Origin of the sequence: Plebeiibacterium sediminum, assembly GCF_026013605.1 — a bacterium.
In the GTDB taxonomy this organism is placed as follows: domain Bacteria; phylum Bacteroidota; class Bacteroidia; order Bacteroidales; family Marinilabiliaceae; genus Saccharicrinis; species Saccharicrinis sediminus.
Genome location: NZ_JAPDPJ010000027.1, coordinates 1 through 57,671, shown reverse-complemented (window position 1 = coordinate 57,671; position 57,671 = coordinate 1). Strand labels below are relative to the sequence as shown.

Sequence of the window (57,671 nt, the reverse complement as noted above, 5' to 3'; positions counted from 1 at the left end):
AACTGGCTTTAGAAGAAGGTAAAGTAAAATTTACGCCAACAGAGAATTCAACTAAAGGCTTTGAAATTAAACCAAATGAAAAGCTGTTACTCGAAGATGGAAAAATTAAAATAAGTGAAACCGAAGCCTATAAATTTGGAGCATGGAGAGAAGGTAACCTGGTATTCAGGGGTGATGCAATGGTTGATGTGGCCAAAAGGATAGAACGTTGGTATAATGTTGATGTTCAGATTATGGATGATGAGTTAAAGAAACACTCTATTCGGGGAACCTTTCAGGATGATTCATTGGAAGAAGTGTTACGATTCCTGAGTTTAATTTCACCATTGGATTATAAAATAATAGACAAAAAAATATTGAATGACAATACAATAACTAAGAAAAAAGTACTCATATACAAAAAGTAAAACCCAACAATCAAATTATTTAGAAAAATCTACAATGAAACAAACAGGAGGACCATAAAAGAAAAAAAAGGAAATCGCGCCAACGATTTCCTCAAAAAATCCCTTATGAAATTTTTATAAAGCTAAATCACAAATTTATGAAAAAATCCAGATTTCTTTCTGAATGTTTTTCTTTTAGTTTAACAAGAACATTCAAAATTATGCGAATTACCCTATTTTTAATTCTCATATCAGCGTTTGAAATGTACGCTACAGATTCCTATTCTCAAAAAACTATTCTCTCGTTGAATGTACAAGAGAAAAGTTTAGAAGAGGCATTAGATGAAATAGAACAAGCATCAGAATTCTATTTTTTATACAGCGAAAAGTTAGTGGATACCAAACGTGTGGTTTCAATTAATGTAAAAGAAGCTAAGATTGAAAAAATTTTAGATGATCTTTTCTCAGATACTGAAATTAAGTATCAAATAATTGACAGAAAAATTCTTTTAGCACCTGAATTTGACGCAGAACAAGAAATTCAACAGGAAACAAAGTCTATTGAAGGAACTGTTAAAGATGTATCAGGAGCTCCACTACCCGGTGTAACCATCGTAGTTTTAGGTACTACCAATGGTATCATTACAGATTTAGACGGTAAATATAAATTAGATAACGTTAAACCTACTGACGTACTTGAGTTTAGTTTCATTGGTATGGATAAACAAGATATTCCGGTTGAAAATAGAACCAGAATAGACGTGGTTATGAAAGAATCTACCATTGGATTAGAGGAAGTTGTAGCTGTAGGTTATGGTGTTCAGAAAAAGAGTGATTTAACAGGTTCTATTGCATCTGTTAATGTGGACGAACTGAAAAACAGATCTACCAGCGATGTTGGTAAAACCATGCAAGGTAAAGTTGCCGGTGTACAAATTCTAAGTTTATCAGGAGCACCAGGTACAAGTCCTACATTCAGGGTTAGAGGTTATTCTAATAACGGTACTTCTGATCCATTATACATTGTTGATGGATTAAAAGTAGATGACATTGGTTATCTTGATCCTAACAACGTAGAATCAGTTGAAGTATTAAAAGATGCTGCTTCTGCTGCAATTTACGGTGCTGAAGCTGGTAATGGTGTAGTATTAATTACAACAAGATCAGGTAAAGCTGCTGCAAGTAGATTCTTTTATAATGGAATGTATTCAAATCAGTCTCAAACCAACAAAATGAAAATGATGAATGCATCTCAGTTTAAAGAATACTGGATGCAGGCAGGACAACCTGAATCAGCTTTTCAAAATGGAGATACAGATTGGAATGATGTAATTTTTGAAAACGGTATGCGTCAAAGTCATTCGATTGGTTTTGAGGGTGGTACAGAACAGGCTTCCTATTATGCATCAATTACTTATAACTCTGATAACGGAATGGTTATAGGTGATGAAGATACAAATGAAAGATTAGCAGCACAGGTAAATGCCAGTTATAAAGTAAATGATTGGTTAAAAGTTGGAACTACAAACTCTTTAGAAAGAGGAAAAGTAGTAAGTGTATCATCAAATGATGCCACCGCTTCAGGTAGTGTTATCGGAGGTGCTTATTTCTACGATCCAACTGTTCCTGAATATTATACTAATGATTCACAAGCTCCTGATGGTCTGAATCTATTAGGTGCAGAAGCTGATGGATTTAATATTCTTAGAAATAGTGATGGACAAATTTATGGAGCTTCGTTATTGCAACAATCTACTTTATGGAATCCTCGAGGTATGATTGAAAACTTTAAAAACGAGACCTGGAGATCAAATATCAATGGAACTATGTATGCAGAATTAACACCTCTTGAAGGATTAATCTTTACTTCAAGAATTGGTTATCGTTTCGGAAACTTACATATTTCAAATTACTCTGATGGTTGGTATTGGAATCCAAACCAATTTGTTAAAAACGGAGCTTTATCTGCTGAATTAAGTCATAATGTATACGTGCAATGGGAAAACTTTGCCAACTACATGTTCTCCTTAGGCGATCATGACTTTACTGCAATGGCAGGTATGAAATATTCTAATAATAACAATACCTTTATTAGTGCTGAAACAACAAGTTTAGCTAATGATGCAGAAAACTATCGTTATTTAGATTATTCTTCAGTTGATGCTACTGATAATGTGGGAGGTAATAATATTAATGCCCGCAGTTTATCATATTTTGGCCGTTTAGGTTGGAGTTACCAAAGTAAATATATGCTTATGGCCAGCTTCCGTGCTGATGCATTTGATGCTTCTAAATTGTCAAAAGAAAATCGTTGGGGATATTTCCCTGCAGTATCCGGTGGATGGGTTATTTCAAATGAAGAATTCTTCCAAAACTTAGGTATCGAAAAATTATTATCCTACTTTAAACTTAGAGCTTCATGGGGTATTAACGGTAATGTAGATGTATTAAGAGACTATCCTTATACTTCTTCGTTAATACTTGGTAATGGTTATTATAATTTTAATAATCAGTTATTAACAGGAGCAGCACCTTCTAATCAGTTACCAAATAATGAATTAACATGGGAAGAATCAGAACAAACCAACTTTGGTTTCGATGCTCGTTTCTTTAATAGTCATTTAAGCTTTAGTTTAGATTACTACAGAAAAGTTACCAATGGTTTATTAGCAACCGGACCAGCTCCTGTTATTTCAGGTACAAGTACTGTTGTTCAGAATATTGGTGAAATTGAAAACAGTGGTGTAGAAATGGAATTAAGCTACAAGGGATCAATAGGAAAACTTAAATACCAATTAAGCGGAAACCTGGCAACATTACATAATGAAGTATTAGAAAGTCCTTATGGTGAAGGAAGATTTGCCGGAGGTGGTGGTTTCTTAACAGATGCAACCTATTTTGAAAAAGGATATCCTATTTGGTACCTAAGAACATATCAGGTGGATCATATTGATGAAACAACAGGTCAGCCAATTTATAAAACAGGTGAAGAATTGGGTTCTGATGATGGTAAAGATTATGCAGGATCTGCAATTCCTGATTTTACTTACGGAGCTACAATTAGTGCAGAGTTTAAAAATATTGATTTAAGAATATTTGGTGCTGGTCAGCATGGCAGTGAACTATTCTTCGGAGTTGTAAGACCTGACCTTCCAATCATGAACTTACCAGAATTTGTTTATAAAGATCATTGGACTGCATCGAATACACAGGCTTCAAAACCTTCATCACAAGTATATCAGTCTTTCCCAAGTGCAGCAAATTATGCATCATCAGATCATTGGGTGTTTAATTCATCATACTTTAAAATTAAAGAAATTCAGTTGGGATACACTTTACCATCGTCACTTACAAAAAAACTTAGAGTTTCTTCTTTAAGAGTTTATACTTCATTAGAAAACTTCTTTGTATTTACAGATTATCCAGGTATCGATCCTGAATCTATGAGTGGAACTCAAAATGGTGACACCGTAACAATTCCTGGAGGACCAACACTTTCATTAGGTGGAGGAATGGGAGTTGACAGAGTTCAGTACCCAGCAATGAAACAAGTTGTGTTTGGAATTAATTTATCATTTTAATGAATTAAATTATGGAGACATCAATTATGAAAAGAATTAAATTAATTATATCAATAATCATATCCGGTATTATAATAATTTCTTGTAATGAGGATTTACTGGATGTTGAACAACATGGTGCTCTGCTTCCGGACAATTATTATGCAAATGCATCAGATGAACAAGCAGATCAGCTAATCGCAGAAGTTTATTCGCAAGTATTTACAGGCCTGTTTTGGAATGGTACTTTAAACAGTATGTCAGATAATGGTATACGTACAGGTGGCGTATTTTCAAATGTAAATATCACATCTCAGAATCATGATATGAATGGTTATTTTACAACTTTATTTAGAGTTAACTATCTGTGCAATATGATTATAGAAAATTTACCTGCAGATTCAAACAGTAAAAATCAGGTAATCGGCGAAGCGTATTTTTGGCGTGCTTATGCATATTTTAATTTAATCAGAATGTATGGAACACCACCATTAGTTGATCATGTTTTAGGAGCTGCTGATTTACAGCCTGCTAATGGAAATCCTGCTGAACTATGGAATTATGTTGAAACCAGTTTAGATGAAGCTTTAAAGCTGTTACCAGAAAAAGCTGGTTTAGGTCAACAGAAAGCTATTGGAGGAAGAGTTACAAAGCATGCAGTTTATGCATTATTAGGTAAAGCTCAACTTACTCAAGGTAATTATTCAGGAGCAATCACTTCGTTGGAGCAGGTAATTAATTCAGGTAAATATCAGTTGGTTAATGATTTTCGTGAATTATATCATACTACATCTGACTTTTGTGATGAGTACATCTGGGAATTTAACGTAGATGATGAAGATCAAGCCAATTTTGAAAGAGAAGGTGATAACAGAGCTGTTAACCTTACCTGGAGATCGGAGAATGTTACAGTTCCTGGTGGATTAACTGCTCAAGGTTATGGTATGGCTGATTTTAATAAAGCTTTTTATGACTTTATGGTGGCCAGAGGTGAAAAAGGAAAACCTCGTTACTTAGGTACTATCTGGGATTATGAAGATATTTTAAATCGATTTGTTGAATTAGGTTTAGCCAGCGATACAGAAGATGCCAAAGGTGAATTTTGGAACTCAGTTCCAGCCATGTCTGACTGTCAGGGATATTTTAGAAGTAAAATGTTACCATGGGCTGAAGAAATTTATGATTTCTATGATGTAAATGTGATTCATAGTAAAATTAACTGGCCGGGAATGAGATATGCCGAAGTATTATTACTTTATGCAGAAGCTTGTGTACAATCGGGAACAAAAACAGATTTAGGTCTTGCAGCAATTAATGAAATCAGATTCAGAGCAGGATTAGATAATTTACCATCTTATACATTAGCTGAACTGAAAGATGAAAAACGAGCAGAAATGGCTTATGAAGGTGAACGTTTCTATGATTTAGTACGTTGGGGAGATGCCTCTTCGGCTCTTGCAACAAGAGGATTTACAATGTATAATTTTTATGGATATGTTGAAGGAACTACTAATTATAATGTAACAGAAATGCCTGTTCAGGATGCAGTAGGATTCCAATCAGGAAGAGATGAACTTTTCCCATTCCCATATAATGAAAGATTATTAAATCCTAATCTTAATCAAAACAACGGATGGAATTAATCTAATATAATATAAAGCGGTAACCACAATAAAAGTGGTTGCCGCACTTAACAAAACACGATAAAACTTATTGATAATACAGAATAGCAACCCTAATGGATATGATCTAATCCTAAATATATTTTATACTGTGAAGTTTTTATATTTATTCTTGCCATTCTAAGTGTATTAAAACAGGTGTAAACAATAACTGGCTTTGTAATATATACATGTAAACCAGATCTATATTTAAGAATTTTTGTTTTCCTGTTTTTGAAATTTTGATAATGTATTTAGATACATTAATTGCAAATGTTTTATCATAACAAACAATCAATTATAGCTTGTTTAATTTTATTAAAGACTTAATAGATAGTTTTTTGAATACTGTCAAGCTAATGTTCGAATATTTAAACGAAATGAACTACAGTTAAAAGTTTTGTCATTATCCATATAGCTAAGATGCCTGAATTTTTAACTGCATTTTCATTGAATAAATAAAGAATGAATTAAAAGATGAAACGAACATGTAAATTTTAATCTTAAGAATTACTCACATGGTAATGATTGAAATTTCTTGAGAGTTCCATGTGATCATTTGATATAAAATATAAACACATGAAAAGAAATTGGATAGAATTTTATAAAAGTAATACAGGAGTACTAAAAACTTTCCTTATTATTTGTACTGTTCTTATAGTATCATGCCAAAGCAAGGTACAAGAACAACATATAGATCTGAAAACAGATTTTATTACACCTCCGGATGATGCTAAACCTCGTGTTTGGTGGCACTGGATGAATGGAAACGTATCTAAAGAAGGTATTAAAGCAGACCTGGAGTGGATGCACAGAGTAGGTATAGGAGGCTTTCAGAATTTTGACGCAGGTTTAAATTGTCCTCAATTAGTCGAAAACAGACTAATTTATATGACTCCGGAATGGAAAGATGCTTTTTCATTTACCACAAAATTAGCAGATTCATTGCATTTGGAAATGGCTATAGCAGGATCTCCGGGATGGAGTGAAAGTGGCGGCCCATGGGTAAAACCAGAGGAAGCCATGAAAAAATATGTTTGGAGTCAGATGCAGGTTGAAGGAGGGAAGACTTTTAGTGGTAAACTTCCTGAACCGCCATCAGTATCCGGTCCTTTCCAAAATGTGGCAATTACACCCGGTTTTATGAGTCATGGAGCTGATGATACGCCATCTTATTATGCAGATGCTGCAGTTATTGCTTATCAATTACCTCAATCGTATCAATCTTTAATGTCCTTAAAACCTGAGGTTACTTCAAGTGGTGGTCAATTTAATCTAAAAGAACTTACGGATGGAGATTTGATGAAATCTAACTTTTTGCCTGCTGCTAAAGTCGGTGAAAAATCATGGATCCAATATAAATTCGATAATCCGATAGAAGTACAGGCTTTAACAATTGTAGGGGGTGGCGCTAGTAGTATGTTTGGTCCGCCAAGCGAAACTCGGGCTCTGGAAATGAGTAATGATGGTAAAACCTTTCAAAAAATTTTAGATATCCCGGCTAGTTCATTGGCAGAATTAACACTTTCATTTGAACCAGTAAGTGCAAAATATTATCGTTTTACATGGACTCAACTTCCAGATAGAGGACCACAAGGAATACCCGGGTTACCAATGATGGGTAGAGGACCAAGTGGGCCTAAAGGGACTCATGTAGCTGAGTTGGTTTTGGCAACAACAGGTAAAGTACATCGTTTCGAAGATAAGGCTGCGTTTCAGGCTGCTACTGATTTATATGATGTATTTACCAAAGAAGTGAAACCAGAAACTGTTGTAAATAAAGGTACTGTGGTTGATTTAACTGCAAATATGCAGGCCGATGGTTCGTTACAATGGGATGTTCCTGATGGAAACTGGATGATTGTTCGTTTAGGATACTCATTAACAGGACATAATAATGGACCTGCATCACCTGAAGCAACAGGTTTAGAAGTGGATAAATTAAGTGCAAAACATGTTAAAGCATATTTTACCAATTATTTAGATCAGTATAAAGATGCTTCTAATGGTCTAATGGGTGAGCACGGTCTTCAATATGTAATCACTGACAGTTGGGAAGCTGGTACTCAAAACTGGACCGACAATATGATTACAGAATTTAAAAACCGAAGAGGCTATGATATGATCCCCTGGTTTCCGGTGTTAACAGGACAAATTGTGGAAAGTGCTGAAGCCAGTGATCAATTTTTATGGGATTTCCGTAAAACATTGGCTGATTTGGTTACTGAGAATCACTATGATCAACTAACCACTTTACTTAAGGAAAGAAATATGGCCCGATATTCCGAATCGCATGAAGCACGCAGAGCTTTTATTGGAGATGGAATGGAGGCTAAAAAGACAGCTGCAGTCCCTATGGGAGCAGGTTGGACTCCTGGCGGTTTTGGTGGAAATGAAGGTGAGGTAGCTTCTTTTTATCAGGCAGATATTCGTGAGTCAGCATCTGTTTCGCATTTATACGGACAGAAATATGTAGCTGCAGAATCGTTAACAGCCATGGGCTCTGATTGGGCCTGGTCTCCTGATACTTTAAAACAAATTGCAGATCAGTTAATGTCATGCGGTTTAAACAGGTTTGTGATTCATACTTCTGTACACCAACCTTTGATGGATAAAGTTCCAGGAGTAAGCCTTGGACCATTCGGACAATGGTTTACACGTAATGAAACATGGGCAGAACAGGCTGTAGCCTGGACCAATTATTTATCACGTAGTTGTTATATGTTGCAACAAGGTAAATTTGTAGCTGATATTGCCTACTATTATGGAGAAGATAACAATATCACTACGCTGTTTAGTAAATTAAGAGGTAAGAGCCTTCCAGCTATTCCTGATGGATACAATTACGACTTTATTAATGCAGATGCTTTGGTAAATCTTCTTTATACAGAGGATGGATTAATTAAAACACCAACAGGAATGAAATATCGCATTCTGGCTTTAGATCCAAATAGTCAGTATATGACATTAGCTGTGCTTAATAAAATTAAGTCATTGGTTGAAGCAGGAGCTATTGTTGTTGGTCCTAAGCCAATTATTACACCAAGTCTTGCTGATGAAACAGAAGCCTTTAATACAATCGTAAATCAACTATGGGCTGATGAATCGGGCGTTAATATGGTTGGTGAAGGAAAAGTCTATCCAAAATTAGAATTAGAATCAGTTTTAACTTCAGAAGGAATTATTCCTGACTTTAAATATTCAAAACCATTGCAGGATACCAAAATGTTTTATGTGCACCGTAAGGTGGGAGATGCTGATATTTATTGGGTAAACAATCGCAATAAAAGAGTGGAAGCATTTGATGCTACTTTCCGGGTATCAGGAAAAGAGCCGGAAATATGGCATCCTGAAACTGGTAGAATTGAAAAAGCATCTTACGTAATTTCTGATGATATCACTAAAGTTCAGTTACAAATGGAACCAGAAGATGCCTATTTTGTGGTATTTCAAAATAATACAAGCACAGATAAATATACAATTCCGGAAAAGAACGAAGAGGATTTAGCAGTAATTAATGGTCCTTGGAGTATTCACTTCCAGGAAGATAGAGGAGCGCCTTCTCAAGTTGAATTTGAGGCATTAACTCCTTGGAATGAAAATGATAATTCCGGAATAAAATACTTTTCAGGAACAGCCAACTATAATAAAACAATCAATGTGTCCAACGATTGGATTAAAGATGGAGCATCAGTATATCTGAATCTTGGAGAGGTTAAAAATCTGGCTGAAGTATTTGTCAATGGAAAATCAATGGGTATAGTCTGGAAAAAACCTTATAAGGTTGATATTTCAGAGGCTCTTAAAGTTGGAGAAAATACTTTGGAGGTTCAGGTTACCAATTTATGGGTAAACCGATTAATTGGAGATCAGCAACCAAATGTGGAAGAGAAAATCACATTCGTTACAAATCCTTTTTATAAAGCAGATTCTCCATTAAAACGTTCCGGATTAATGGGACCTGTAACGCTAACATCCATTAAATAAAACAATAAAGATGAAGTATTAAGGTATAAGATTTATAGTAAACATCATTTAGCTTTTTTCCCGACCACTATTTCTCTTGATAATTAATACTTCATCTTATTATTAAAATATATGCTTTTAAACTAGATATGAAAAGGTATTTCTTAAACAGGGAGATGATTATTATGACTAGTTCTTTGTGACCATTAAAAGACAAAATATAAAAAACATGAAAAATCTATTTAAAATTCTGATCTTACTAATGAATGTCTTTCTAATTCATTCATTAAATGCTCAAAAGTTATCATCGGATAATATCGATGAAATATTAAAAGCAATGACTCTTGAAGAAAAAGCTAAGTTATTAGTGGGTACTCCCAACCATTTATTTGGAGGTGGAGAATCAACAGTTGGTCATACCGAAGAATTAGTTCCAGGAGCTGCAGGAACAACACAAAATATTGAAAGACTTGGTATAACCAGTACCGTTCTTTCCGACGGACCAGCTGGATTACGTATTAGTCCAACCCGACCTGGAGATGATGATACTTACTATTGTACCGGATTCCCTGTCGGCACTTGTCTTTCATCATCGTGGAATACTGAATTGGTATACGAAGTAGGTAAAACTATCGGAAATGAGGTTTTAGAATATGGTGCAGATGTTTTATTAGCTCCAGGAATGAATATTCATAGAAATCCACTTTGCGGAAGAAACTTTGAATATTATTCAGAAGATCCTTTATTAACAGGTAAAATTGCTGAAGCTTATGTTAATGGCGTACAGTCAAATGGAGTTGGTACTTCAGTAAAGCATTATGTGGCTAATAATCAGGAAACCAATAGAACTGGGAATGACTCTCAGGTATCACAAAGAGCGCTTCGTGAAATTTATTTAAAAGGATTTGAAATTGCCATAAAGGAATCTAAGCCTTGGACAGTTATGTCATCGTACAATAAATTAAATGGAGATTTTACCCAGGAAAGTCATGGCCTATTAACTACCGTTTTACGTGAAGAATGGGGTTTTGATGGGATTGTTATGACAGACTGGACACGACCACGAAACATAGTAGCTCAGATTAAGGCGGGTAACGATTTAATGGAACCAGGAATGCAAGTTCAGGCAGAAGAGATTGTCGCCAAAGTAAATAGTGGCGAGTTAACAATGGAAGATGTTGACAAATGTGTAAAACGTATGTTGGAATTTGTTGTTAAAACACCTCGTTTTAAAGGATACAAGTATAGTAATAAACCAAACTTAAAAGAAAATGCTAAAGTAACCCGTCAATCGGCTACAGAAGGTATGGTGTTACTTAAAAACATCAATAAAACTCTTCCTTTAGCAGAACAAACTAAAAACATTGCATTATTTGGAGTTACATCTTATGATTTTATTGCCGGAGGTACAGGATCCGGAGATGTGAACAAAGCATATGTAGTTGATTTAATGGAAGGTTTAGGAAATGTAGGTTATACCGTTCAGGAAGATTTAAAGGCTTTATACGAGAAATACAAGGCTTACGAAAGAGCCAAAATAGCCAGTGAAACAGAAGCCAGAAGCTGGTTTTTAGGTAAACCTGTATTAAAAGAAATGCCTGTTGCAAGATTATTTATTCAAAAACAGGCAGAGGAATCTGATGTAGCCGTGATTACCATAGGAAGAAATTCTGGTGAAGGTGGTGATAGAAAAATTCCTAATGACTACGGTATTACAACCGAAGAACGTAAATTATTAAATGATGTATGTGATGTATTTCATTCAAAAGGTAAGAAAGTAGTAGTTATTTTAAATATTGGTGGTGTTCTGGAAACGGCTTCATGGAAAAACCTTCCGGATGCAATTTTATTAACATGGCAACCTGGTCAGGAAGGCGGTAACTCTGTTGCTGATGTTTTAAAAGGAACGGTTAATCCATCTGGTAAATTACCAATGACTTTTCCAATTGCAGTTATGGATCATCCATCTACCAATAATTTCCCTTATGACTATACTCCAAAACCATACAACAGTTTCTTTGGTAATAGTCCTGAAGGTAAAGATGTTGATTATACCGTTTATGAGGAAGATATTTATGTTGGGTATCGTTATTTCTCAACTGTAAATAAGCCTATTTCGTATCCATTTGGTTTTGGTTTAAGTTATACAGACTTTGAGTATGGAAAACCAAAAATATCAGCTAAAGGCAGTGAATTTACAGCTACTATTTCAGTGAAAAACATTGGACAAAAAGCAGGAAAACAAGTTGTTGAGTTATATGTAACTGCTCCTGATGGAAAACTTGAAAAACCAGCCAAAGAATTAAAAGCTTTTGCAAAAACAAAAGAACTGGCTCCAGGCGAAAGTCAAATACTTACGCTTAAATTCAGTGCTTATGATTTGGCCTCTTATGATGAAGCTATCCATTCATGGGTTACTGATGGCGGTAAGTACACAGCTAAATTCGGAACTTCAGTGGAAGATATTTTTTCAAAAGTATTATTTAATGTATCAAAAGCTTCCTATGAAGTAAATGATGTATTAAAACCAGAAGTAGATATTAATCGACTTTCATTAAAACAATATAGCCATGACAAATAAAAAGATATTTCTAACACTGCTTGTTGGGATAATAAGCTTATTGGCACTTCCAATAAATGCGCAATCAATTCAACAAATAAAAGTAGGCGCTGCAAAAGTAGATATTACACCAGATGAAAATGCTTTGCCTAAAGGTTATGACAGTATTCGTGATGGATTGTTTTGCAGAGCCATTGTAATTGATAATGGTGTAACTGAAGCTGCATTAGTTGCTGTAGATCAGGGAATGGTAAATAATGACCTGTACAATAATATCACCAAAAAAATTGAGGAAGAAACTGGTATTCCTGCGTTAAACGTGTTTATTTCACCATCTCATACACACAGTGCTCCCTGGGGCGCTGAAGCGTCAGTAGAAAAAGGTGTTATAGATGTGGTAAAAGCTGCTAAAAGCAATATTCAGCCAGCAACCATTAGTTACAAAACAGGTTTAGCCTATTTAAATATCAACAGAGATGTAATTGATCCTGAAACCAGACTTTGGAAACAAGGACCTAATCATGCAGGACCATCTGATAAAACGGTTGCTGTTTTAACATTCAGAGATGCAAGCGGAACACCTATTGCTGTTTACTACAATTATGCCATGCATGCCAACATGATGTTTATGAGTGGTACTATTAGTGCAGACTTTCCTGGTGAAGCATCAAAATATATTGAAGATTATTTAGGTAATGATGTTGTTGCATTATTTTCAAGCGGTGCTGCAGGCGATCAAAATCCTATTACTACGCAACCAATGGAGCAGGTAGGTCATAAAAAAGTGGAAGCCCTTATAGAAAGTGGTAAAGCAAAAGATTTGGCTGAAGCAATCATGATGGCAGGATTTTTAGGCAATGGCGAAGTTCAGGTTGATCAGGCAGCTTTGGATCGCCAATCTCAAATGATTAGTTCGCTAGGACAGATATTAGGTGAAGAAGTGATCAGAGTTACCGGATTACCACAAAGAACAGATTCAGTAATAGCAATACAAGGCTCTAAAGAAATCATCACTTGTCCTGGAAGAAAGCGTACAAATACAGGTAGGGAAGGTGCTCCGGGAACTTATGTTGATGGTGATCCTGTAAATATTAAACTGAGTCTTTTAAGATTAGGAGATGTTGCTATAGCCGGTGTAAATGCCGAGGTATATAATATCATTGCACAAAGATTTAAAGAGGAATCACCTTTAACAAATGTGATTTTCTCATCAATAACAAATGGTTCTTCTAATTCAGGATATATCCCTGATGATGCAGCATTTCAGCGTTATACTTTTCAGGTTTTAAGTTCACGATTAAAACCTAATCACGCAGAAAGAGGCATTATTGACGGACTTGTTCATCTAATAGAAGAATCGGAACAATAATTCGGATTTAAAGAATTTCAATATTATGGCAAATTTATCAAGACGAAAATTTCTTTCAAGAGTATCAATGACTGCTGCAGCATCGGTACTACTTCCAACAGTAGGTTATTCTGCATCTAAACTATTTACTCAACATACAAATCCAGGTTCTTTTGTAATTGCACCAACAGCACACGGAAAAATAAAAGGATTAAGAGTTGATGGTGTAAACTGCTTTAAAGGAGTCGCCTACGGAGGTACCGTATCCGGAGATCGTCGTTTTAGGAGACCAGCACCAATTGAAGCATGGACAGGTGTAAAAGATGCTTTGGAGTTGGGTGCTCCAACAATGCAACCTCCAAGAAGAGGCGAGCCTGCTCCCGCAGAGGATTGCTTGTTCCTGAATGTATGGACTCCGGCCAATGATCATAAAAAACGTCCGGTAATGGTTTATACACACGGAGGTGGCTATGTAAATGGTTCCGGAGGTGCAGCCGGACAGGATGGTGCTAACCTTGCAAGAAATTTTGATGTGGTAGTTGTTGAAACCAACCACCGTCTTGGTTTATTAGGATTCTTATATTTGGATGAAATAGCAGGAGAGGATTATACCGGCTCTGGAAATATGGGAGTTTTGGATATTACTGCTGCCTTAAAGTGGGTACACGAAAATATTGCTGAATTTGGAGGAGACCCTGATAATGTGATGATTTTTGGTGAGTCTGGTGGAGGAGGTAAAACGTCCTGTTTATATGCTATGCCAGAAACGGCCCCTTACTTTAATAAAGCCTCCATCGAAAGTGGTCCCGGTGTTCGGATGTTAACCAAAGATTTAGCTGCTGAAACCACAGAACGTGTTTTAAAAGAACTTAATATTACCAAACAAAACTGGCGTAAGTTGCTTGATGTAACACCAAATCAATTACTTGAAATCCAAAATAAATTCACATTTATACCTCCATTCCAGGAAAACATTAATATGCCTGAAATGATTGGATTTGGACCAGTTGTTGACGGTGTGACCTTACCAAATCATCCTTTTGATCCAACAGCTCCTGATATTTCAAAAGATAAACCTTTGATTACAGGTTGGAATGAAGATGAATATGCCTTCTTTATCATGACAAGGGGTGAAGGTGATTTAACTAAGATTTCCTTTGATGATTTACCGGCTAAATTAGAGCCGGAGTTTGGTAAGGATACGGCCACAATTATTGAAACCTACAGAAGATCCATGCCGGATGCTTCTGCTCCGCAAATATTAATGGCTGTAAAATCTATTACTTTAATGGGCTTGGGATCTGTTGAAATTGCAGAAAAGAAAGCAAATCAAAAAGGAGCGCCTGTTTACCTGTATAATTTTGGTTATAAATCGGACATGAAAATCCCAGGCACAGATTATCCTATGGGAACGCCTCATGCTATGGATATTTCTTTTAAATTCAACAACGAAGTGCCTCCTAAGGAAGGAGATAAACCTTTCTGGAGTTTAGCAGGAAATAATCCGGATAAATATATCGCATCGCACAAAATGGCGGAATTATGGACAAATTTTGCTAAAACAGGTGTTCCTTCAGCTAAGGAGGTACCTGAATGGCCTGCATATAATTTCAAAACACGTCCTACAATGCGTATTGATACTAAATGTGAAGTAATTAATGACAGATTTAGTAAGGAACTCGATATGTGGCGATCAATAAATAAACTAAAAACCCTTTAAAAATATTAATATGTTTAGTAATTCTTATAAACTAATCATTGGCTTGATCTTGTTAAGCACAGGATTTTATGCTTGTCAAAATAATACAGCAAGTAACAATGTAACAAGTCCAGCTGCAATCAAAGGCTCTCATCCTATGATTGCCAACAGTGAAACTGCCAAAACTACCACTGAATCAGGTGATGTGATCGGGTATATTCACAAAGGAATATTCAATTATAAAGGGATTCCTTATGCAAAAGCAGAGCGTTTTATGCCTCCTGAAAAACCAGATAAATGGGATGGCGTAAGAAGTTGCAGATCATATGGTCCTGTTTGTCCTATTGACGTAGAATCCATGATTTTATTTGATGAAATGGAGTTTGCTCAACAACATAATTTTTGGTATATGAAAGATGCCTGTAATAACCTGAATGTTTGGTCTCCGGCTATTAATGATGGAAAAAAACGTCCGGTAATGGTTTGGTTGCATGGAGGAGGATACACAGCAGGTTCATCATGTGAATTACCTAGTTACGATGGTGAGAATTTGAGTCGCACAGGCGATGTGGTTGTAGTATCAATTAATCACAGGTTAAATGTTCTTGGTTTTCTGGATTTATCAGCAGTTAATGAAAAGTATGCTCAATCGGCTAATGTAGGTATGATGGATGTTGTAGCAGCTTTGCAATGGGTTCATGATAACATTGAAAATTTTGGGGGAGATCCAGCGAATGTAACCATTTTTGGTCAATCTGGAGGAGGTGGTAAAGTGGCCACCATGTTGTACACACCATCAGCAAAAGGATTATTTCATAAAGCTATTATGCAAAGTGGTGTTGCAGGAAGATATTCAACCAGGGAGCAGACTCAAAAGATTGGTTTGGCTATTATGGAGGAATTGGGATTAAAAAAAGCAGAAGTAGACAAATTAAAAGATTTGCCTTACGAAGAATTATTGGCAGCTGGTAATAGAGCAGTAGCTAAAACTCAGGAATCAGGTTTTGGTCGTTTAGGTTGGGCTCCTTCATGCGATGGTGAATTTATTCCTTTACAACCAGGTGATCCGGGTGCAGAAGAACTGTCAAAGGGTATTCCTCTTATCATTGGATCCAACCAGGTTGAGTTTGGTTCATTTGGTAATCAGGATTTATTACAGGCAGATGAAGCTACCGTTATCAATAAATTAAACGATCGTTTTAAAGATAAGACTGAAGAGTATGTGGCAGCTTACAAAAAAGCTTATCCAAGTACAAAATTACCATCAGACATGCTTGATGTAGATGTGATGTTTCGTCCTATGTTACTTCATTTTGCAAATATAAAATCATCAGTTAGCGGTGGTGCTCCTGTTTACAATTATGTTTTTAAATGGAATGCGCCTCACTTAAATGGTTTATTGAAATCAAGCCATTGTATGGAGTTGGCATTTGTATTCAACAATATTGCCCGTACAGAAGAATATAATGCCGGTACTCCTGAAGCTTATGCTTTAGCAGATAAAATGAGTAAAACATGGGCTACATTTGCTTATACAGGCAATCCAAATAATGAAGCCATTCCTACCTGGGAACCATTTACTCCAGAAGGTGGCGCAACGTTTTTGTGGGATAATGAAACTGAATTGGTTCACAATCATGACAAAGAATTATTGACTGTGGCAACTTCAGTTCCTCCTGTAAGTCCGTTTTAATTATTGTATTATTTAGTATTTGTAATTTGCTCAAGCCGCTGGGCTCTTCATTTTTAGCTTGATCTAAAAACGAAGCAAAAAGATCAAGGCTGCATCTGCTTCACTCATAAAACTACGGTTGATTGACTGAAATCGTTTAAACTCGCGTTGCTCAAACAAAAACGATTCTTAATCGTCAATTCATCCTTGTTTTATGGATCATCAGCTGATGCCGTTTAGATCATATTTACAAAAACAAGATATGTTACAATTAAAACAAAAGTTTCTTATGTATTATGAATAAAAGACATTGGCTCAAATCAGTTTACATTAGCTACTGCGCGTGTCCTCACGCGTAGTTTAAATAATAATTGTAATTAGTATAAACCGCTGAGGTCTTCTTTTTTAGTAATAAGTAAAGTTCTATTCAAAAACTAAAACATCTATATAAAATGAAAAAAAATCTATTCATATTAACCGTAGTTATTCTGGTACAATTAACCTTGTTTGCTCAAATGCCAGAGATGAGTATCGAAGGAAAAGAAGTATATAAAGGAGATGATATTACTTTTCATCAGATAGATGAGCATACCTGGGTAGGAACGGGAAAAGTAATGTTTAATGAAAGCCTTTATTTAGTTGAAGGTGAAGATAAATCCGTATTGATTGATGCTGGCACCAATATTAAAGATCTGGATAAGATTGTCGCATCAATAACATCAAAACCAGTCATGTTGGTTGCAACACATGTACATCCAGATCATACAGGTGCTTCTATTGATTACTTTTCGGAGTTATACATCAATCCTGCCGACACAGTTGGAATTCCAATGTTTATGCCGAATTACAAAGGTGAAGTAAAATATTTAACAGATGGAGAAAAAATTGATTTAGGCGGAAGAACTTTGGAGGTTGTGTTTACTCCTGGTCATACTCCGGGATCAACTACTTTTATTGATAAAGAAGCTAAATATGGATTTAGTGGCGACTCTTTTGGTTCCGGTAATTTACTTTTAACCACTAATTTTTCTACACTTCAGTCTACGTGTATAAAAATGGAAGACATGATGGAAAAATGTGGTATCACAAAGCTTTATCCGGGTCATTATTTTGGGCCAAATCATGAAACTTTAGCCAGGGTTAAAGATTTAAACACCATTAGTTCTGATGTATTGGATGGTAATATAAAAGGAGAAGAGAATCCCAGAGCTATGTTGGGATTAAATCTTGTTATAAGCTTTAAAGGAGTTAGGGTTAATTATAGTGAAAATGCGATCAAATAAATTTTTCCAAAATAGAGAATATCTATACATAAGTTAGTGTTGTTAATAGTCCTGAGTTTTTAAACAATTACAGATCGAATATGGATAAATACCTTAAAAATACGCTCCAAAAGGGAATATCACGACGAAGCTTTTTATCCCGCACTGCGCTTGCCTCATGTGCTGCCGGAATTGTTGGATTTACAGGATGCAAACCAAACAGTCCGGAAGATAAGGTTTTTGATGAAAATATGATCTATGGTACCAGTTCAGATGAAAGTGCTATGCTATCGTTTTTGTCGAAACCTGAAAACATAAATGAAGCAGATGTTAAAGAAACATTATCATACGATGTGGTTATTGTAGGAGCAGGAGCATCAGGTGTTCCTGCTGCTCTTTCTGCAGTGGAAAGTGGCGCTACTGTTGGGGTCCTTCAAAAAGAAAATATTGTGATCTCGCAAGGGAATTCAGGTGCTGGTATAGATCTGGAGAATAGTGATCGGGCAGGTGTGGAAGCATTGGTATCTACCTTAATGAAAGAAAATGCGCATCGCTGTAGTCCTGAGCTGCTAAGGGAATGGGCATATCATTCAGGAGAAGCTGTTACATGGGTTATTAATCGTTCTCAAAAGGCAGGGGCAAGTGTGATAAATCAGGGAAATCTTCAGCAGGTTAAAATCTTGGATATTAATGGCTACAAGCTTAGTTATCATACGGCCTACTTTGGTCCAAAGCCATTTAATAATGGTGATGGAATGAAAGCACTGGCCAAATACTCTGAAGATGCTGGCGTAAAGTACTATTTCAGTACGCCTGCAGTTCAGTTAATTAAAAATGGTGCTGGAGAAATTAAAGGTGTTTATGGTAAATGTGAAGATGGGAAATATATCAAACTACTTGCTAATAAAGGAGTGATATTGGCTACAGGCGATTATCAGAATAATAAAGCCATGTGCGATTATTTTATTCCTGATGCCAAACATTTTGGTCGTAAGCAATCCAACAAAACCGGTGATGGTTTTAAAATGGGATATTGGGCCGGAGGAGTTATTGAACCCATTGGTCATACCAAAATGATGCATGACTTTGATGCTGGTCCGGCAACAATGTGCGATATGCCTTTTTTAGCCGTTGATCATGCAGGCAATAGATTTGTAAATGAGAATGTCGAGATGTCGCTACTAAACAATTATCTACGACAATCAGATAAGGCTGGTCAATATTCACAAATCTTTGATTCAAACTATATGAAACAAGCAGCAAATTGGCCGGGGAAATTAGTAAATCCAGAAAAATTAAGGGAATATATGCCAGATGAATCTGTTACGCACGATCATGTTTCTACCCCTTTTATTAATACTTATAAGGCCAATACAATTGAAGAACTGGCTCATAAAATAAAAGCTGATCCCGCAACTCTAATGGCCACTGTTAAACGATATAATGAACTTGCAGCAGAAGGTATGGACAGTGATTTTGGTAAACCTGCAAATCAGTTATTTCCTATTATAAAACCGCCATTCTATGGTATTCATCGCACACTACGTTTATCTGCAGTATGTTCAGGTCTTCTTGTAAATAAAAATCATCAGTGCTTAAATTCCTCAGGTAATCCCATAAAAGGTTTATATGCTATAGGAAATCTAGGTGGTGGTTTTTATGGTGGAGTAGATTATCCGCTTATTGTTTATGGTTTATCATTGGGACGCTGCTATACTTTCGGATACCTCGTAGGAAAGTATGTTGCAAATCTATAGAAATTTTGAATTCGAGGATTATAATCGAAAAATCAATCATAATGAGAATTCCATTTTTGAATAAAATCACTAAAAAATCACCCAGAGGAACATGGATAAGATTAGTAATGGTTGCAGGGATCATATTAATTTTATCGGGTATAACTATTGGGGGAAACCATTGGCATAATCAACCTGGATTTTGTTCTAATTGTCATACACCAATGACAAGCTATGTCAATAATTATTATTCACATGATTCTACATTATTAATCACAAAACATGCTTTTGGAGATACAACAAATATAAAGTGTCTCGATTGCCATACTCAAACACTAAATGAGCAACTTACAGAAGGAGCACATTGGGTTACCGGGAATTATACATTTCCTTTGGAAAAGAGAGAGTTTGGAACACGCAATACCTGTATGGCTGCAGGATGTCATGTGGAATCTGATATTATCGAAGCTACGAAACATCATGATAATACTTTATTTGCCTATAACCAGCATGATCCAAGGCATGGAAAATTACAATGTAACAGTTGTCATTCCATGCATGGCACATCTACTTTATCATGTAACCAATGCCATAATTTTGAGTTGCCGGATGGGTGGGTTGCTCCACAACCCAATGGGATGATCACCAGTAATCTTACTAATAAATCATTAGATTAGAGAAATTTTAAATGTGAAATTGACTTTAGAAATTATTCTGACTAAAGGAATGAATCATTTAGAGATTACCATTACATAAAAAACAAATTCCGACATATGAAACGAACATGTAAATTTGATTGTCTAAATTCATAAACAAGAGGATGATTAAACTTATTTGTGAGTTCCATATGGCCAATGGAAATAAATTATAAACATATGAAATACCTTATCGTTACAGTATTAGTCATTTTTTCGTTACAAGTTTCGGCTCAGTTTGGGGAATCTGATCCGGAATGGGATGCCAGTTGGATTTATTTATCCGATAACCCGGATAATGAATATGGATTATATTTGTTTCGAAAGGTATTTCAACTTCAAAGCGTTCCAGAATCCTTTAATGTAAGAGTCTCTGCAGATAATCGATACAAGCTTTATGTGAATGAGATCTTAGTTTCGCAAGGGCCTGTTATTGGTGATATTAAGCATTGGAATTACGAAACAGTTGATCTTGCTCCATATTTAAAAGCGGGGAATAATATTATTGCAGCAAAAGTATGGAATGAGGGTGCTTTACGCCCTGTATTTCAATTTTCGAAACAAACAGCCTTCTTACTTCAGGGAACCAATGAACAAACCAAAAAGGTAAATACCAATAACTCCTGGAAATGTATTGAGGATAAAAGTTATACACCCATAAAACAAAATGTACTAGGGTATTATGCCGCCGGAGCAGGCGAAAAAATAGATATGAATTTTAAAGTAGATGGTTGGAAACAATTAAACTTTGATGATAGTTCATGGAGTATAGCTCAGGGGTTTGTAGACCGGGCTTTTGTTGGTTTTGGTTTTAACACCCGCCAGGGATGGACACTTATACCTTCAATAATTCCACCCATGGAGTTAACCAAGCAAAGGTTACAAACTATACGTAATGCCAAGGGGGTGCAGGTTCCTGAATCTTTTCTTTCACAAAGTATAACTATCAATATACCAGCCAATACTACAGCACAAATATTACTTGATCAGTCCTTTTTAACAAATGCATATCCTACATTAATTTTCAGTAAGGGTAAAAACAGTACTGTTGTAATTACTTATTCAGAAGGATTATATGATAGTAATGGTGCTAAAAATAATCGAAACAATATTGAAGGCAAAACTATATCCGGTCGTCAGGATACTATCATTTCCAATGGTAAGATTAATCAAAATTTTACATCCTTAAGCTGGAGAACGTACCGCTATGTTCAGCTTGAAGTGAAAACTCAAACCGAACCTTTAGTTATCAATGATTTTTACGGCACGTTTACTGGATATCCATTTAAACTGAACGCCAAAGTGGAAGTAGATCATCCTGAAATTAATAAAATTCTGGAAATAGGTTGGCGCACAGCCCGCTTGTGTGCTGTGGAAACTTATATGGATTGTCCTTATTATGAGCGTTTGCAATACATAGGTGATGCCCGTATACAAATGATGATTTCATACTATAACAGTGGTGATGATCGACTGGCCAAATATGCCTTGAATTTATGGGATAATAGCCGCAAGCCTGATGGATACACATTAAGTCGCTATCCTGATACGCAGGGACAGGTTATTCCACCCTATTCTTTATGGCATGTAAGTGCTTTGTATGATTATATGATGATGGGAGATGATCCTGAATTTGTAAAAGCAAAACTATTGGGAACCCGTCAGATTCTGAACTATTTTATCACCCATATAGCAGAAGATGGATCATTAAAGCATATACCAGGATGGAATTTTACAGACTGGGTTCCTACCTGGGATGCAGGAGTAGCTCCCATGGATGATCAGGGAAATTCATCATTACTGGATCTACAGCTATTATTGGCCTTACAATCCGGGCAAAAACTTGAAGAGACAGAAGGTGCTCCTGAATATGCGCGCCTTTATGCAGATTTAAGCAAAAAATTAGCCGAGACCATTAAAGAAAAGTATTGGGATGCAGCCAGAAACTTATATGCCGATACTCCTCAAAAAAATAGTTTTTCGCAACATGCCAATACTCTGGCAATTTTGGCTGGTTTAACCGATGAAGAAACATCAAGAAATGTTGCGCAAAAAATGTTATCGGATAATACCTTAACACAGGCTTCAATTTACTTTAAATACTATTTGCATCAGGCTTTAGCAAAAGCTGGTTTAGGTGATCATTACCTTAATTGGCTGGATATATGGCGTAAAAATATAGATTTGGGATTAACTACCTGGGGCGAAACTTCTGAAGTTGAAACAACCCGTTCCGATTGTCATGCATGGGGATCAAGTCCTAATATTGAGATCTATCGTACCATATTAGGAATAGAAAGTGCCGCACCATATTTTTCAAAAGTGAAGATTGAACCACAACTGGGAGATATTAAAAATATAAAAGGAGAAATTCCTCATCCTAAGGGAAATATATCTGTAGCTTATAAAAAGATGAAGAATAAAATTAAAGCAGAAATACATCTGCCAGATGGCGTTAATGGTATTTTTATTTGGAAAGGCAGACAAGTAGACTTAAAAGCCGGTATGAACCAAATTGAGTTGTAATCATTTCTAAAACCTATGTTAGTGCCATAGATTCTGAAAATATTCAGAATAACGCTCAATTTAAAATATTTAAATACATGTGACTCCTCTGGAGTCAATTTCTCTACTATATGAATATTCTATAAACATGTGATGCCTCTGGCATCATTTTAATAAACTGTAATTGACTTGCAATCGCCTTTCTTATACAGGTCAAAGGTCTTGTGTATCAACATCGGGAGAAGCTATGCCAAACAATTATATGTTTAAGAACGTAAATGATAATCATATACATTCCTAAGGGCCTATGGGCCTGACTTCTTAGTATAAAACAGGTGATTTATAGTAGTTAGGGGCGTAGCTCTATTGTCTTGGCTCATACCATTCAAAAAGATAATTGGCATCGAAATTAATATCATACCACACGCTCACCAAAGTGTTTCAAATGCTGGTGAATAATTGCATCTTGTACCTTTAAAATATTTTGGATGTTCGGATTTAGCAAAGAGTAATATGTTAATATTTATATGGTACAGCCACGAGAGCTTATTAAAGCGTCTCTCTTTACTTTAATCATCCAGTCCTCTGACCTTGTTTTAAACCCCATAACTAAAAGCTATGCCCAATAATTATATGTTTAAGAAAGTAAATGATAATCTTATACATTCCCAAGGGCCTTTAGGCCTGATTTCTTAGTAGAAAACAGGTGATTTAGAATAGCTAGGAGCGTAGCTCTGTTGTCTTTGGCTTATACCATTCAAAAAGATATTTGGCAACAAAATTAAATCAATATTTACCATAGTTTAATGCTACCATTCAGTAAAACGGGTAGCTCATTCTGTAAAATGGGTATATATGTCTTTTTAGTTCTCATAATCTTTGTACAGAACTAAATGGAGGTATTTTATATGAATAGAATTTTGTTAATCTGTGTCCTTTTGCTGGGAAGTATATTTACGGTAAGAGCACAAAATAAGTTTAGCATAAGTGGAAGTATAACTGATTCAGGGAATGGAGAAACACTTATTGGGACAACTGTATATTTAAAGGAACAACCTACATTAGGTACAATAACCAATGCCTATGGTTTTTACTCTATTTCTGCTCCTGAGGATGATTACACTTTAGTGGTAAGTTTTATTGGTTATGAAAATTATGAGAAGGAAATACACCTGACTTCTGATTTGCGAATGGATGTTGCTTTACATCCAAATAATCAGCAATTGACAGAAGTTGTTGTTTCTTCTAAAAAGAAAAATTCCAATGTAACTTCTGTAAAAATGGGAGTTGAAAAACTGAATCCCAAAGATGTAGAATCCTTACCCGTATTATTGGGAGAACAGGATGTTGTACGAACACTTACACTTACTCCCGGAGTTAAAACAACAGGCGATGGAAGTGGGGGAATGTTTGTTCGTGGAGGTAACAACTCTCAGAATATGATCCTGCTTGACGAGGCTACAGTTTATAATTCAAGCCATATGATGGGTTTTTTCTCTACGTTTAACAGTGATGCCATTAAAGACCTTACCATGTATAAAGGTACTGCTCCTGCTGAATATGGAGGAAGATTATCTTCTGTGATGGATATAAAAATGAAAGAGGGAAACAATCGCGATTATCATGTAGGTGGAGGAATTGGTTTACTATATTCCAAATTAAATGTAGAGGGACCTATTGTAAAAGATAAAGGTTCCTTTTTTGTTGCTGGCAGAAGAACGTATGCTGATCTTTTTATGAGGATGTCTCCTGATGAAGATATTAATGGCAATGAACTTTATTTTTATGATTTAAACCTGAAAGCGAATTATAAAATTAATGATAACAACAGAATCTATGTTTCTGGTTATTTTGGAAGAGATGTAATGAGTTCTCAGGATGTTTTTGGTATGGATTGGGGAAATGAGACAGGAACTGTAAGATGGAATCATGTATGGGGGAGTAAACTATTCAGTAATTCAACCTTTATTTATTCTGAATACATGTACCGTATGAATGCAAATTTTGGAAATTTAAATATGGGGCTTCGTTCAGAAATAAATAATATTAACCTGAAACAGGATTTTATGTATTTCCTGAATAGCAAAAATACACTTTCGTTTGGATTGTTTGGAACCAGAGGTACAATGATCCCGGGACAAGTTGAAGTTGATGATGATTCAACCTTGCATCCTGAGGATTTGGAAGATCGTTATTATTGGGAATATGGTGCTTATATCAGTGAAGAATGGAAAATAAACAGTCGATTAACTGTTGTTGCAGGATTGAGAGCCAATGGTTTTAACCTGGTTGGTGAAGGTGATTTTTATTCATATGACGAAGATGGTTTAGTTACAGATACAACACATTACTCATCGGGAGAGAATGTTAAAGGGTATTTAAACCTGGAACCAAGATTTAACATCGCTTATGTGTTGAATGATAAAAACTCACTTAAATTTTCATATGCACGAAACACACAAAATCTACATTTAATTCAGAATTCAACAACATCAATGCCTACAGATATGTGGGTGCCCTCTAGTCAGAATGTTAAAACAGAAATAAGTGATCAGATTTCAGGAGGTTACTTTAAAAATTTTAACGATGATAAATTTCAGTTCTCCGGAGAACTTTATTACAAATGGATGCAAAATCAAATAGATCTGCGTGATGGAGCTGATATTTTTGGCAATGAGCTTATTGAAGGAGAATTTTTGTATGGTAAAGGACGTGCATACGGTTTAGAGTTAATGGTAAAAAAGACAAGTGGCAAAATGAGCGGATGGGTCTCTTATACCCTATCAAAAACTGAAAAACAAATTGATGAAGTAAATAATGGTAAATGGTATGATGCCCGACAGGATGCTACGCATGATATTTCGGTTGTAGCCATGTATAAATTATCACCAAAATGGGATCTGTCGGCCAGTTGGGTGTTTAATACCGGTAATGCAGTTACTTTTCCTACAGCTAAGTATCAGGCAAATAATGATGTTGCTTTTTATTATACAGAACGTAATGGATACAGAATGCCTGATTATCACAGATTAGATATAGGTGCTACTTGTAAATTAAAGAAAACAGAAAAATTCGAAAGCAGTCTGAACTTTGGTATTTATAACGCTTATGGAAGAAAAAATGCTTTTCTGATTGATTTTGACGTGGCAGAAGATGATCCTACCCGCACAGAAGCAACTAAAACATTCCTGTTTACCTTTATGCCATCAATTACTTACAATTTTAAATTTTAAAACAGATGAAGAGATATATAAAATTTTTAGCAACCAGTGCTCTGTTCATACTGCTTTATAGTTGTACAGAAACAATTGATATCGATTTTAATGATTTTGACAATCAATATGTAATAGAAGGTAATGTTTCTACAGATGAAGCTCCTCTTATTTCAATAACTTCAACTATTAATTTTGATGAACCTAATGAATTTCCAGGAGTTCCCGGAGCGAGGGTGACTTTAACTGATGACTTGGGAAATATTGATGTACTCGATGAAATTTCTACCGGTTTATTTTCAAAAGATGGATTTATTGGGCAAGAGGGTAGAACATATTCCTTATCTGTTGAATTAAACAATGAGTTATTTAGCTCAGTATGTAAAATTCCAAATCAGGTAATGCTCGATTCTATTTCAATTGAAAAAGAAGAGGCTTCTATTTGGAGTGATGTGGATGCAGATTCCATCTATAATGTATTTGTATATTTTCAAGATCCAATTGAAGTAGATAATTATTATTTCTTTGTAGAATATGTTAATGGTGAGCAGGTAAGAAGTTTTCCGATGTCTGATGAATATTCTGATGGAGAATATCTCGATTGGGAACTGCACACACATGACAGGGAGTTAAATGTTGGCGATGTGGTAACTGTTGAAATGCGTTGTATTTCAGAGGATGTATTTGAATATCTGAGAGATCTTGACCAGGACAATGGTATGTCAGCAACTCCAACAAATCCTATAACGAATATACAAAATGCTACATTGGGATATTTTAGTGCCCATACTTCTCAACGATTAGAACTTATAATTGAAGAATAAAATTTAGTTTTCGGCTAATTTCTATTTATAAATAGATTCAAAGGCAAGAGCTGGCTTTAATGTAGAGTCAGCTCTTGTTGTGTTTTAAAACTACCCCAAGAGTTCTGTAAACCTTCTGGCATTGTTATTATAAATGAACACAGAGGCATTAAGACGCAGTGTTTTTTAAAGAAATTCATTAAATCCAGAAGGATTTACCTCTGTTAACTCTTTATGATCATATAACAATGGCGTTTGATTACTTCACTTTTTCTAATGCGTTTAATTTATTTTGGCTATATATACAATACTCGCTGTGCCTTTGTGCTATTCTTTAAAAAATACTATTGATTTGCATATATAACTGTATTTTATATTCAGTTTAAGTTTCGATACTCAGTAGGCGAAACACCAATACTCTTTTTAAACATTCGGGTAAAGTGCTGAGGATGTTTAAAACCTAACTCATAAGCTATTTCACTTATGGTTTTTCTGTTATCAAAAATCTTTTCTTTGGCCACATCAATCACCTTAAGCTGAATATGCTCAATAGCAGATTTACCAGTTACCTTACGCAATAAATCGCCTAAATAATTGGGCGAAATGCAGAGTTTTTTTGCCAGATAGTTTACGGTAGGTAACCCCGTAAGAAGTGTTTGTTCCGAAGCAAAATAATCTTTTAATAGCTTTTCAAAACGAGCTAATACATCTTTATTAGCTTTATTTCTCGTAATAAATTGGCGTTCATAAAACCTATTACAATAATTTAAAAATAACTCCAGAGATGATACAATAATAGTGTTGCTATGGTTGTCGATGTTATTTTGGAGTTCAAAATTAATAAGACTAATACACTCATTTAAAAGGTTCCGTTCCCTTTTTGAAATATGAAGTGCTTCATTTACATCGTATGAGAAAAATGAGTAATCATTCATATGTTTTGCCAACGGAGTACCATAAATTAAATCCGGATGGAATAAAATAGCCGTTCCGCTCGAATTTTGAAATTCTTCGTTATTTTCCAAACCAAATACCTGTCCTGGAGAAACAAAAATCAAAGTTCCTTCTTTGTAATCATAATTACTAATTCCATAGGTAATGTTACCACATTTAGAATCTTTAATAAATATGGCATAAATATTCATTTGTAATTTAAAATGAGATATTGTTTTAAGCAATTCCGGATCAGATGGTTTTAACTTTGATAGATCCACAATGCTTATTAACGGATGAAATGTTTCTTGTCCAACTTTGTCATTATATTCCGATATTGAATCTACTTTAAAGGTATTTTTCATTATATCCATTTTAATATTACTTGTTCAAATATAAGTAACAATAATATACAAAACTACTGTTTTAAAGATGGTACTGTAGTTGGGGTAGGTAAAACAGTAATATTGGTATTACTAATAATTATTTCGGGTGAATCTTTGTAGCGAGATATTTTATCGATGAATTAATACAAGGGTTTATTATGAATTTAGATGAAAAATATACTTTATCCAATGGCGTTGAAGTACCTAAATTAGGACTAGGTACATGGTTTATCAGTAATAAAAATGTAGGTAAAGCAGTGGTTGATGCTATTAAATTGGGTTACAGACATATTGATACAGCTCAGGCATACAGAAATGAAAAAGGAGTAGGAGAGGGCGTTAAAGCTTCAGGTATTGAAAGACGCGATATGTTTATTACTACAAAACTTGGAGCAGGGATAAAATCATACAATAAGGCTATTGCTTCTATTGATAAATCTATACAAAAAATAGGTTTAGATTATTTGGATATGATGATTATTCATAGTCCGCAACCATGGACCAAATTCAGAGGTGAAGACGCATATTTTGAAGGTAATCTGGAAGCATGGAGAGCATTGGAAGATGCCTGTCAGGCAGGCAAAATAAGAGCTATTGGTTTATCAAACTTTCAACAGGCTGATGTTGAGAATATACTCGCGTCGTGTACCATAAAACCAGCGGTGAATCAAATATTGGCTCACATTAGTAATACTCCTGCTGAACTTATTCAATACTGTCAGCAAAACAATATTTTAGTGGAAGCATATTCGCCAATTGGACATGGAGAATTGTTCAAAAACACCAAAATTGCTGCCATAGCAAAAAGGTATCAGGTTACTGTTCCGCAGTTAAGCATTCGCTATTGTTTACAGTTGGGCTTATTGCCATTACCCAAAACAGCTAATCCAGCACATATGCAGAATAATGCCGATTTGGATTTTTTAATTTCGGAAAAGGATATGGAAATTCTCAAATATATTGAACCAATAAAGGATTATAGCAAGGCAAGTGTTATGCCGGTTTATGGGGGCAAATTGAATTTTAAATCTATTATGAAAATGATATTTAGTACGAAATAAACTTTTTTAGGCACTAATGCAGATGAATTGAATTTCTAAAACGAATAAAATACTGATGGATGTTGAAATTAACTCAAACTTATAGTATTACCAGCCATGATACCCCTAAGGAACCCATTTTTAGAATAAACAAATACCGAAAAGGTTTTTTAGTATCAAAGAGGAGTCAATACTTCTTACTTAAAGTTGAAGATATCGCCTATTTTATTTTAGACAATAAAATGACTTTTGCGGTAACCTTTAAAAATGAGTTTTTTGCCATTAGTAAAACATTGGAAATGGTTGAAAAGGAAGTAAATCCCAATGACTTTTTCAGAACAAACAGAAACACCATAATTAACCTGGAAGCATTTGGTTATTTTGAAAATTACTTTAATGGAAAACTAATTGTGAAGTTAAAACATAACTTATCTGAAAATATTATTATAAGCAGAGCTAAGTCGGCTGCATTTAAACTTTGGTTAGATCAATAGTAAGCAGTAAACTCATACACAAATTGTATACACATTTTATATTGTTATATGGGTAATGGAGGGGTAGCAGGTTAAAATTGTAAAATCCGATGGGGTGGTTTTACACAGCGTAATTTAATGGTCTTAATTCAATCTAATAACTATATTTTTTAGCTTAAAAAGCAACATGTTTTAAGACCCATTAATCCTGCTATCCATTTCATTATCTTTGGAAACCTTTTTCTTATTAAAAACAACATAATACCAACAATACTACCTGTCTCTTCAAATAATTTTCTTTGCTAAAATATATACACTCCTTTAATTTAGCTTAGAAATACTGCAATACCCGATTTTAACATTTGTAAAAGGATATCTATTATCTCATACATACTTTTGTTTTATAATCTTTCCTTAATCTTATTCTGATTCATTTAAATATAAAGCTAAAAAGATTCAATACGAATCATGAAGTGAGTAATTAATTGAAATTTAAGACCCGTACGATTAAAATAAATAAAGATGTTAAAAATAGTAAGTAGTAACAGACAAATTGAATATCCGAATTTATATAGAGAACCTGTTTTTATATCACCCTCCTATAGAAATGGATTTTTAGTAAACAAAAAGCATAAATATTTTATGTTAAAGGTTTGCGACATAGCTTATTTTATTTTTGAAAACAAAAATACTTATGCTGTTTCCTTTGATAAAACGTTTTATAATATGAATAAAACACTTGAAAGCATAGAAACAGAACTTAATCCTGCTGACTTTTTTAGAACAAGTAGAAATACAATTATTAATAAGGAGGCTTTTGATAATTTTGAGCTTTATTTTAATGGTAAACTAGTTGTTAAATTACAAAATAACCTTTCGGATAATATTGTAATTAGCAGAGCTAAAGCAGCTGCATTTAAGTGTTGGTTGGATAAATAAAATGATAAGAACGAAAAGATGTTTCCTACATATTGTGCAAGATAATGACTTGCACAATATGCCACTTTCTGAATACCATAACGAACTAATTACCAATCTTTAGTGCTTGTAGCATTAAATTAGAGTTCTAAAAACTTTTAACCCGTAAAAAGAAAAAATTACCCGACACAGAATTTTGACAAATACCTAAAAACACTTTACAAAAGCCTATTTACAACTCACAGATACCTAAAAAGACTTTAATCATATCAGAAAAGAATTTATTACATTTGATAAAAAAATTAGATTAATGCAACAGATTTTAGAAATACGCAAAACTAACCTAATTGAACTTTGCCAAGAATTCAAAGTAAAAAGGTTGTATGCTTTTGGCTCTGTTGTTGGAAATGATTTTTCAGACACAAGTGATATTGATTTTTTATTATCATTCGTAGATAATCTGACACCAGAAGAATACGCTGATAACTATTTTGAATTACAATATAGACTTCGAGAATTATTTCATCGCGATATAGATATCGTAACAGAACGTACTCTAAATAATCCGTTTTTTATTCAAAGTATTAATGAATCAAAGGAACTAATTTATGAAGCGTGAAATAAAAAAGCACTTATACGATATTAAGATTTCTATTGATTCGATTTATGAATACTTGGGAGATAAAAGAGATTTTCTGGAATATCAGAATAATAAACTTCTAAGGCGAGCCATTGAACGAGAAATTGAGATAATTGGAGAAGCGATGAATCGAGCATTAAATGAAGATCCTGATTTAGAAATTGAAAATGCAAGAAAGATAGTTGATACACGAAATTGGGTGATTCATGGTTATGATAAAGTTGATGATGTTATTATTTGGGGAATAATTTCGAAACATCTTCCTAAACTAAAAGAAGAAATAGAAGCTTATCTATAAAAAAGCCCAGCTGCTAACACTTAGCCTCTAATGTAAGGTTGCTTGCATACCCTACAGATTGTAGGGTTTGTTGAACTAAACAATATTCCAGCAACTAATCTGTAAGGTGTTAATAAAGTGATTTTTACTTTTAGTGTTTTAAATGGCATTTTTAAAGCTTTTTCTTTTTCATGAATACAGATAAATCTAATATTATTCAGAAATAAAAAGAGGTACTCAACCAACCAAAATCACTTACTTATATTCATAAATACCATTTTATGTATCCAATTGTGTCATTAATAAAATCCACAACTTTGTATTTCCAAAACACAAGAAAATGTTCTAACTTGAGGTTATGCTGAATTTTGAAAAGTGAAATCATGCAAGAAACATAATAAGACAGGTGTGGAGTTTTAATTTTTAGTGATCAATTATGAAAAGCAAAATTCTTGATTTAATCGATTTTGATAAAGTGAATACACTTCTTGAAGGATTCAATAAATCAACAGGTTTTGTAACGGCGATATTGGATCTTGAGGGTAATGTTTTGTCTAAATCGGGTTGGCGACAAATTTGTACTCAATTTCATAGGGTAAATACAGAAACTTCACACAGATGCACCATTAGTGATACAGTACTTGCCGGAAAGATGAAGAAGGGTGATGATTATCATTTTTATAAGTGCCTGAATGGAATGGTTGATGTAGCGGTACCCATTATTATTAAAGGTGAACACATTGCTAACCTATTTTCCGGACAATTCTTCCTGGAAAAACCTGATATAACATTCTTTATCAAGCAAGCTGAAAAATATAATTTCAACAAAGAGGAATATTTGAAAGCTTTGAATACTGTACCTATCATATCTGAAGATAGGGTTAAAGTTATTATGAGTTTTTTACTTAATATGACCAACCTAATAAGCGAAATTACTTTTCAGAAACATGAATTGATGGAGTTAAATGATGCCTTACGAAGTAATCAGGAGCGTTACAGACTTCTTCTTGAGAATAGTATGGATGCCATTCTGCTTACTTCAACCGAAGGAACTATTCTTTCGGCAAATAAGGCAGCTTGCGATATGTTTCAACGTACCGAAGAAGAAATTTGTAAGTTGGGTCGTAATGGTGTGGTGAAACTCGATGATCCACGATTAGCTGTTTTTATTGAGGAACGCAAGCGTTATGGAAAGGCACAAGGAGAACTGTTAATGATTAGAAAAGATAAAACCGTTTTTCCTGTTGAACTTTCTTCATCACTTTTTATGGACCAGGATGGTATCATTAGAACTAGTATGATTATACGTGATATTACTGAACGTAAAAGAGTGGAAGAACAACTTATTGAAGCCAAAGAGAAAGCTGAGGAAGCCAATAAACTTAAAACAGAGTTTTTAAATAATATGTCGCACGAAATCCGTACACCCATGAATGGTATTATCGGATTTTCTGAAATGCTTGATCTTCCTGATCTTTCGTCAGATAAGCGAAGCTATTTTGCCAAGATTATAAAAAACAGCAGTCTTCAGCTACTACGAATTATAGATGATATTATTGATATATCAATATTAGAAACCAAAAAAGAAAAGTTAAATGAAACGGAGTTTTGCTTAAATGATTTTCTAATGGAGCAATTTTCTATTTTTAATCTGAAGTCAAAAGAAAGAAACATTCCTTTTTATATAAAAAAAGCTTTTCACGATAATCAAAGTTATATTATAAGCGATAAAACCAAACTGGCCAAAATACTAGGTAATTTACTCGATAACGCCATAAAATATACCAGTAGCGGATATATTGAGTTTGGCTATTACCAGGAAGAAAAGAATCTTGTAATTTATGTTAAAGATACTGGAATAGGAATTGCTCCCAAAAATCATCGTATTATTTTTGAGCGCTTTTCGCAAGGCGATAAAGATATATCCCGAAAATACGGAGGATTAGGTTTAGGCTTATCTATTTCAAAAGAAAATGCCCAGATTTTAGGTGGAAATATCACTTTAAAATCAGAAAAAGGAACAGGATCTACATTTTTTGTGAGTCTGCCATACAAACCTGGGAAAACTAACAAAGCAAATGTTTCGGTAAGTAGCACTAATGAATTGCCTAAGACTAAACCAGTAATTTTACTGGCTGAAGATGAAGAGATAAATTATCTTTATATAGAAGCGTTATTTGAAGATAAAAAGTACCGGGATTTTAAGTTGGTTCATGTAAAAAATGGAAAAGAAGCTGTAGATTATTGTTTAAATAGTGATGATGTTAAACTTGTATTGATGGATATTAAAATGCCAGTAATGAATGGGCATGAAGCAACCAGACTGATTAAATCCAAACTTCCTGATTTACCTATAATTGCACAAACAGCTTACTCTGCAGAGTCAGATAAAGAAGAAGCTTTACAAAATGGATGTGACAACTTTATTTCAAAACCCATAAATAAAGAAAAATTGTTTGGTTTAATAAAAGAGTATACCAAGGTGGGGTAGTCCCATAAAGTATAACAGGATATCCCATAAAAAACTAAATTGTCTCATAATTTTCTTAATCAATAGTTCGCTGATTTTTACAACTATAATATCTATATATTTATGATTTTTAGTGAAAAGTTTGTAAATATGTATCTTGAAAATAAGTCTGTTATCTAAATCTAACCATCTATTGTTTAATAGTAAATAATCTTTAATTAAATGCATAAAAAGAAGGTATTGTTGTTTCTTGCCAAGGCATTTGAAACCATGGAATTCAGTGTTTTTATTGATGTTTTAGGATGGGCCAGAAATGATTATGGTCATCCCATTTTTGTTGAAACCTGTGGCTTTACAAATAAGGTAATTAGTACATTTAATGTACCTGTGTTGGTTGATAAAACCATTGACGAAATAAATGTAAATGATTATGATGTCCTTGCAATACCCGGAGGATTTGGAGAGTTTGGTTTTTATGAGGATGCCTATAATGAAAGATTTCTGGAGTTGATTAACGAGTTTAATGACAAAGGTAAAATTATTGCATCTGTTTGTTCAGGAGCAATGCCATTAGGCAAAAGCGGTGTACTTAAAAACAGAAGAGGAACCACATATCATTTGGAAAACGGGAATTGGCAAAAAAAGCTAAGTGAATTTGGCGTTAATGTGGTAAACGAACCTGTAGTAGTAGATACCAATATAATAACTTCCTATTGTCCGGAAACAGCACCAAAAGTTGCATTTGAATTACTAAAAATGTTAACTACCGAAGAAGATATGCTTAAAATAAAACATGATATGGGATTTTAGTTTATCAGCTTGAAATATTCTTTTTATTTAGGACAGATGTGATTTGATATAATAAATTTGGAGTTATATTGACCTTTATTAGTCTGTATCTTTATAAAATATGTTCCGGATAAAGCAGAAAATTTAATCTTGATGTTTGATGCACCATAGGTTAACTTAGTTGGGATAACTTTCCCTGTTATATCAAAACAGTCAATTTTATTAACTATAACATTTTCAGGTATTTTAACTGTTATATGATCTGTACATGGATTAGGGTAAAGACTTAATTGTTTTTCAGGTAAATCACCAACTTTTCCATAGCATTCTATAATTCCAATGGCCATATTTGCCGAAAAACCAGCTTGTGGTATTTGGTTAATGTTATGCCATTGGCCGTCATAAACAAACATTGACGATGGCATTTGTACGGGATTTAATGTATGATATACTGCCAGGGAATCCTCTGAACTTTCCTTATTTATTTGGTATCCTATAAAAAAGTTGCCTGATACAGAAACTATAGCGTTAAAGCCAATATAATTACTTGCATTGGGTTTCAAGTCTTTTATAAAGACCAACTGACTATATTTTTCTACTTCTGGAGCATCTTTTCCTTCCCATACCTTTATTGTTATGTGGGATAATGGATGAGAAGCATAAGCTTTAGCCGGATTGATGAAAATACCAGGTAACTGAAGACTACCGGATAAATAAAACTTTTCTGCAAATTGAGAATAGTTATCTGAGTTATGACCGGAATAATATCCCCAGGCCAGATTATTATTATTCAGTGTAAGTTTATCTGAAGAATTAAAGTTCCAGGTTGTATCACAATTGAATGAATTAAAACCATAAGGATCATATCCGTTTTGTTGTATCTTATTTTTATGATCTGGATCAAGCCAGTGTTTCAGCTGATTATGTATATCAGGGTATTTGTCCCAGGACAATCCAAATTGGCAGAAATAGTCATTTACCGGATTTTCACAAGAAGCTTGTCCTCCGGTTAGAGTACCTATAATCTGGTGATCTGAGTTAAACAGAGGAGCTCCGGAAGAACCGGGAGATGTAAAGCCTGTTTCCCAATGTGCTATATGCCAAAATGCATCGGAATCATATTGCTGGTTATAGTTGCTTGTTGATATGGTATGATAATCAATAGCTATCTGTTTGGGATGGCCCCATGCGTGATGAATGCATGTACCTCCCTGAAATGAATCTGTTTTTCGATTCCATCCAGCATAATATGTACGAAATGAAGGAGGAGGTACCGAAGCTAATTGAATCAGTGAAAAATCTAATTGATTGATACTACTTGCAACCAATTCTCCTCCCAAAATAAACTGTGACTCATTTATATTATCGTTATTTTCATCTGTAAATTCATCGTTAAAATAATAAATGGCCTCAGCAGCATGTTTACTATCAAACATGGTATGACTTGCTGTTAAAATATAAGGTGTATTGGTTTCTGAAGTATTTCCAATGAGAGTTCCGGTACTTAACTGCCCATCAGAAACAATTTTACAGACAGCCCTTTTTTCTGTTTGCCATAATTTACCGTTACTGTCATTGATATCTTCAATACAATTGTTATTAATAGCATTTATTTTTAAGGTTCCTGAAGTTTTAAATATGTTTGTAAAGTCATGGTATACCTTTGATATCACAAGATTACCATATTTATCCATACCTGGTGGTACATTTAATTCAATGAATAAAGTATCACCCATAATAGCAGGAAAGGATATTTTATTGTATTTAGCACTACCAAACGGACCCTTTAAATATTTATAATTATTTGAATATAAAAACAAGGAAACACCCTGCTCAAGTTTTAAGGTATTACAGGTAATATATAGAGAGTAAGCATTTTTAGAGTAAATACCCAAACGCCAAACCTTACCGGATGGTGTATTATGCCATATTCCTGAGTTCAGAGGTGTTAGATTAACTGAATATGATGTTGCAAATTGAAACGATGTATCAGTTAATTTTGATTGCTTATATACTCCATTGTTAGTAGATTTAGAATCTTCAGCATTTATAGAAATATAGGATGTTATAGCCTGTAAATCTTCTTTATAGCTTATTGGTAATGTTTTAATGCCTACTTGTCCTCTTATTATCTGTATAGATATTATTAATGTTAAAACAAAAAGGGCAATATGTTTTATCGACATTGGCATTTAGATTTATGTATTGTTGAAATTTTCTGATACTAAACTATGTTGTTATTTACTGAATGATGTTTAATTTTAGATAAAATGATTCAAAAATCAGATAAAAAAACCTTATCTGATTAAAAAAATATAGGAATTGTGTTTTTGTATGAGTACATTAAGTAGCTATTAGTTACATCTTTGTAAAGTAGGAATTTTATGCCACCATATTTTTATTAAGACTGATATTAGCGTATGACAAATCCAGATAAAATTCATAAACTAATAATACCATTTGTAGTTATAAACTAAATAAAGGTGAAGCTCCATTTTTAAATACATATAAGAATTTTTAACCTCAAAACATAAATTTTAGGACTGAAGTGTTTTTTAAAAAGCTATTTTTGTGCCCCCCTTATAAGAATTGTAAGTGTAGTGTTTTATGGAAAAAAAGTGTTGTTGGGTATTAACTCTTTTTAGAAATTTTTTTAGTACCAATATGGGAGTCGAATATAATGAGGCTTTCAAAAAATTATCCAGAGGATTAATTGTATCCAATGCAATTTTATTGTTTTATGATATCATATATCTTTCTTATTTAAAAATCTCATTTTTAAGTATTTTTCTATGGGGAGGTCTGGCATTAAATATGTTAAGTTGTTTCGTTAATCGAAACAATAGAACTAAAATAGCATTTTACATTATCATTGTTCTTAATTTATTATTCTTTCCTGTTAATACATTACTCTTTTCCATACATGAGGCCTTTTATTTTATCTCTGTGTTAGGAGGTATTATTCTTGCTGTTCATCTTCCACGGTTATATGAATTTGTTGGGGCCTCTGTAATTGGGGTAACCGTTTTTTTTATTGAGCGGAGTTACTTAGATAATCTAATTTTTCCCGATAGAATCTTAGAAAACCATCCTGCATGGTTTTATATCAGAACTGCATTAATGTTTTGTGTTTACACTTATTGGCTCTATTTATACAAGAAGAATCAATACCTGCACAGTAAAATTATCGCAAATAAAGATTTATCGCTTTTGAAATATATGACAGCGCTAAATCAATCGGTAGCCTCAGTTGTAATAACAGATAAATATGGTAATATAGAATATGCCAATCCACATACCGAGAAAGCTACAGGTTATCAAATCAGTGAATTATTGGGTAAAAACCCACGCATTTTTCAATCAGGTAAAACTCCCAAAGACACCTTTAGCCAAATGTGGAAACAGCTTGGAAAAGGAGAACCCTGGAAAGGTACATTTTATAATCGTAAAAAGAACAATGAAGAATATATTGAACAGGCTGTAATTTCTCCGGTTAAGAATAATAATGGGGAGATCATTAATTATGTTGCCATAAAAGAAGATGTAACTGAGCATTTAAAAATGGTATCAGAACTGCAGGAAAGTAATGCCAAATATTTTCAACTTACAGAACAAACTCATGATGTTATTTTAATTATTGATTTAAAAACAATAACCATTAGTTATATTAATGCTGCTATAGAAAAGATACAAGGTCACAAACCTGAAGAGATTATAGGTTCTTCGCTGGATAAATTATTGACAGAAGATTCTTATTTGTGTATGGTTAATGATTTGAAAGCACATTTACAAGATTTTACAATGGGAAGCAAGAATGTATTCCGAAATAGATATCAGATCATTCATAAAAATCAACAGGTTAAAGATGTTGAAGTCTCAGCCTTTTTTATTGTGGATCATAAAGGTAATCCCATTGAAGTCCATAGTGTTGTAAGGGATATTACAAAACAATTACAAGAACAACGAGAATTAAATCAAACAAATCAGATATTAAAAAACACTTTAAACCAAACAACTGAGGATTATAGGCAATTGCTAAATCAAATGACAAATGTTTTAAATAATGCGTCAAATGCAATATGTTTTTTTGAAGTAGAAGGTGAAGAAGTATTTTTTACATCATGTAATGAAAGGTGGGCTAATGCTATGGGATATTATCCTGAAGAATTGGAAGGTAAAAATATTTCAGAGATGCTTGATCCATATACTTTATCTTTATATCGCAACTTACTAAAAAAGTCTTTATTAAATAATGAACCTGTTTATGAGGAGGTTTATTGGAATAATATGTACTTATACGTAAACACCTTTCCTGTACAGGAAAGAGCAGGCAAAAAATACTATTTGTCATTTAGTTATAACATTACAGAAAGAAAATTGGCAGAAAAACGTTTGCAGGAAACGGAAGAACGTTTTTATAACATATTTAAAATTACCAATGATTCTATAGTAATTTTAACTCCTGATTTAAAAGTAGAACAAGCTAATGAAAGTTTTTATAAACTAACTAATATCAAAGAAGGCAAACAAATAGATAATTTGGTTAATATTATTAGTTATAAGAATATTGAAAAACTAAACTATAATATTGAGTCATTAAATGCTGAAAAACCTTTTTGCCAGTTTGAAACAGAGATACTTAGTATGACTGGCGATGTTATTCCTGTGGAAATGAACATATCCTTAATTACAGAAGCTCAAAAACCATTATTATTGTGTGTATTTAGAGATGTTTCCATTCGTAAAAACTATGAAAAGAAACTCTTAGGTTCAGGTATTAAGATTGAAAACAGAGAACGTCAGAAATTGGCCAGTGATCTTCATGATAATGTTGGTCCATTGCTTTCAAGTTTAAACATGTGCTTGTCTCTGTTATTTCGCAAACCAGAGGTGAAAAAGTACAGCGATGATATTAACGATATTAATAAGATGTTGAAAGACTCTATTATTGCTGTTCGCGAAATCTCAAATAATCTGAGTCCTCGCATATTGGTTAGTCATGGCTTAATATCAGCACTGGAAAAGTTTTTCGAAACCAAACATAAACTTGTGACAATTAATTTTGAGTATACTATTGGTTCATTAAGATTTGATGATATAAAAGAATCTATGCTTTATAATGTTATAAAAGAGGTTTTTAATAACTCATTAAAATACTCACAATCGCCAGAGATTAATTTAAAAATATCGAAGCGATTTAATTACCTGGTTATAAAATATGAGGACTTTGGCGATGGATTTGATTTTGATGAGAAATTAAGTCCTGCAAGCTCTAACCTGGGACTTTTTAATTTAATTAACCGTTTTAAAATACTGGATGGTGAATATAGAATTAAAACAGCACCTGGTGAAGGTTTCTTACTAAATTTGATGTTCCCAATCTAATAGATAAAAAAGATGCTTAAAATTGCTATAGTTGATGACCATGCTGTTTTGCGATTTGGTTTAAATAAATTGCTCAGCTCTATTGATGGAGTAGAAGTTGTTATTGAGGCAAATGATGGAAAAGAATTTCTAGATCTGATAAATAATAATATACCTGATATTGCTTTTATTGATTTAAATATGCCGGTAATGAATGGTATTGAGACGGTTAAAGTTTTAAAAGCTAAATATAATAAAGTAAAAGCGATCATTTTATCAATGAATGATAATGAGCAGGACTTTAAATTGCTCAACGAGATGGGAGTAGACGGTTATCTACTTAAAGATGCTGATTTTGATGAAATTGAACGTGCTATAAATACGGTTAAGGGAGGTGGAAAGTACTTTTCTCAGGAGTTGTTATTGAAGTTTCTTCAATCAGGTCATTCCGCATCTAATAGTATTGAATTGACGAAAAGAGAATATGAAGTTCTGGAATGCCTTTGTCAGGGATTATCTGCAAAAGAATCGGCAGAACGTTTAAATATTAGTCCCAGAACAATAGAAAAACATCGTACGGAATTGTTTGCTAAAACCGGAACTAACTCATCTATAGCGTTAGTTGTTTACGCTGTAAAAAATAACCTGATTAATCTCTGAGTGGTTTAATTTTAAGGTAAAATCTTATATTCCCCGAAGTTTACAATAGTAGCTTCGGGTTTTTTATGTAAAAAAGTGCGGTATTTACGTAGTTATATTTGCGTAATTTTCTTTCAAAATGTAGAAAAATCCCTGTAAAATAACTTTTGCTTTACCTATACTTTTGGCCTCAGAATAAAAACAAATACCCTACTATACATGAAGCCATTAGTAATTTCTGAAACTTCAAAAACACCCTTTGTTTATTTTAATCAAAATGAAGGGAAATTTTTTATCGGAGGAAAAAGTATTCCTGAAGATGCGTATGCTTTTTATGCTTCAGTGATTAGTTGGCTTGAAAATTTAGTAGAGGAAACAGTACAGAATGTTGAGTTAACTATTATTCTGGATATAATAAATGTTGGATCCATTAAACATCTATACAGATTGATTAAAGGTTTGGAAGGGCATTATTTAAAAGGAAAAGAAATAATGGTGAAATGGTACTTAGAGAAGAGTGATGAAGATATGCATGAAATTAGTACTCTTTTTCAACAGGAACTAAAAATACCAATCACTATGGTAACAATTGACTAGAGAGAACAATTAATATAATAATTACAATTAAATGAAAAAGTTTGGGATTTTAACTGTCATTTTTATAATGACAATGGTATCAGTGTGGGGACAAGAGGATACCTGGGAAGTGAGAAAACATATCACTGGTTATGTGGCCACCGAGTTTAACTATTTTGATAACTTAAAAGGTTATGATAAAAATATAGGTGTTTCAGTTGCTGAAGCTGGATTTTTATTCAATTATCAACCAATTAAAGATTTAAAGTTTAAAGTTGTTGCTGTTTACCGACCAAATTCTTCTGTAGATCAGTTAATTAATGAGATCAATGCAGAATATAAAGTAAATAATTTTCTTAATGTAAAAGCTGGTCGTTTTTTAACGCCTCTTAGTCCTATTAATACCTTTTATTACGCTCCTGTTAACGTAAGTGCAACATTACCTTTAATTACCAATTTGCACCAGGTATTTCCTCTTAATATGGACGCTATTTCCCTAAATGGTAGTATAGGAAACGATTTTAAATTTGGTTATGATCTTTTTGCCGGAGGTTACCGTAATTCGGTTAACATGAAAAGTGGAGCTATGGGATTCTATGGAACAGAAGCTGACTACTTTGAAAACTTAGAAGAAACCAGTTTCACAGTTGATTATGAAAGCTTTAATACCTCTTTGAATTTTGGTGGAGGAGGTCATATCCAGGCTAGTTATAAAGATATGATTACTGTTGGTTTTAACGTGTTTAAAGGTCAAAAGGAAAATATTAATATCATGTTACCTCAGATAGGACAAATGTTCCCTGAAAAACTTCAGAAAGATGTTTATGGATTCAACTTTAACTTCAAGCATAACTCATTAAATGTTGTTGCTGAATGGTGGGATAATGATATGACAATAATGGGAGAGACTTATGACACTTCTGATGGCTTTGTTATTGTAAGTAATACTTTTAACAAACTTACTCCTTACGTGAGATATGAGCAACATACTGCATTTGGATCGGATATCATACGTTATGCAGCCGGAGTAAACTATAAACCAATTTTTGAGACTACATTAAAACTTGAATATCTGCACTACGATTATAATGATTATGATCTAAATGGTTTAGTAGCATCAGTAATCTATTCTTTTTAATAAGTATCAGTAATGAAAAAAATATTCGCAATCATATTTGTGTTGTTTTGTATTATTCAAATATCATCAGCACAGAGCTATAAAGTAATTGTAAATAGTAAAAATACTATTACAAGTATTAATAAAAAAGAGTTATCTCAAATCTTTTATAAAAGGAAAAAGAAATGGGACGATGGTCAGGCAATTGTGCCTGTAGATTTATCATCATCATCATCTGTTAGAGCTGATTTTTCTTCAGAAGTACATGGCAAATCTGTTGCAGCTATCAGAAATTACTGGCAGCAGGCTGCTTTTACAGGTGCAGGAATTGCTCCGGTAGAGAAATCATCTGATGAAGAAGTGATTGAGTATGTTCAAACTCATCCCGGTGCCATCGGATATATTTCAAACTCAACCAAAGCAACAAATATTAAAACTATATCAGTTCAATAGTAAATAGATCCTATATGATATCTTCATCATATAGGATCAATACAATAGTAATATCATGAGTTATTTGACAAATGTTAAGTTGAGACGTAAAATTGCATTTTTACCAATTCTTATAATCATGGCACTTTTGGTTATAATGGCAATGAATGGCGAGTTTACCAAGCAGAATGAGAAATTAATTGATCAGATTCATCATCGAGACCTGGTTTATACAGAAATGAGCTATAACCTTGAGTTTAAGATGGATGAATTACATCGAATGTTTCAGGATGCTGTTGCAGCAAGTGATGAAGATAAGTTGAAAGAGACCAAAGGTGTAATGGTAAAAGTTGATAGTCTGCTAAATATTGTGAATGACCATGAAGATACACTAGTAGTTGAAATTAAACAGCATATTAAGCAATATTATGATGTAGCTTATAAAACGTCCTTTTTAATGATAAATGAAGGATATAACGAAGAGGTTGTCAGTGGTATTCAAACAATGGTTGCTGTTCATAAAAACTTGGATAGTAGTTTTCAATCATTAAAAGGCAGGAGTAGAGATCAAATAGAAAGCTCTTTTGATACCATATTAAATTATTATAGTACAACTACATTATTTATATCCCTTACAGTAATATTCATGATTATAGTTTCCATTATTGGAATTTTAAGAATGAATAAACTAATAGCGAAACCTATTATTGATGTTGCCAATAATTTAAAAACATTAGCCGAAGGAAAACTAAATACTAAATTTAGTACCGATCTACTGCAAAGACGAGATGAAATTGGTGAAATATTTAAGTCTTACGATTATTTGGTGAATAAATTGGTTAATGTTGTAAATGATATTAATTCAAGTGCAAATGTAGTAACCAATGCCAGTAAAGATCTTGAGTCAACTGCTGAATTAACAAGTGACAGCGCTACCACACAGGCAGCTTCGCTGGAAGAAATATCATCATCTATGGAAGAGATGAACGCAACTATCTCAGCCAATACAGAAAACGCTGCATATGTAGAAAAGATTGCAACAAATCTGGCTGATGACGTTGAAAAAGTAAGTTATTCATCGCAAGAAAGTTTAAATGCTACAATGCAAATTGCCAGCAGATTGAAAGTGATTGATGATATTGCTTTTCAAACCAATATTTTAGCTTTAAATGCAGCTGTAGAGGCTGCAAGGGCAGGTGCAGAAGGCAGAGGATTCAGTGTTGTTGCTGCAGAGGTACGTAAATTGGCAGAAAGAAGCAGGGAAGCCGGTGTTGAAATTAATAATATTGCAAAGTCAACAGTTAAAATATCTACTGAAGCTAATGAATTATTAATGAAAATGGTTCCTGAAATTGCCAATGCAGCTAAATTAATACAGGAAATTGCTGCTGCAAGTATTGAGCAAAACAATGGAGTTGAACAAGTTAATATTTCCATCCAAGGAATGAATGACAGTACTCAAAATAATTCTTTAGCCTCTGATGAATTATCTAAAAAAGCAGAAATGCTTACAGAACATGCTAATACATTAAATAAAGCAATTAGCTACTTTAAATTATAAGAACTTACAATCCTTATGTATATAAAAATGATCCCGAATTAATTGTAATAATTAATTCGGGATTTTTGTATTTATATTTTCAAGTATTATTACTGTTAGATAACAGTTACACTTTCATTGATACTGAGCATGATTCCTTGGGGTGTATTAATCTTATCTTTTTTCTTTTTAAAGGAAGAATTACCAGAAGTATTCGTCAATAACCATTTTAAAATGGATGTTTTTGTTTACAGCTATAATGTTATTGCCATTTGGTTTTTCAGAATTATCAGAACAAAAAATTTATACTTCCAGTGTTACATTAATACCTGTAGTACAATTGTTAACTATTTTAATTTTTGATGCGACTTTAGTTTATTTTCTGCTCATTATTTCGTTACGAAATTTAAAAGCTACAACGGTAAGTACCTATATGAATTTTTTACCTGTATTCACCTCAGTTTTAGCTGTGATAGGAGGACAGGAATTGTTTACATTGAACAAATTGCTTGCAATTGTATTAGTTATAAGTGGGGTTACTTTGGTAACACGAAGCAATAAAAAGGTTGAATAGTGATGCTTTAAGTTTAATTTAGCATACAAATCAACACATAAAACCATCCTCAAAATATCTTTCCAAAATTAGAATAGATATTTTGGGGTAAATTTATATAACAAGAATCATCAATCTATAAATATGAACGAGCCATGATAAAGAGTTATCACACATGAGGATGACTAAAATGGCCTGTTCCATATGGCAATTAAAAGTAAATTTATATATGAAAGTACTCATTATAGGCGCAAATGGTAAAATAGGAAGATTATTAGCTGAAAAAATGGCCAGGTCTGAAAATTTTGAGCCAACAGCATTTATAAGAAATGAATCACAGAAAGAATATTTTATTTCAATTGGAGTTTCATATAAAATAGCAAGTCTCGAGAGTTCTGAACAGGAAATTGCTGAAGCAATAAAAGGTTTTGATGCAGTTGTTTTTACAGCAGGTTCAGGAGGAGCTACAGGATATGATAAAACAATTGAAATCGATTTATATGGCGCCATTAAAAGCATTAATGCAGCTAAATTAATGGGAATAAAACATTTTGTAATGGTTAGTGCCGCATTTGCTGATGAACCAACGTTTTGGTCTGAAAGCAATATAAAGCCATACTATATTGCAAAACATTTGGCTGATATGGAACTTAAAAGGAGTGGTGTTAATTATACAATAATCCGACCAGTACGTTTAACAGATGCCGCCGACTCAGGAAAAATAAGGGTTGAATTAAATCCTAAAGACCTAAATAAAGAGATTCCTCGAGTTGCTGCGGCAGATGTAATTCTAGAAGTACTAAACAATGATTCGGCAAAAAATAAAACATTGGAAATCAGTGAAGGTACATCCAATATTAATGATGCTGTACTGCGTTTTGTAAAGTAGTATTAATTTTAAGTTTATACTGGCATTATTTAAAAATATGATATTCCGTAATATGGGTAATTGCCTCCGTAATAAGGGTAGTTAAAATAAAATTCAATAATCTTTATTTGTATAAAACTATTGATGTGATATGGTGTTTGGTAAATAATAAAATAGTAAAATACGTTATGCATCAGTAATATGATTAAAATAAAGTTAAGATAGATGACATTGGGTAGTGGTGATAAAAACAAAATTGTTCCGGTAAGTGCAGGAAATCGAATAGATTATATGGATTTGTTAAGAGGTTTGGCTATTTTTTTTATTTTAATTGCTAACCTCAGATGGTTCTGTTTATTTACTCCGGGCTTTAACGGTTATTTTGTGTTTCCGGAAATGGATCATTTGGTACATAAACTTCAACACTTATTTATCGAAGGTAAATTCTATTCCATCTTCAGTATTTTATTTGGCTGGGGTATTGCGCTGCAGCTAAAAAAATCAAAAAAAGATGATGCTACTACTGCCAAATTTATAAGACGTCGACTATCGTTTATGCTTTTATTAGGTGGAATTCATTTGTTTTTAATTTGGGAAGGAGATATTGTATTCTTATACGGGTTGGTTGGTTTTGTTCTGATTGCCTTACGTAATCTATCCAATAGATCATTGCTTATTACAGGTGCATTATTGTTATTATCACCAATAGTACTCTACTTCATTAAAATGAACTTTTCATGGTTTAATTGGCCTTCTGAGTATTTAACTATGGCAGGAGAAAAGTTTTATCAATTGAATGGATGGATTGATCAGGACACGAGCAGAACTCAGGTATTAAAGGAAAGTAAAAGTATTTTTACAAATATTGCCATAACCCTTGGCGATGCCCCTTATCGATTTGCATATCTGTTTTTCGTAAGTCGTATTCCTAAGGTATTGGGAGCAATGGTAATAGGTTTTGTTATTGGAAGGTCAGAGTTCTATTCAAAAGTTCTTAAACACAGAAAAAAAACGTTATGGGTAAGTATAATAGGCCTGATGGTTTTTGTACCTCTAAATTATATGTTAATTACCTATTTTGAAGATTCCTCGGCCTACTATGCATTACAAGTTAAAGGACTTTATTATACCATCGTTTATGCATTCAGTGTTTTTCCATTGGCATTAGTATATATGCTAATCATTGCGCTATTGTATGAAAATAGTGTAATACAAAAGTTATTAAAACCTGTTTGTGCAGTTGGACGAACTGCCTTTAGTAATTATATAATGCATAGTGTTGTTGGTATTATTGTTTTTTATGGAATAGGCCTGGGTTTTATGCAGCAATTGGGTCCACTGGCCTGGACAATATTTGCAGTAATACTATTCTCACTTCAAATACTGGTTAGTAATATTTGGTTAAGATATTTCAAATTTGGTCCTGTAGAGTGGATCTGGCGTAGTCTTACCTATAAAAAACTACAATTATTAGCAGTATAGCTTTAGTTACTCCACTTTTAGAAGTGATACTTCATTATAGTTAATTGCCTGTATAAAATGAATTTATACTTGTAGTATACCAGTATTAAGATTGGGCTTTATGTATTTTATGATATCAAAATATCATATTCCGTAATCTGGGTATCTGCCTCCGTAATATTGGTAAATCTATCTTATGGTTTTTGATGATATTTGTAATGTAGCAATATTAATTAGTTTAACTGATAACGAATTTTATGTATTCTTTAAGAACATTACTTTTTATAATCATTACTAATTGCATAGCTTTAAATGCCTATTCTCAAGGTTCTAAAATTAAAATTACGGTTGATCAGAGCACTGTACTTACTGCTACATTAGTCGATAATTCTTCGGTTACAGCATTAATTGAATTGTTAAAAGATGGAGTACTGACCATTGAAATGAGTGATTATGGTAATATGGAAAAAGTTGGCCCAATAGGAACGACTTTACCAAGAAACGATGAACAAATTACTACACAACCAGGAGATATTATTTTATACCAGGGGAGTGCTTTAGTTATATATTATGCGCCCAATTCATGGAATTTTACAAGACTGGGAAAAATAGATAATGTATTTCAGAATGAGTTAAAGAGCATTTTAGGTACCAGAGATGTCAGTGTTAAATTAGAGCTTATCAATGAGCCTACAAGTATTGGAAAAATTCAAGATCGTAATGATCCATATATAGTTTATCAAAATCCTGTTAATGATATATTGAAAATATCAGGAGAGTTTGAATTTATAGCTTTAATGGATGCCAACGGACGGGAAATTTTACGAACCAAAGATGACAAAATAGATATCAGTGGTTTCAATTCAGGCGTTTACTTAGTGCAAATTCATGATAAAAATAAACCTGTGATTATTAAGAAAATAATAAAAGAATAGTGCTAAATTTATAGGAGTTTAATAATAAATGCATTGTATTTTAGTGTCATTCAGTTCATTAAGACTACTCTAATTACTGTTTTTTTAATAATCCTTTACATGTTGAAAAGAAAACTCAATAGAAAAATATAAATATAATGAAGATTAAAATAACAATTGACGGTAATGTATTTAATGCAACTTTAAACGATTGTGAAGCTGCAAGTGATTTTGCCTCTTTATTTCCTTTAACATTAAGCTTAAACGATTATGCCAATACTGAAAAAGTTAGTGATTTAAGTCAACGATTAAGTACTGCTGGCTCTCCGGCAGGATGTAGTGCAAAAGTTGGTGATATTACCTATTACTCTCCATGGGGAAATTTAGCCATATTTTACAGAAGCTTTGGATATGCAGGCGGACTAATAAAATTAGGTAAGATTGATGGTGATATGAAACTTTTTACCGCAAGTTGTAATAAATCAGATGCATTATTTGAAATAGTAGAATAAGGTTATGGAAGATATAAAACAAAACAATAAATTTCCGGAAGTAACCTATGATGCTTTTGCTCCTGAATTTGTAAATATGCGCAAAGAAGCCGCTCAATTAACTTTAAAGTTTAATACTACCGGAGATATAAGCTATCTTGAAGAGTTATTTGAACGCAAATTTGAGGATGTTCAGATCAACCCGCCTTTTCATTGTAATTATGGTGGCAATAAAATTCAATTCGGGAAAAAGGTATTTATAAATTTCAACTGCGCATTTCAGCCTTTTGGCGAAATCATAATTGGCGATCATGCTTTTATTGGTCCAAATGTTCAGATGTATACGGCTATTCATCCAACAGATCCTGTAAAAAGGGTAGAGGGTGAATCTTCATGCAGTAAAATTGAAATCGGTGATAATGTATGGATTGGTGGCGGTTCTGTTATTCTACCAGGAGTATCAATTGGTGAAGGATGTACCATTGGAGCCGGTAGTGTTGTTACCAGAAGTATTCCTCCACGTTCTGTTGCTGTAGGGAATCCTTGCAGAGTTATAAAGACTGTATAAATACAAACATATAATAATTTTAAAACGAGCCATGATAACGAATTCACTCACAAGAGGATGATTAAATTGGTGAGTTCCATGTAGCAATTAAAAGAAAAGTAATCACATGAAACGAGCCATGATAAAAACTTCTCACACACGAGAATGACTATAGAGGCGAGTTCCATGTGGCCAAATAAAACAAATTTTAGACACATGAAATCAAACACAATACGTATTATAACATTAATGCTTGCAGTTCTTTGTATATCATTTTATTCTGAAGCAAAGAATTCTAAAGCAGACAATCAAAAATTAGATGCACAGCAAAAAAGTCTGGTTGCTATTTCAAGTTATACAGCTCAGGGAAAAATTCCTGAATTAACTGAAGCTTTAAACGAAGGACTGGATGCAGGAGTAAGCATTAACGAAATTAACGAAGCTCTTGTACAACTTTATGCTTACTGTGGTTTCCCCAGAAGCTTAAATGGTATCAATACTTTCAGAAAAGTGATTGATGAAAGAAAAAGTAAAGGTATTACAGATAAACAAGGCAAGGAAATTAAAATGCATAGTAATGAAGGCGACCGCTATGAAAGAGGGCGAAAAGTATTAGAAGAATTAACTAAAATGCCTCAATCTAAACCGGCACCAGGTTTTGGTGAGTTTTCTCCACGCATTGATGCTTTCTTAAAGGAGCATCTATTTGCAGATATCTTTGAAAGTGATGTGCTTTCATATCATCAAAGAGAATTAGTGACCAATGCAGCTTTAGCCAGCATGTCTGGTGTTGGATCTCAATTAGGAGCTCATTTGTTTTTTGGAATGAACGTAGGTATTACTGAAGCTCAGTATAATGATATGTTTGATCTTATTGAAAAAACAGTTGGTGAAACAGAAGCTAATGAAGGTCGTGCCATACTAAAAGGTCTTGTAAACAGAGTAAACACAAATAAATAAAATAATATATTATGAAGAAAATATTTTTAAATAGCATATTGACATTAAGCATTTTACTGGCTGCATATTCTTGTAGTCAACCAACAGAAAAAACACAAGAAGTTGCAAAACTTGCTGAAGCAGTAAATGCTATCGATCCAATTTTTACACAAAATCCTGCACAGGGTGATTTCCTAAATAAATTCTTTACCGGAAAAGTAGGAGTAAATATGATGTTAAAGAATGATGAGAACAATGAATATTCCATTGCCAACGTCATTTTTGATGCAAAATCACGTACCAACTGGCATACACACCCTAAAGGTCAGGTTTTATTAGTACTTGCAGGAGAAGGATTTTATAAAGCAGAAGGTGAACCTGTAAGAAAAATTAAAAAAGGTGATGTGGTTAATATTCCTCCTCATGTAAATCACTGGCATGGCGCTGCAGCTAATAGCGAGTTTGTTCATATTGCACTAACTAATTATAAAGATGGACAAAATGTTGCATGGGGTGATAAAGTAACTGATGAACAATATTCCAGCGTTTTAGCAGAGTAAATGTTTATCTCCAGATTATATAACAAACTATTAGGACACTTTTATAGTGTAATACTTCAAAAGAAAATGGTATTGGAAGAATCAGATCATATTTTGGTGGCATATTTTTCGTGGAGCGGAAACACCGCTGTTGTTGCAAAACAAATTCATAATCAGCTGGGAGGTGATATTTTTGAAATTTGTGCAGAGGAAGCCTATTCTTCAGTTTATCGTGATGTTGTAAACAGAGCCAGACTGGAGTTACGTGAGGATCAAAGACCTGAGCTTATGGAAGATTTGGATACAATAGCCTCTTACGAAACCATTTTTATTGGTTATCCCAATTGGTGCAATACATTTCCTGCTCCAATATTAACCTTTTTATCGAATCATAATTTTTCAGGAAAAACCATCATACCATTTTGTACTCACGGTGGTGGAGGATTAGGAAATAGTCTGAGAGATTTTACCAAATATTGTCATTCTGCCAAAATAGTAAAAGGCTTATCCTTAAATGGAGGCTCAGTTAGTAGAAACAACAGTGAAGTTATTGATTGGATTGAAGAATTAAAAAAATAAACTATATCTATTTTATTCTCAGTTCTATGAATTCGAAATAGAGAGGTTTAATCATCTAAAAAGTTAAAAATGAAAGATTTTGCATATTATAATCCTACCCGAATTGAATTCGGAAAAGGAAAAGAAGAACAAATGGGACAATACATTTCAGAGTATGGTCTTAAAAAAGTATTGATTGTTTACGGTTCAGAGCGTATTAAAAAAAGTGGTTTATTCGGTAAAGTCACCAAATCTCTGGATGAAAAAGGAATTGCATACGAAGAATTAGGTGGAATAATCAGTAATCCTGTTCTAAGTAAAGTTTACGAAGGTATTGAATTGGCTAAGAGTAAAAATGTGGATGCAATACTTGGTATAGGAGGAGCTTCTGTATTAGATTCGTCAAAAGCTATTGCCGCAGGAGCCGTTTATGAAGGTGATGTTTGGGATTTCTTCACATTTAAGGCTCAATCAACAGAGGCTTTAAGAATTTTTTCAGTAATGACCTTGGCTGCTTCAGGTAGTGAAATGAACAATTATGCTGTTGTTACAAACGAAGAAACAAAGCAAAAAATGAGTATCAGGAGTACAGCTACTTTCCCAACAGTGTCTGTAGTTAATCCTGAATTACAAGCCACTGTTACCAAAGAATATTTAGCCTATTCAGCAGCAGATATTTTTGCTCACAGTTTAGACATGTACTTAACAGCTACTTATTTACCTGAATATATTGCCGGATATGTTGAAAATATTTTAAGAACGGTGATTCGTACAACTGAAGTGTTGTTGGAAGATGCAGGAAATTATGAAGCTCGTGGAGAATTTGCATGGGCAGCTACCAATGCCTTAAACTTTACAACCAACTGTGGGGTTGAAAACAATCGATTTGATACGCACTTTATTGAGCACACCATGTCGGCAGAATATAACATTGCGCATGGTGCCGGATTATCTATTGTAGTCCCTGCATGGATGAAATGGCAAATGAATCTATTACCTGATCGTTTTGCTCGTTTTGCAAAAGAAATTTTCAATAAAGACACAGCAGAGGAAGGTATTGAGGCACTTAAAAATTGGTATACTAAAATTGGCGCTCCAGTAACGCTTAAAGAGGGTAATATTCCTGAGGAAGGCATTGAAATGATGGTTGAAAAATTATTTGCAGGAGCTCAAATGTTAGGTGCTGATGCACTTTACACCAAAGAAATGCTTACTACAGTATTTGAAAATGCAAAGTAATAGAATTTAAAAGGTATGAGTAAAAACGTTTTTGAAAGAATGCAAGCAGGGGAGTTGGTTACTTTCAGTGACCCTCAATTTACACAGGTAAGTGAATCCGGACTTCGTACCACTGAGTTATTGGTTAAGTATAATAATACCTCAGATCCTGATACATTGCGCAAATTATGGGGCGATTTATCAGGTACTGCTTTGGATGCAAGCAGTTATATTCAAATACCTGTAATGGTAAATCATGCCGAATTTGTAACAGTTGGTAAAAATATTTACATCAACCATGCATGCACCATGCTGGCTTTGGGTACTATTACCATAGAAGACGATGTGTTGATTGGTCCTAAAGCTAATTTAATAACAGAAGGTCATCCTATTGATCCTACTAACAGGAAAGCAATGGAGGTTAAACCTATTGTGATTAAAAAGAATGCCTGGTTAAGTGCAGGTGTTACTATTTTACCTGGAGTTACAGTTGGTGAAAATTCCATAGTTGCTGCAGGTGCGGTTGTAAATAAAGATGTGCCACCAAATACAATTGTTGGTGGAGTTCCGGCTAAAGTGATCAGAAATATTTAAACCTGAAAATTTTCTTAACTAAAATAGGTTTACGAACTTTTATTACAAAATATATTTATTCCAATAAACTAATGAATAAAGATGTATTTCAAAGATTACAAAGTGGTGAAGTGATTCCATACAGTGATCCTGCACATCATCAAATAGCAGAAGCTGCCTCTCGAACTAATAATTTGCTTATTAATCTTAATGCCACAACAAATCCTGATTCAGTTCGAAAGCAATGGAGCAATATCTCAGGAAATATGCTTGATGTAACTTCAACCATTAAGCCACCTGTCTTTGTAAATATTGGTCTTTTTACCCGTATTGGAAAAAATGTATGTATCGATCACTCTTGTTCATTGCTCGATATGGGTACCATTACAATAGAAGATGATGTGTTGATTGGTCCTAAAGTAAATATTGTAACAGAAGAACATCCGGTTAAACCATCAGAAAGAAGAGCTTTGGGGGCAAAACCGGTAATTATCAAAAGAAATGCAACTATTGGTGCAGGTGCAACGATTTTACCGGGAATAACAGTAGGAGAGAATGCTGTTGTTACGGCAGGATCTGTTGTAACAAAAGATGTCTCAGCTAATACAGTAGTCGCAGGTATTCCTGCAAAGGTTATTGAAGAAATAAACTAAACTATATAATGATATGGTTGATCAAAGCCTATCAATTTATTGACTTAATTTTTAATTACTTAAATGTATCATTATGAGTGAAAATAAAATCAACAAAAAACAGTCAAGAAGAGATTTTCTTCAAAAAACAGCTTTAGCAGGAGCAGGTGCTTCTTTTTTATTAAGTAATCCAATGTCAGCTTTTGCAGGCAGTATAAATTCAAATAATATGAGTCATAATATAAAATCGAAAGGTTATGCCGCTTTCGATACGTCAGGCGAGCTAAAACCTTGGGACTTCGAACGTCGTCCTGTAGGTGATAACGATGTATTAATTGATGTAAAATATGCAAGTATTTGCCATTCAGATATTCACCAGATGAAAGGTCACTGGGGACCACAACAATATCCTCAGATCCCTGGTCACGAAATAGTAGGTATTGTGGCTGCAGTTGGTAAAAATGTAACTAAATTCAAAGTTGGTGATCGTGCTGGAGTAGGTTGTATGGTGGATAGCTGTATGACTTGCGACAGCTGTACTCACGGAGAGGAGCATTACTGCGAAAATGGTCAGACCTTATTTACTTATGGATATCCTGATAAAAAATCACCAACAGGTATAACACAGGGCGGTTATGCTTCCAATATTGTAGTAAGAGATCATTTTGCGGTCCATATTCCTGAACATATTACTCTTCAGGAAGCTGCACCTTTATTATGTGCTGGTATTACAACATATTCTCCTTTAATGAAAGAGGATTTTAAAATTGGAGACAAAGTAGGCGTTGCCGGAATTGGTGGATTAGGCCATTTAGCTGTGAAATTAGCCGTTTCAAAAGGTGCTGAAGTATATGCTTTTACAACATCTCCTGACAAAGTTGATGATATTAAATCGTGGGGAGCCAAAGAGGTGATTGTAGTAGATGAAAAATTCAGTAGCATGGGAGCATATGCTAAAAAGCTGGACTACATGATTTGTACTATTCCTTATCAGTTTAATGCGGCGCCATATGTGGCATGTGTTAAACCTTACGGAAATTTTACTTATGTAGGTATGCCTGAAGGATTTGCTATTAATCTAAGCAATATAGCTTTAGCTGCTACTCGTGTTAATTTTAATGCATCGTTAATTGGTGGAATTCCGGAAACTCAGGAAGTGATTCATTACTGTGCTGATAATGGTGTGAAACCTGAAATTAAAATGATTTCTGCAGAAGAAATAAACGAAGCATGGAAGAATGTAGAGAACAAAAAAGCACGTTACAGATATGTAATTGATGCTGCTACATTTTAATAGTTAATTAATTAAAACAAATTATTATGATTTTAAAAGAAACATATAAATTATCAAACGGATTAGAAATTCCTAAATTAGGATTAGGAACCTGGTTTATTAGTGATGCTGATGCAGTAAAAGCTGTTAAAGATGCTGTGGATTTAGGTTACCGACATATTGATACAGCTCAGGCTTATCAAAATGAAAGAGGTGTTGGTGAGGGTGTTAGAACTTGCGGTGTGCCCAGAGAAGAATTGTTTGTAACAACAAAATTGGCTGCAGAGGTTAAATCGTATGATGAAGCAGTTGCTGCAATTGAAGGTTCTCTTGCTACAATGGGCTTGGATTATATTGATATGATGATTATTCATAGCCCAAAACCATGGATGGAATTTCACGAAGAAGATTCTTTTGCTGAAGGAAACCGTGAAGCATGGAAAGCCTTAGAAGAAGCTTATAAAGCGGGTAAATTAAAGGCTATTGGTTTATCGAATTTCCAAAAAGAGGATGTGGAAAATATTCTGGAAACTTGTACCGTTAAACCAATGGTAAATCAAATACTAGCACATATTAGTAATACACCAAAAGAATTAATTGACTATTGCAAAGCACAGGATATTCTTGTTGAAGCATATTCTCCTGTAGCACATGGTGAGTTAATGAAAAATGATGCAGTTACTAAAATGGCTGATAAATACGGCGTTTCAGTACCTCAGTTATCTATTCGTTACTGTATTGAGCTAGGATTACTGCCATTGCCTAAAACAGCTAATCCTGCACACATGAAAAATAACGCAGACCTTGATTTTGAAATCTCCAAGGAAGATATGGACGTATTGTACAATATGGAGCAAATTAAAGATTACGGAGATGCTAGTATGTTCCCTGTTTACGGAGGAAAGTTGAAATAGATTATCTCGACACATTATAATCGAATCTCAGGTATTAAATACGATATCTGAGATTCTTTTTACTTCACCCAATCAAATCTACACAAGCAATAAAAATCAAATATAAAACGTATGAAACGAGTCATAATACTATTAATTACCGGATTATTCTATTTTTCGCTCCATGCTCAACAGGATATTTTTCAACCGAAAGGTATAGAATCTCCTGTTGTTAATGCCGACCATACGGTTACTTTCCGTATTAAAGCACCAGGTGCAGATAAAGTTCTTGTTACAGGTAATTTAAATAGCGAAAAAGCCTTTGCAAATATTTCATACGAAATGCAAAAAGGCGATAATGGAGTTTGGTCTTTTACAACTCAGGTTCTTCCTTCTGAATTATACAGATATCATTTTGAAGTAGATAGTGTTAGAACCATTGATCCGGGTAATGCTCATGTTATTAGAGATGTGGCTAATATTTCAAATATCTTTATTATTGAAGATGGTACAGCCGATTTATACAAAGTTCAACAGGTTCCTCATGGTACCGTTTCGTTTAGATGGTACGAATCGAAAGGAAATGATAAAAACAGAAGACTAACGGTATACACACCTGCCGGATACGAAAATAATAAAGATAAGTATCCTGTTTTATACTTATTACATGGCGTAGGAGGTGATGAAGAAGCATGGTTAGGTACAGGACGATCAGCACAAATTTTTGATAACTTAATCAGTCAGGGAAAAATGGTTCCTGCCATTGTAGTGATGACAAATGGTAACGTAGTGCAGGAAGCTGCTCCCGGAAAAGGAAGCAATGGTTTGGAACGACCTAATTTTATGTTGCCTCATACCATGGATGGAAAGTTTGAAGAAACATTTCAGGATGTAATGGATTTTGTTGAAAGTAATTATCGTACCATCAATAAAAAAGAAGGACGTGCCATAGCTGGTTTATCAATGGGCGGATATCATACGGCTTATATTTCAATGAATTACCCAAATAAATTCGATTATATTGGCTTGTTTTCTGCTGCCATAGGCGTACGTCCAGGTCCAACACCTCCATCATACATTTATAAAGATGTGGATCAGAAACTTACTCAACAAAAAGAAAATGGTTTCAAATTATATTGGATTGGCATCGGTAGTGATGATGTGTTGATTTATAAAGGAATGCAAAACTTCAGAAAGAATCTGGATGAAAAAGGATTTAAATATGAGTATTTAGAAACAGAGGGTGGACATACCTGGAATAACTGGCGTAATTACTTAAGTGTTTTCTCGCAAAAGTTATTTAAGTAAGGAATTAATCAGAGCTATTTATAGAAAAATACAATTTATTAAGGTGAAACAAGCCAGGAGAAGGTTTTACCAGACAAAATTTAAAATATAATCGTATGAAACAAACAGGTGAATTTAATAATCCACATTCACACACAAGAGGATGGTTAAATTTATTGGTCTCAAAAGTAGTTAAAACTATGCACTTTAGTGCATCTTGCTTTAGCTTCTAAAAATCTTAACTTTGATCATATGGTTCAAAGAAT

The 57,671-nt window shown here is 33.8% G+C and carries 43 protein-coding genes and 1 pseudogene (1 of these 44 running past the window's edge); 42 read left to right on the top strand and 2 right to left on the bottom strand.

Annotated features, from left to right (window positions below):
• The 14 genes from OM075_RS12660 to OM075_RS12595 all read left to right on the top strand — a co-directional run.
• Window positions 1–407: the final stretch of a FecR family protein gene (locus OM075_RS12660; protein WP_301190889.1), read on the top strand. 637 nt of this gene lie to the left of the window's left edge; the window shows 407 of its 1,044 coding nt (coding positions 638–1,044); its start codon lies off the left edge, out of view; it ends in the stop codon at window positions 405–407.
• A gap of 137 nt (window positions 408–544) precedes the next feature.
• Window positions 545–3,967 carry a TonB-dependent receptor gene (locus tag OM075_RS12655; protein WP_301190888.1) on the top strand — a complete coding sequence of 1,141 codons (3,423 nt, stop codon included), beginning with the start codon at window positions 545–547 and terminating at the stop codon, window positions 3,965–3,967.
• Between the two features lie 11 nt (window positions 3,968–3,978).
• Complete coding sequence (locus OM075_RS12650) at window positions 3,979–5,589, top strand: RagB/SusD family nutrient uptake outer membrane protein (protein ID WP_301190887.1); 1,611 nt, start codon at window positions 3,979–3,981, stop codon at window positions 5,587–5,589.
• Window positions 5,590–6,186: 597 nt separating this feature from the next.
• The gene (locus OM075_RS12645; RefSeq protein ID WP_301190886.1) at window positions 6,187–9,594 is read left to right on the top strand and encodes a glycosyl hydrolase; all 3,408 of its coding nucleotides are present in this window, start codon (window positions 6,187–6,189) and stop codon (window positions 9,592–9,594) included.
• A gap of 208 nt (window positions 9,595–9,802) precedes the next feature.
• Window positions 9,803–12,154: a glycoside hydrolase family 3 C-terminal domain-containing protein gene (locus OM075_RS12640; RefSeq protein ID WP_301190885.1), complete on the top strand. Its 2,352-nt coding sequence runs from the start codon at window positions 9,803–9,805 to the stop codon at window positions 12,152–12,154.
• On the top strand, window positions 12,144–13,502 hold the full coding sequence (locus tag OM075_RS12635) for a neutral/alkaline non-lysosomal ceramidase N-terminal domain-containing protein (RefSeq protein WP_301190884.1): 1,359 nt from the start codon (window positions 12,144–12,146) through the stop codon (window positions 13,500–13,502). The genes OM075_RS12640 and OM075_RS12635 overlap by 11 nt, the downstream gene beginning before the upstream one ends.
• Before the next feature lie 25 nt (window positions 13,503–13,527).
• Window positions 13,528–15,201: a carboxylesterase/lipase family protein gene (locus OM075_RS12630; protein ID WP_301190883.1), complete on the top strand. Its 1,674-nt coding sequence runs from the start codon at window positions 13,528–13,530 to the stop codon at window positions 15,199–15,201.
• A 10-nt stretch (window positions 15,202–15,211) separates the two neighbouring features.
• Complete coding sequence (locus OM075_RS12625; protein ID WP_301190882.1) at window positions 15,212–16,873, top strand: carboxylesterase/lipase family protein; 1,662 nt, start codon at window positions 15,212–15,214, stop codon at window positions 16,871–16,873.
• Window positions 16,874–17,304: 431 nt separating this feature from the next.
• Complete coding sequence (locus OM075_RS12620; RefSeq protein WP_301190881.1) at window positions 17,305–18,135, top strand: MBL fold metallo-hydrolase; 831 nt, start codon at window positions 17,305–17,307, stop codon at window positions 18,133–18,135.
• An 80-nt stretch (window positions 18,136–18,215) separates the two neighbouring features.
• Complete coding sequence (locus OM075_RS12615; protein ID WP_301190880.1) at window positions 18,216–19,871, top strand: FAD-dependent oxidoreductase; 1,656 nt, start codon at window positions 18,216–18,218, stop codon at window positions 19,869–19,871.
• Window positions 19,872–19,912: 41 nt separating this feature from the next.
• On the top strand, window positions 19,913–20,527 hold the full coding sequence (locus OM075_RS12610) for a cytochrome c3 family protein (protein WP_301190879.1): 615 nt from the start codon (window positions 19,913–19,915) through the stop codon (window positions 20,525–20,527).
• 198 nt (window positions 20,528–20,725) lie between these two features.
• Window positions 20,726–23,071: an alpha-L-rhamnosidase-related protein gene (locus tag OM075_RS12605; RefSeq protein WP_301190878.1), complete on the top strand. Its 2,346-nt coding sequence runs from the start codon at window positions 20,726–20,728 to the stop codon at window positions 23,069–23,071.
• An 887-nt stretch (window positions 23,072–23,958) separates the two neighbouring features.
• Window positions 23,959–26,283, top strand: a complete 2,325-nt coding sequence (locus OM075_RS12600) for a TonB-dependent receptor (RefSeq protein ID WP_301190877.1) — start codon at window positions 23,959–23,961, stop codon at window positions 26,281–26,283.
• 5 nt (window positions 26,284–26,288) lie between these two features.
• Window positions 26,289–27,086, top strand: coding sequence for a DUF4249 domain-containing protein (locus tag OM075_RS12595; RefSeq protein WP_301190876.1), 798 nt, complete (start codon window positions 26,289–26,291; stop codon window positions 27,084–27,086).
• Window positions 27,087–27,442: 356 nt separating this feature from the next.
• Here the strand turns inward: OM075_RS12595 and OM075_RS12590 are convergent, their stop codons facing one another.
• Entirely contained in the window at window positions 27,443–28,363 is a 921-nt protein-coding gene (locus OM075_RS12590) for a helix-turn-helix domain-containing protein (RefSeq protein WP_301190875.1), read from the bottom strand.
• A gap of 179 nt (window positions 28,364–28,542) precedes the next feature.
• Between OM075_RS12590 and OM075_RS12585 the strand changes: the two genes are divergently transcribed.
• From OM075_RS12585 to OM075_RS12555, 7 genes are all read left to right on the top strand, one after another.
• On the top strand, window positions 28,543–29,445 hold the full coding sequence (locus tag OM075_RS12585; protein WP_301190874.1) for an aldo/keto reductase: 903 nt from the start codon (window positions 28,543–28,545) through the stop codon (window positions 29,443–29,445).
• Window positions 29,446–29,504: 59 nt separating this feature from the next.
• On the top strand, window positions 29,505–29,918 hold the full coding sequence (locus OM075_RS12580) for a LytR/AlgR family response regulator transcription factor (protein WP_301190873.1): 414 nt from the start codon (window positions 29,505–29,507) through the stop codon (window positions 29,916–29,918).
• Window positions 29,919–30,419: 501 nt separating this feature from the next.
• Entirely contained in the window at window positions 30,420–30,836 is a 417-nt protein-coding gene (locus tag OM075_RS12575) for a LytR/AlgR family response regulator transcription factor (protein ID WP_301190872.1), read from the top strand.
• Between the two features lie 289 nt (window positions 30,837–31,125).
• Complete coding sequence (locus OM075_RS12570; protein ID WP_301190871.1) at window positions 31,126–31,434, top strand: nucleotidyltransferase family protein; 309 nt, start codon at window positions 31,126–31,128, stop codon at window positions 31,432–31,434.
• Complete coding sequence (locus OM075_RS12565) at window positions 31,424–31,753, top strand: HepT-like ribonuclease domain-containing protein (protein ID WP_301190870.1); 330 nt, start codon at window positions 31,424–31,426, stop codon at window positions 31,751–31,753. Before OM075_RS12570 ends, OM075_RS12565 begins: the two co-directional genes overlap by 11 nt.
• A gap of 415 nt (window positions 31,754–32,168) precedes the next feature.
• Window positions 32,169–34,223: a PocR ligand-binding domain-containing protein gene (locus OM075_RS12560; protein ID WP_301190869.1), complete on the top strand. Its 2,055-nt coding sequence runs from the start codon at window positions 32,169–32,171 to the stop codon at window positions 34,221–34,223.
• Window positions 34,224–34,424: 201 nt separating this feature from the next.
• Window positions 34,425–35,012 carry a DJ-1/PfpI family protein gene (locus tag OM075_RS12555; protein ID WP_301190868.1) on the top strand — a complete coding sequence of 196 codons (588 nt, stop codon included), beginning with the start codon at window positions 34,425–34,427 and terminating at the stop codon, window positions 35,010–35,012.
• A gap of 23 nt (window positions 35,013–35,035) precedes the next feature.
• Here the strand turns inward: OM075_RS12555 and OM075_RS12550 are convergent, their stop codons facing one another.
• Window positions 35,036–37,177: a T9SS type A sorting domain-containing protein gene (locus OM075_RS12550; RefSeq protein ID WP_301190867.1), complete on the bottom strand. Its 2,142-nt coding sequence runs from the start codon at window positions 37,175–37,177 to the stop codon at window positions 35,036–35,038.
• A gap of 421 nt (window positions 37,178–37,598) precedes the next feature.
• On the opposite strand from OM075_RS12550, the gene OM075_RS12545 reads away from it, so the two are divergent.
• The 21 genes and pseudogenes from OM075_RS12545 (at window position 37,599) to OM075_RS12445 (ending at window position 57,426) form a co-directional block, all read left to right on the top strand.
• Entirely contained in the window at window positions 37,599–40,376 is a 2,778-nt protein-coding gene (locus OM075_RS12545; RefSeq protein ID WP_301190866.1) for a PAS domain-containing sensor histidine kinase, read from the top strand.
• Window positions 40,377–40,388: 12 nt separating this feature from the next.
• Window positions 40,389–41,015: a response regulator transcription factor gene (locus tag OM075_RS12540; protein ID WP_301190865.1), complete on the top strand. Its 627-nt coding sequence runs from the start codon at window positions 40,389–40,391 to the stop codon at window positions 41,013–41,015.
• A 198-nt stretch (window positions 41,016–41,213) separates the two neighbouring features.
• Entirely contained in the window at window positions 41,214–41,591 is a 378-nt protein-coding gene (locus tag OM075_RS12535; RefSeq protein WP_301190864.1) for a DUF1987 domain-containing protein, read from the top strand.
• Window positions 41,592–41,622: 31 nt separating this feature from the next.
• A complete protein-coding gene (locus tag OM075_RS12530; RefSeq protein ID WP_301190863.1) occupies window positions 41,623–42,708 on the top strand; it encodes a hypothetical protein in 1,086 nt (361 codons plus the stop codon).
• A 12-nt stretch (window positions 42,709–42,720) separates the two neighbouring features.
• The gene (locus tag OM075_RS12525; RefSeq protein ID WP_301190862.1) at window positions 42,721–43,140 is read left to right on the top strand and encodes a substrate-binding domain-containing protein; all 420 of its coding nucleotides are present in this window, start codon (window positions 42,721–42,723) and stop codon (window positions 43,138–43,140) included.
• 55 nt (window positions 43,141–43,195) lie between these two features.
• A complete protein-coding gene (locus tag OM075_RS12520; RefSeq protein WP_301190861.1) occupies window positions 43,196–44,680 on the top strand; it encodes a methyl-accepting chemotaxis protein in 1,485 nt (494 codons plus the stop codon).
• 193 nt (window positions 44,681–44,873) lie between these two features.
• Window positions 44,874–45,233 (top strand): annotated as a pseudogene (locus OM075_RS12515) (EamA family transporter); the annotation flags it as partial.
• Between the two features lie 208 nt (window positions 45,234–45,441).
• The gene (locus tag OM075_RS12510) at window positions 45,442–46,101 is read left to right on the top strand and encodes an SDR family oxidoreductase (RefSeq protein WP_301190860.1); all 660 of its coding nucleotides are present in this window, start codon (window positions 45,442–45,444) and stop codon (window positions 46,099–46,101) included.
• 204 nt (window positions 46,102–46,305) lie between these two features.
• Window positions 46,306–47,562: a DUF418 domain-containing protein gene (locus tag OM075_RS12505; RefSeq protein ID WP_301190859.1), complete on the top strand. Its 1,257-nt coding sequence runs from the start codon at window positions 46,306–46,308 to the stop codon at window positions 47,560–47,562.
• A 236-nt stretch (window positions 47,563–47,798) separates the two neighbouring features.
• On the top strand, window positions 47,799–48,476 hold the full coding sequence (locus OM075_RS12500) for a cyclophilin-like fold protein (RefSeq protein WP_301190858.1): 678 nt from the start codon (window positions 47,799–47,801) through the stop codon (window positions 48,474–48,476).
• A gap of 137 nt (window positions 48,477–48,613) precedes the next feature.
• A complete protein-coding gene (locus OM075_RS12495; protein ID WP_301190857.1) occupies window positions 48,614–48,967 on the top strand; it encodes a cyclophilin-like fold protein in 354 nt (117 codons plus the stop codon).
• A 4-nt stretch (window positions 48,968–48,971) separates the two neighbouring features.
• The gene (locus OM075_RS12490; protein WP_301190856.1) at window positions 48,972–49,514 is read left to right on the top strand and encodes a sugar O-acetyltransferase; all 543 of its coding nucleotides are present in this window, start codon (window positions 48,972–48,974) and stop codon (window positions 49,512–49,514) included.
• Between the two features lie 195 nt (window positions 49,515–49,709).
• The gene (locus OM075_RS12485) at window positions 49,710–50,453 is read left to right on the top strand and encodes a carboxymuconolactone decarboxylase family protein (protein ID WP_301190855.1); all 744 of its coding nucleotides are present in this window, start codon (window positions 49,710–49,712) and stop codon (window positions 50,451–50,453) included.
• A gap of 11 nt (window positions 50,454–50,464) precedes the next feature.
• Window positions 50,465–50,992, top strand: a complete 528-nt coding sequence (locus tag OM075_RS12480; RefSeq protein WP_301190854.1) for a (R)-mandelonitrile lyase — start codon at window positions 50,465–50,467, stop codon at window positions 50,990–50,992.
• Window positions 50,993–51,550 (top strand): flavodoxin, encoded by a 558-nt coding sequence (locus OM075_RS12475; protein WP_301190853.1) that lies wholly within the window; start codon window positions 50,993–50,995, stop codon window positions 51,548–51,550.
• Between the two features lie 69 nt (window positions 51,551–51,619).
• Window positions 51,620–52,768 carry an iron-containing alcohol dehydrogenase gene (locus OM075_RS12470; protein WP_301190852.1) on the top strand — a complete coding sequence of 383 codons (1,149 nt, stop codon included), beginning with the start codon at window positions 51,620–51,622 and terminating at the stop codon, window positions 52,766–52,768.
• Between the two features lie 15 nt (window positions 52,769–52,783).
• The gene (locus tag OM075_RS12465) at window positions 52,784–53,341 is read left to right on the top strand and encodes an LbetaH domain-containing protein (RefSeq protein ID WP_301190851.1); all 558 of its coding nucleotides are present in this window, start codon (window positions 52,784–52,786) and stop codon (window positions 53,339–53,341) included.
• 71 nt (window positions 53,342–53,412) lie between these two features.
• Window positions 53,413–53,973: a DapH/DapD/GlmU-related protein gene (locus tag OM075_RS12460; protein ID WP_301190850.1), complete on the top strand. Its 561-nt coding sequence runs from the start codon at window positions 53,413–53,415 to the stop codon at window positions 53,971–53,973.
• A 73-nt stretch (window positions 53,974–54,046) separates the two neighbouring features.
• Window positions 54,047–55,246 carry an alcohol dehydrogenase catalytic domain-containing protein gene (locus OM075_RS12455; RefSeq protein WP_301190849.1) on the top strand — a complete coding sequence of 400 codons (1,200 nt, stop codon included), beginning with the start codon at window positions 54,047–54,049 and terminating at the stop codon, window positions 55,244–55,246.
• Between the two features lie 26 nt (window positions 55,247–55,272).
• Window positions 55,273–56,139 (top strand): aldo/keto reductase, encoded by an 867-nt coding sequence (locus OM075_RS12450; RefSeq protein ID WP_301190848.1) that lies wholly within the window; start codon window positions 55,273–55,275, stop codon window positions 56,137–56,139.
• Window positions 56,140–56,250: 111 nt separating this feature from the next.
• Window positions 56,251–57,426 (top strand): esterase, encoded by a 1,176-nt coding sequence (locus tag OM075_RS12445; RefSeq protein ID WP_301190847.1) that lies wholly within the window; start codon window positions 56,251–56,253, stop codon window positions 57,424–57,426.
• Window positions 57,427–57,671: the final 245 nt, after the last annotated feature.

Coding starts and splice junctions, on each gene's coding strand:
- OM075_RS12655 (WP_301190888.1), top strand. CDS start 545: ATGAAAAAATCCAGATTTCTTTCTGAATGTTTTTCTTTTAGTTTAACA.
- OM075_RS12650 (WP_301190887.1), top strand. CDS start 3,979: ATGGAGACATCAATTATGAAAAGAATTAAATTAATTATATCAATAATC.
- OM075_RS12645 (WP_301190886.1), top strand. CDS start 6,187: ATGAAAAGAAATTGGATAGAATTTTATAAAAGTAATACAGGAGTACTA.
- OM075_RS12640 (WP_301190885.1), top strand. CDS start 9,803: ATGAAAAATCTATTTAAAATTCTGATCTTACTAATGAATGTCTTTCTA.
- OM075_RS12635 (WP_301190884.1), top strand. CDS start 12,144: ATGACAAATAAAAAGATATTTCTAACACTGCTTGTTGGGATAATAAGC.
- OM075_RS12630 (WP_301190883.1), top strand. CDS start 13,528: ATGGCAAATTTATCAAGACGAAAATTTCTTTCAAGAGTATCAATGACT.
- OM075_RS12625 (WP_301190882.1), top strand. CDS start 15,212: ATGTTTAGTAATTCTTATAAACTAATCATTGGCTTGATCTTGTTAAGC.
- OM075_RS12620 (WP_301190881.1), top strand. CDS start 17,305: ATGAAAAAAAATCTATTCATATTAACCGTAGTTATTCTGGTACAATTA.
- OM075_RS12615 (WP_301190880.1), top strand. CDS start 18,216: ATGGATAAATACCTTAAAAATACGCTCCAAAAGGGAATATCACGACGA.
- OM075_RS12610 (WP_301190879.1), top strand. CDS start 19,913: ATGAGAATTCCATTTTTGAATAAAATCACTAAAAAATCACCCAGAGGA.
- OM075_RS12605 (WP_301190878.1), top strand. CDS start 20,726: ATGAAATACCTTATCGTTACAGTATTAGTCATTTTTTCGTTACAAGTT.
- OM075_RS12600 (WP_301190877.1), top strand. CDS start 23,959: ATGAATAGAATTTTGTTAATCTGTGTCCTTTTGCTGGGAAGTATATTT.
- OM075_RS12595 (WP_301190876.1), top strand. CDS start 26,289: ATGAAGAGATATATAAAATTTTTAGCAACCAGTGCTCTGTTCATACTG.
- OM075_RS12590 (WP_301190875.1), bottom strand. CDS start 28,363: ATGAAAAATACCTTTAAAGTAGATTCAATATCGGAATATAATGACAAA.
- OM075_RS12585 (WP_301190874.1), top strand. CDS start 28,543: ATGAATTTAGATGAAAAATATACTTTATCCAATGGCGTTGAAGTACCT.
- OM075_RS12580 (WP_301190873.1), top strand. CDS start 29,505: ATGTTGAAATTAACTCAAACTTATAGTATTACCAGCCATGATACCCCT.
- OM075_RS12575 (WP_301190872.1), top strand. CDS start 30,420: ATGTTAAAAATAGTAAGTAGTAACAGACAAATTGAATATCCGAATTTA.
- OM075_RS12570 (WP_301190871.1), top strand. CDS start 31,126: ATGCAACAGATTTTAGAAATACGCAAAACTAACCTAATTGAACTTTGC.
- OM075_RS12565 (WP_301190870.1), top strand. CDS start 31,424: ATGAAGCGTGAAATAAAAAAGCACTTATACGATATTAAGATTTCTATT.
- OM075_RS12560 (WP_301190869.1), top strand. CDS start 32,169: ATGAAAAGCAAAATTCTTGATTTAATCGATTTTGATAAAGTGAATACA.
- OM075_RS12555 (WP_301190868.1), top strand. CDS start 34,425: ATGCATAAAAAGAAGGTATTGTTGTTTCTTGCCAAGGCATTTGAAACC.
- OM075_RS12550 (WP_301190867.1), bottom strand. CDS start 37,177: ATGTCGATAAAACATATTGCCCTTTTTGTTTTAACATTAATAATATCT.
- OM075_RS12545 (WP_301190866.1), top strand. CDS start 37,599: ATGGAAAAAAAGTGTTGTTGGGTATTAACTCTTTTTAGAAATTTTTTT.
- OM075_RS12540 (WP_301190865.1), top strand. CDS start 40,389: ATGCTTAAAATTGCTATAGTTGATGACCATGCTGTTTTGCGATTTGGT.
- OM075_RS12535 (WP_301190864.1), top strand. CDS start 41,214: ATGAAGCCATTAGTAATTTCTGAAACTTCAAAAACACCCTTTGTTTAT.
- OM075_RS12530 (WP_301190863.1), top strand. CDS start 41,623: ATGAAAAAGTTTGGGATTTTAACTGTCATTTTTATAATGACAATGGTA.
- OM075_RS12525 (WP_301190862.1), top strand. CDS start 42,721: ATGAAAAAAATATTCGCAATCATATTTGTGTTGTTTTGTATTATTCAA.
- OM075_RS12520 (WP_301190861.1), top strand. CDS start 43,196: ATGAGTTATTTGACAAATGTTAAGTTGAGACGTAAAATTGCATTTTTA.
- OM075_RS12510 (WP_301190860.1), top strand. CDS start 45,442: ATGAAAGTACTCATTATAGGCGCAAATGGTAAAATAGGAAGATTATTA.
- OM075_RS12505 (WP_301190859.1), top strand. CDS start 46,306: ATGACATTGGGTAGTGGTGATAAAAACAAAATTGTTCCGGTAAGTGCA.
- OM075_RS12500 (WP_301190858.1), top strand. CDS start 47,799: ATGTATTCTTTAAGAACATTACTTTTTATAATCATTACTAATTGCATA.
- OM075_RS12495 (WP_301190857.1), top strand. CDS start 48,614: ATGAAGATTAAAATAACAATTGACGGTAATGTATTTAATGCAACTTTA.
- OM075_RS12490 (WP_301190856.1), top strand. CDS start 48,972: ATGGAAGATATAAAACAAAACAATAAATTTCCGGAAGTAACCTATGAT.
- OM075_RS12485 (WP_301190855.1), top strand. CDS start 49,710: ATGAAATCAAACACAATACGTATTATAACATTAATGCTTGCAGTTCTT.
- OM075_RS12480 (WP_301190854.1), top strand. CDS start 50,465: ATGAAGAAAATATTTTTAAATAGCATATTGACATTAAGCATTTTACTG.
- OM075_RS12475 (WP_301190853.1), top strand. CDS start 50,993: ATGTTTATCTCCAGATTATATAACAAACTATTAGGACACTTTTATAGT.
- OM075_RS12470 (WP_301190852.1), top strand. CDS start 51,620: ATGAAAGATTTTGCATATTATAATCCTACCCGAATTGAATTCGGAAAA.
- OM075_RS12465 (WP_301190851.1), top strand. CDS start 52,784: ATGAGTAAAAACGTTTTTGAAAGAATGCAAGCAGGGGAGTTGGTTACT.
- OM075_RS12460 (WP_301190850.1), top strand. CDS start 53,413: ATGAATAAAGATGTATTTCAAAGATTACAAAGTGGTGAAGTGATTCCA.
- OM075_RS12455 (WP_301190849.1), top strand. CDS start 54,047: ATGAGTGAAAATAAAATCAACAAAAAACAGTCAAGAAGAGATTTTCTT.
- OM075_RS12450 (WP_301190848.1), top strand. CDS start 55,273: ATGATTTTAAAAGAAACATATAAATTATCAAACGGATTAGAAATTCCT.
- OM075_RS12445 (WP_301190847.1), top strand. CDS start 56,251: ATGAAACGAGTCATAATACTATTAATTACCGGATTATTCTATTTTTCG.